Source organism: Pseudomonas sp. AP42 (assembly GCF_001728935.1).
Classification (GTDB): domain Bacteria; phylum Pseudomonadota; class Gammaproteobacteria; order Pseudomonadales; family Pseudomonadaceae; genus Aquipseudomonas; species Aquipseudomonas lactis.
Genome location: NZ_LYSO01000047.1, coordinates 1 through 43,618 on the forward strand (window position 1 = coordinate 1; position 43,618 = coordinate 43,618).

A 43,618-nucleotide genomic window follows, 5' to 3' on the forward strand; every position below is an offset into this window, starting at 1 on the left:
AGATCAAGAGCGGCTCGCTTCGCATCGTGGTTAGCGTTGAATTAGTTCTGCGCGATGGGGAGTTCGATGCAGAATCTCGCGCCGGCCTCGCCGTTGGTAACGCTCAGGCGTCCGCCCATGTTTTCCACAATCCCATAGCTCACCGAGAGGCCCAGCCCGGTCCCCACGCCTATCGGTTTGGTGGTAAAGAACGGCTCGAAAATCCGCTCCAGCAGGCGCGGGTCTATCCCGCCGGCGTTGTCTTCGACCCAGATGCGTACATGGCGGCTGTCGTGCTCGCTGTGCAGGGCAATCCAGGGGCGCAGGGCAGGGTCTTTTTCTCGCTGGCTGAGCAGGGCGTCGCGGGCGTTGACCATCAGGTTGATCAGTACTTGTTCCAGTTGGTCGACATAGCCTTTGACCTGTACCGAGAAGTCGGTAGGGCTGATGCGCACGTCTACACCTTTGCCGCGCAGGCCTTCGCTGAGCAGGGAGAGGGTGCCCTCCAGTGCCTGCGCCGGGTCGAAGGGTTGCTGCTCGATTTCCGAGCGGCGGCCGAAGACGCGCATGTGGTCGACCACTCGTGCGGCGCGTTGTACCTGGGCGTCGATGCGTTGCAGTTTTTCCGTGAGGTAGTCGATTTGCGCGTCGCCATTGCCCAGGCGTTTGAGCACATTGGCGATGGCCATGCGCATCACGTTCAGCGGCTGGTTGATTTCATGGGCCAGGCCGGTGGCCATTTCGCCGAGGGTGGCCATTTTTGCGCTTTGGGTCAGTTGTTGCTGGGAGCGACGCACTTCGGTGTTGTCGCGGCCCACGGCTTGCACTTCGATCAGGGCGCCTTGTTCATCGAAGACGCCGCGGTCCGACCACACCCACCAGGCATGTTCGCGCCCCGGCAGTTGCAGGCTGATTTCCGCGGTGCTCACCGGGAATTCCGGGGTCAGTTGCTGGATGCGCTGCACAAAGGCGGCGCGTTGTTCATCCGACAGCCACTGGCCCAGGTTGATGCCTGGCAATTGCTCGGGTCGGCATTCCAGGTAATTGGCCAGCGGCGTGTTGCCGAAGGTGAGGATCAGGTCGGGGCGGTAGCGGCAGATCATCGCGGGCGAGTCTTCCACCAGGATGCGGTAGCGCTCCTCGCTCTGGCGCACCTGCTCGGCGGCCAGGGTCGCCTCGGTGACGTCCAGCCACAGGCCTACGGCTTCCACCGGCAGGCCGAGGTCGTCGCGCAACAGCTTGGCTTCATCGAGCAGCCAATGGTAGTTGCCTTGTATGTCGCGCAGGCGGTAGCGGCTGCGCACGTTGCCTTCGCGCAGCAGTTGGCGGGTGCGTTCGAAGTAGTGTTCACGGTCGTCGGGGTGGATCAGCGCTGCCAGGGTGTCCTGGTTGCAATCGGCCAAGGTCCAGCCCAGCAACGGCAACAGGCTGGCGCTGAAAAACGCCGGGTGCAGCGCGCCGTTGGCGTAGCGCTGCACGTAAATAACGGCCGGTGAGCTGGCGATCAGGTTGTCCAGGCGCGCATGGGCGGCGGCGGCTTGCAGTTGTTGGTTCTGGATGTCGCTGATGTCGAGCATGAAGCCGATCCAGCGTCGTTCATTGCCGGCGCCCAGCACTTGGCCCTGTATGCGGTACCACAGGGGCGACTGTTCCGCGTCGGTGCGTTGCAAGCGCACGCTGGTCAGCAGTGGCTTGCCCAGGGCTTGCAGGTCTTGCAGGCGGCTGTTGAGGGCCTGGCGGTCGGCGGGGTGGATGAGTTCGAGCCAGGTGCCGAGGGGTTGGCGGGTGGGGCCGTCGTCCAGGCTCAGGTTGCGCAGCAATTGTGGCGCCAGTTGGATTTCCTGGGTGACGGGCAACAGTTCCCACCAGCCAGTGCCGAGCAGGCCTTGCAGGGCTTCCACGCGTTCCAGTTGCTGGTGGTGACGCTGTTCGCGCAGGCGGCCCAGCAGCGGCGCGGCGAGTGCTGCGCACAGGTTCAGCCAGTCACGCTCGCCGGTGTGGTGTGCCTGGCCGTTGTAGAAACCACACAGCAGCCACGCGGCGGCACCATGGCTGTCGCGGTACGGCACCAGGAAACCGTCGGCATTGCCAAACACACTGCGCAGGCGCGGGTTGTCGCTGCGGCCCTGGGCAATGTCCAGGCTCAGTGGCGTGTTGCCGTTGATGCTGTCCAGGCTGGTGCCCAGATGCTGCCCGGTTTGCCACAAGGCTGGGGCGTCGTGGGCAGCGTATTGGCTGTAGATGCGCCAGCCCTGGTCATCTTCATCGAGCAGTGCGATGGCGACGCAGGGGATGCTCCAGCGCTGGGCCACGCTGCGCAGGTGTTCGCTGAACACGTGATGCAGGCGGCTGAAACTGCAAACGCGCAGCTGTTCGCTCATCAGGGCGGCGAGTTGGTGGTTCTGTTCGCGTTGCTGCACCCGTGCCCGGTCGGCAAGCAGGTCTGTGATGTCCAGCAGGTGCAGGGCCCAGGCGTCGCCCTCTGGCTCGAGCCAGCCGCGGGTATGCAGGACCTGGCCGGCGGCGCCCTGGAAGTCCAGATCCAGGCCGTGTCGTTGCCACTCCTGCGGCGTGCCCTCGACACTCAGCGCGCTGTCGGCACACAGCAAGGTCTGCAAGGGTGGGTTGGGCGCATTGGCAAGATGCTGGGCAAGCAAAGGCCTCAAGGCGCCCGTGATGCTCAGCACCCTGCCCAGGTTGTCCAGTTGCACTTGCAGGCCCGGCGCGGGCGTCGTTGGCGCGTCCAGAGCCAGGGCGCTGGTAAGCCCGCGCAGGCGTGCGAACAATTTATCCCCTGTCGTCAAAACTGAAGGCTCGAGGTGGCGGTGAGGTTGGTGGGCAGGTTGGGTACGGTACCCACCCCAGGCAACACCAGGGCCGGCAAGACCGCTTTGATATTGGCCGAGGGGTAGGTGATCTTCACCGTCAGCAAATTATTGGTGTAGGTGGCGGTGATATAGCCGGGCAAGAACTTCAATGAGCCGGGGATCCAGTTCAACTGGGCCTGGGCTGCATCCTTGGCGCGTTGCACAACCAGGGCCGAATAGCCGGCGGTGCTGGGGTCCAGGGACACACTGCGGCGTACCCCTTCGGCCGCGGCTTGATGAAATGACTGCATCAACAGCAGCGGCAAGCTGTAGCTGAGCATGCCGTAGAACACCGCAAAGAAAATCACGAAGACCAAGGCAAACTCGATCGCCGCAGCACCTTTTTGCTTTCTCGGGAGGCTCGATTTCATGACTGCGTCTACCCTGAGGCGAGTACTTGATATCAGCATAGAATCATTCAGCCAAAAGGGATGTTTTTTACGTGATCCAGACGCTAGTGATTGTGCTGTGGTTGGGCGTATGTGCCGTGCAGGATATTCGCCAGCGCCAGATTGCCAATACGTTGACCCTGGGCGTCGGGCTGCTGGCGTTGATTTACCTGCTGTGGGCGGGGTCGACGTGGCTGGGCGCGCCCCCCAGCGAGGGCGGCCTGGCCCTGGCTTTGGCGCTGGTGCTGACCTTGCCGGGCTATGCGTTGGGCCGCTTTGGCGCAGGGGATGTGAAGTTGCTCGCCGCCCTGGCGCTGGCCTCCAATATCGAGTACCTGCTCGGGGCGCTGATCGGTGCGGGCATCGCCATGGTGGCCTGGACACTTATGCATCAAGGGCTTAGCTCAAACCGCGTTGAACGGGCAGGGCCAGCGTCAACAAAACAGCCTTTTGCACCCTTCGTTTTGACAGGTTTTGCCGGCAGCTGGTTTTGGATCCATCAGTCGCACGAGTTGATTAATGCTATGTACATAGTCGGAAAGTACGTCTACGTTTAATGAGTAGCGGTGTAGGACTTTTCGTCAGAAAGGATAGGTCATCATTTGGCTTGCCAGGCATGGAGTAGCGCGTGAACAAGCTTACGTCTGCAGTAAAAGTGCTCGTTGTCGACGATCAACCCTTAATCGTGGAGGAGCTCTGTGAATTTCTTGAAAGCAGCGGGTACCGTTGTGTCCCGTGCGAGTCCAGTGAGCAAGCTGTCCAGCGTTTCAAGGAAGACCTTCAGATCGGTTTAGTGCTGTGTGACCTGCATATGCCGGACATGGACGGCATCGAGCTGGTGCAGGCGCTGCAACGGATCGCCGGTAAACATCGTGCGTTCGAAGCGATCATGCTCACCGGGCGCGCCGACAAGCAGGATGTGATCAAGGCCCTGCGTGCGGGTATCGCCGATTACTACCAGAAGCCGATCAACCTCGATGAATTGCTCGAAGGCCTCAAGCGCCAGGAAGCGGCCTTGGAGGAACGACAAAAAGACCTGCAACTGGGCACGCTCAACCAGAAGTTGCAGTACCTGTCCGAATCCATCAACGACTTGTATATGGACTTGGACAAGGTGCGCCGCAACCCGACGCCCCAGGACCATGACGGGGACTCATCGGCCGATGACGCCGGGCCGGTGGAGATCCCGGCGATCTTCAATCAACTGTCACCGCGCCAGTTGGACGTGGCACGCCTGGTGGGCAAGGGCCAGACCAACTACCAGATTGCCTGTGAGCTGGGGATTACCGAGAACACGGTCAAGCTGTATGTGTCCCAGGTATTGCGCCTGACCCATATGCATAACCGCACGCAGTTGGCGCTGGCGTTGTCACCGAACAACTCGGCGATGGGCCAGCGGGTCACGGCGCACTAGTACCGCCCTACTGTAGGAGCGAGCTTGCTCGCGAAAAACACCTAGACAACGCGGTTACCCAGGATGCACGCGTTATCGTTGACGTTTTTCGCGAGCAAGCTCGCTCCTACAGTGGTTATTTGCTGCCCTGCGCAGTGCCGCCTACTTTCTGATCAAAGAACTCCGGGATCGGGTGCTTGTTGCTGTCCAGCCAACGCTTGAGCGCCTGCTCGCGTTCTGCCGGCGTGGTTTTTTGCGGGTTGGCCGAGGCTGCGCGACCGCTCAGTTGCAGCGCCATCCAGTTTTCCGTTTCTGCCTGCCGGGGTGAAGACGGCCCCGCTTCGATGGCCGAAGCGAGAAGGGGCAGGGCCAGGCAGGCAAGGCCGGCGAGGTAATGGAATTTCATCATCGACTCCTTATTTCACAGAGGCCGGCAGCGTGTCGCTGACCACCGCTACCTGATCTTTGACTGGACGCTGCGGTGCCGTGCCAGCCTCCTTGAGGTGTTGCGCCCGCGCCTGGGCCCGGGTCACCTGCTCGGGGCTCAAGCCGAGTTGGCCGACCACTTTCGCGGCTTGCTCCCAGTTGTCTTGGTAGATCAGTAACGTCACCAGGTTGACCGCCGCCAGTTGATCGCTCTGCTTGAGCTCGATGGCGGTCATGAATTCAAAGCGTGCGTCTTCCAGGCGCCGTTGGTCGAGGTAGACCACGCCCAGGTCATTGCGGATTTTTTCGTCGGTGGGCGCCAGCCTTGCCGCGCGTTGCAGGTGGGCCATGGCCTGGCCGTTGTCGCCCTTGGCCGATGCCAGTTGCCCCAGGCCGTGCTCACCGTCGGCGGCCAGGCAAGTGCCCAGCAGGCTGCGGTACAACGGCTCGGCGTCAGGGCGGCCCAGCAAGCGATAGGCACGGGCCTGGCGTTGACGAACCTGGGGCAGGGCGCTGGGCAGGTTTTGCAGGTTGGCGAGGCTGGCGTGCAGTTTGCCTTCGTTGGCCATGTCATCGGCCAGGTTCAGCGACAGCTCCTGGTCGGAGCTGGGCTTGGGGCAACTGCCCGGTGCCAGCAACCCGGCCCACGGAACCTGGCCATTGCTGGCACAGCCGCCCAGCATCAGCAGGCTCAAGGCGACGATCAGTGGTTTCATGGCAGGCTCCTCAAAAGTTATTCAAGGCTCGGGAAATGGCGATCATCGCCGGCCCCCCAAGCACGATCAGCAAGGCGGGAAACAGGAACACCATCATCACCACGGACATCTTCGCGGACATCTTCGAGATGTATTCCTGCAGACGGGTCAGGCGGCGGTCGTCGAGCAACTGCTTGAGGGCCAGCAAGGATTTCATCGCGCCGCCGCCCTGGTGGATCAACTGCTGAAGAATGATGCAGGTGTCGGTGAACTCATCCACGGCCAGCAGGCGTGCGGTCTTGCCCAACTCTTCGGACAGCTCCAGGCCAGAGTCGACCCTTACCAGGATCAGGCGCAGTTCATGGGTCAGGTCTGGCAGCAAGCGCTGGGCTTCGGTGCTCAACACCCGCAGCGATTGCTCAACCGCCATGCCGGATTCGAACAGGATGCGCAGCAACGGAATGAAGGTGGAAATTTCCCGCGCGATGCGCTCCTGGCGGTATTTCGCGCTGAGGGCCAGGATGCGCTTGGGCAGCAGGTAACCGATGCCCAGGGCAATCGCCGGGGCAATCCAGGGCGAGCCAGCATGGGGAAACAGCAGTTGCTGGCCGAGCAGGGTCGAGCCCAGCAGCACGACGGGCACGCCGATCTGGAAAGCGGCAAACATGGAGCGCTGGTTGGCTTTGCGCCAGCCGACGCGGTTGAGCAGGATCTGGGTTTCGTTGTCCAGGCTGACCGAGCGCTGGGCCACGGCGCTGGCGCCCAGTTGGCGCATCAGGCTGCCGAGTTTGTCCTCGCGGGTCAGTTGGCCTTGCAGGCGTTGGCTGACCAGGCGTTGACGGCGCCGTTGCTCCAGCAGGTTGCCGACGATCAAGGCGACGGCGGCGAGCGACAACAGGATGCAGATCAGGATGGCCATCTCAGATACTCCGCAACATGCGCCACATGACGAAGGTGCCCGTGATGTCGAGCGCCGCCGCGGCCAGCAGCAGGTAGCGCCCGGTACCGTCGTTCCACATGCTCATCAGGTAGCCCGGGTTGACCATCAAAAAGTAGCCGACCATGGCGATGGGCAAGCCCGCCAGCACATACGCGGTCATGCGCGTTTCGCCGGTCATGGCCTTGAGTTGGCGGGCGCCCTGTTCACGCTCGCGAATCATCTTGATCAGGTTTTCCAGCAGCTCGCTGGCGTTGCCGCCGTAGCGGTGGTTGACCTTCAAACCCAGGGCAAACAGGCGGAACTCATCGCGTTCATAGAACTCGGCAAAGTCACTGACGGATTCGGGCAGGCTTACGCCCATCTGCACGTTACGCTGGATGCGGCTCATGGCCTGTTTGAGCGGCGCTTCGGTGCTGTCGATCGCGCCCAGCACGGCGTCCGCCAGGGTGCGCCCGGACTTGAGGCTGCGCACGCTGTGGTCCAGCAGTTGCGGTAATTGTTCGATCATGCGCTGCACCCGCCGTTGGTAGCGCCAGGCGATATACACCCGCAGCAGCAACGGCGGCATGGTCAGCATCACCAACAGGCCCAGCCCGCCGGCCAGCAGGTAACCCAGCAACATGCCCACCGCCCAGCCACTCAACCACAACCCCAGGCGGTCGGTGGGCTTGCCCAGGCCGGCGCGCTGGAACATGCGCTCCAGCGCGACCCAGCTGCCGTTCGGCTCCTGGGGCACCGGCTGGCCATCGGAGAGCCGCTCCAGCACCCGGTCGGTGCCGGCCTGGCGCAGCCCGCGCTGGAACAGCCAGACGGACAGGCTGATCAGCAGGACGCAAATGAGCAGCAAGACAAGTCCGGTCATGAGGCCTCTCTACAACGGCAATGCCGATTCGCGCCGCAGCTTGTCGCCGGCCGGGTTGAGCGCTTCGCGCAGGAAGCCGAAACCGGTACGGCGGTCGAGGCGGAACAGGGTGTTGGTGACATACACGTCGTCGCGCACGCCCACCACTTCCACCACCTCGCTGACGCAACGGCGCCCATCGGGCAGGCGCGTCAGTTGAACCACCACATCCAGTGCGGCGCAGATCATCTGCCGCAGGGTTTTCTCCGCTACCACACGGCCGGTCAGGCCTACCAGGGTTTCCAGGCGCAACAGCGCGTCCTGGGCATTGTTGGCGTGCACGGTGCTCATGGATCCGTCATGGCCGGTGTTCATGGCCGTCATCACGTCGAGCACTTCGACGCCACGGATCTCGCCAAGGATGATGCGGTCCGGGCGCATCCGCAGGGCGTTGCGGATCAGGTCGCTGGCCTTGACCTCGCCATGCCCTTCGGCATTGGGCGGGCGGGTTTCCAGGCGCACCACATGGGGGTGGCCCAGTTGCAGCTCGGCCACGTCTTCGATGGTGACCAGGCGTTCGTGGGGGTTGATCAATTGGCTGAGGATATTGAGCAGCGTGGTCTTGCCGGTGCCGGTGCCGCCACTGATGAGGATATTGCAGCGCTTGCCCACCGCCTCCTGGAAGAACTCGAAGATGTTGTGGTCGATGGTTTGCATCGCCACCAGGTCGCTGCTCTTGAGCATGTCCTTGCGAAACTTACGGATCGACAGGCACGGGCCGTCCAGGGCAATCGGCGGGATGATCGCATTGACCCGGCTGCCATCGGGCAAGCGCGCATCGACCATCGGCGACGACTCATCCAGGCGCCTTCCGAGGGGCGCGAGAATGCGCTGCATCACGCGTTCTACATGGTGCGCATCGATAAAACGCAGGTCGCTCTGGTGGAGCACCCCGTCACGCTCGATAAACACCCGGTGCGGGCCGTTGACCAGAATCTCGGTGATCGACACATCGCGCAGCAGCACTTCCAGCGGGCCGAAGCCGGTCAGCTCATCGACGATTTCCTCAGCCAGGCGCTCCATCTCATAACGCGAGATCGCCAGGTGCATGCGCGTGATGTATTCGGCCACTTTGTCGATGACAAATTGCGCCAGGGATTGGCGCGAGCCTTCCAGCAGGTTCTGGCCCGACTCTTCGATGGCATCGATGATGTAGCGATGCAGCACCAGTTTCAGGCCGTCGTGGTCGTTGTGCGCGGCTGCCCCACGGGCCGGGGCGCCGAAGAGTTTTTCGCTGTTCATCGACTCGTCCCCAGCAGGCGTTCGAACCAGCGTGTCGAAGGTTTATCCAAGCCTTCGGTGCGTTTGGCCAGGCGCTCGCCCAGGTGGCGCAGGGCTTGGGTCAAGGCTTCGCGTGGGGCCAGGGTGAACAGGCTTTGCCCCTGGTTCTTGGCGTTCAGGCGCACTTCTGGGCTCAGGGGCAGCACGGCGATGCACTCCAGGCCGAAGCTTTTTTCCAGGGCTTCGGTGTCGGGGGCACAGCCTTTGATGTAGCGATCGACGAGCAGCTTGGCATGGTCGAGCTTCATGCCTTTTTCGCGCCACAGGTTCAGCACCGCCAGGTTACGCCGACAGTCGAGCACGCCCTGGTCGGTGCACCACAGCAACTTGTCGCAGTGGCTGACAAAGGTGCGCAGGGCTTCGCTGTCGGCTTGCCCGGTGAGGTTGACCACGATGTGCTGGAAGTGCTGGCGCAAGGCGCTGAGCAACATGTACAGCTCGGCGGCGCTGGTCATTTCCAGGGGCTCATCGCTGGCGGCGTAGGCGAGGATGCGCAGGCCATCGTCGGTGCTGGTGAACGCGCTGTTGATCAGGGTGGCGTCCAGGCGGCGCAGGTGGCGCAAGGCGTCGCCGAAATTGAAGGTGCTGTCCAGGCCCAGCAGCGCCAGGCTGTCACCCTTGGGCAGGCCGAGGTCGAGCATCAGCGTCTGCTGGCCACTCTTTTGCACCACCATTGCCAGGTGGCTCGCCAGCAGGGCGCCATCGGTATTGCCCTGGGCACCGTAGAGCACGGTGAGGCCGCCGAGATGAGCGTTTGGTGCGGTGGGTGGCAAGCGCTTGCTCAAGCGCCGTACCAGCCCGGCCACTTCGCTGGAGCGCGAGCCATAGGCGACAAAATCCCGGGCGCCGGCACGCATGGCGTTGAGTACCAACTGGTTATCCATGCCGTCGCCCAAGGCCACCACCGCCAACATCGGCTTGGCTTCCAGGGCGCCTTCGATCAAGGCGCTCTGGGCCACCAGGTGTTCACGGTCCAGACCCACGAACACCAAGTTGGCGAAGGTCACGTCCACCAGTGCCAGCAATTCATCCAGGCTGCCGCCGCCCACGCTGATCACTTGGCCAAGGGGCGCCAGCGCGCCCTGGAGCCATTCCAGGTCGGTGCTGTTGCGGGTGATTGCCAGGAAGGTCTGGCTCAGGCTATCGCTCATTGGGAAAGTCCACTGCGACGGTCGAAGTTGCCGTTTTCCAGGAAGAACAGGCGGAACCAATTCGGGTCGTAGGTGCGCAGTTTTTCGCCGGGCAGCGACGGCAACTGCGCATTGGCGGCCAGTGGCTGCACCAGATGCGGCGTGACAATCATCAGCAGTTCTTTTTCTTCACTGTTGATATTGGAGTCGCGGAAGAAAGCACCAATGATCGGGATGTCGCCCAGGCCCGGCAGCTTGGCGATGGTGGAGCGGTTGGTGCTGCTGATCAGGCCGCTGATCACGAAGCTTTCGCCGTCGGCTAACGACACGCTGGTGTCGGTGCGCCGGACGGTGAGGGCGGGTACCTGGATGCCCTGGATCCGGATCGCGTTGTTGTAATCGAGCTCGCTGACTTCCGGGGCGACTTTCAAGGCGATGCGGTTGTGGTCGATGACCGTGGGCGTGAGGGTCAGGCGAATGCCGAATTCCTTGTACTCGATGGTGATGGTATCGCTGCCGGCACTGGGCACCGGAATCGGCACTTCGCCGCCGGCCAGGAAGGTCGCGCTCTGGCCGCTCATGGCCACCAGGCTCGGGCGTGCCAGGGTGTAGGCAAAGCCGCTGCTTTCCAGGGCGTTGATCAGTGCCTTGACTCGGCCACCGCCAAACCCGATGTTGAAGTTTTCGGCGCTCACCGGCAATTTGAAGATGCCCTCTGAAGGGGACAGCAAGCTCGGGCTGCCGAGGAAAAAGTTGTTGCCCATGCCGAGGATCTTGGTGCTGGCCTCCTTGAGCTTGGTGCGGCTGACTTCGACGAAGCGGATATCGGTCTGCACCTGGCTGGGCAGCGTCGGGTCTTCGGAGGGCGACAGCGATTGGCTGGTCAGCGCCGAGGTGGCCTTGCCCTTGACGAACACCATGCTCTGGCGCGGCGTGGTCGAGCAGCCGGTCCACACCATCAGGCTGGTGGCCCCGCTGCCGACGCCGGTGAGCAGGAAGTGGCGGTCGCCGTTGACCCGCACGTCGGCGATTTTCGGGTCGCCGATGGCCAGGCGCGTAATCGCTACCGGCGATTGCAGCTCGGTTTGCAAGCCTTCGCCCACCTCGATCACGGCGGGCAACTGGCCCAGGGCGTTGCAGCTGCCCGATGCGCCCATCGCCATGCCCAGGGGCAGGCACGGCAGCATCAAGGCCAAGGCCAATTGAGCGTAGCGTTGGCTCATTCAAGGCATCCTTGTTCAATCAGGGGGTAGGTTGTGCTGCCGCTGCGCCGCGAATCACTTCGACGCCCCGACGTTGGCCGGTGTCGGCCACCGCGGGGGTGATTTTTTTCGGCGGGCCGCTGAGGGCCAATTGGGTGAATTGGTAGAGATCGCGGTTGGCGCTTTGCACCTTGTCTGGCGTGTCGCTTTCGCCGGCCCAGTAGCGGCTGAGCAGTTGTTCGTCGGCACTGCGCACGGCCAGGCGCAGCGTGCCGGCTTGGGAGGCGAGCATCAGCCGGCTCAGCAAGGGTTCGGGCACCGCCAGCACCACACTGCGCGCGGCGGTGCGGCGTTGGGCGGCCTGGGCGCGTTCTTCGGCGGTGGCGGGTGGCGGCACCGCCGGGGTGCCGTCGTTGGCCAAGCCCAACTGATCACCGACGCTGAGCAGGCGAATCGCCGGGATGACCACCTGCGCCGACTGCTCGGCATTGGCATTGTCCTGGCGCAAGAACAGCAAGACATCCACGTAATCGCCGGGGCTCAACTGGCCACCGGCACCGATGACCTCATCGACGGCGACGGCCAGCGCTCGTTCGTTTGTACGAATCATGCGGGCCAGGGGGCCGCCGGCGGTGAAGCTCTCATCATTGAGCCAGGTGCCGGCACCCAGGGCCCGCAAGGGCGTGCGGCCGATGGCCTGGTCAACGCTGGTCAGGCTGCCAGCCGGCACGGTGCGCAGTTTTTCCACGGCGACATCGGCAGCCGTGAGGGGTACAAAAGGCGCAACCGCATGCACCAGCACCACGACCGGCTGGCGGGTTTGGTCTTCCACGACGGCAACGGTTTTTTCAACGGAAATGACAGGTGCTGGCGAGGGCGCTACGGAGGGTGCCGGTGGACGACTCAGCACCAGGCCCCAATACCCTGCAACCAGGGCTCCGATAAGCAGCAAGCCAGCCAGGACCATGCTGATACGACTGTTCATGACGGCGCTCCCTATCCTGTTGCACTGCTTTTATTCCCGTTAATCCAAACGAGTTAAATTCGCAACTGGGCTGTGATGAACAACTAACGATTTGGCTATTTGAAGGTAGCCCAGCTAGGACAAATTGCCATTACTGAATGAAAAATTTATCTGCGCGGTTAAAGCGGGGGCTGTAAATAACGGATTTGTGGGGCTGGCGCGGCGACTAATACTTTGTGATTAATTCGTTCTTACAGTTGTGAGTGTTAAATTTGTTGACAATGCTCTAGTGGCACACGGCAATCATTGTGCGGGCCAGCTGTATCGGCGCTTTGTGGCGCATGAAGGAGATCTCCTATGATCCTTGACCTGTTCTTGAAATTTTACATTCACGCTCAGTTATTCCTGCGCCGTAGAGACGGGGCGTCGGCCATTGAATATGTGATTATTGTGGCGATAGTTGCGTTGGTAATAGTGGGTGTTGGCACTGGGCTTGGCGAAAAAATCAAGGGCGTTTTAGATAAGGTAGTCGTTGCATTAACGCCAGCGGCCTAACCGTCGATGCTTTCGGTTGTTATCTTGGTGGTCTTATTTATCAGGTACTGCCCATGAGCACCCTTTCGTCATCCCGCCAAAAAATCCTATTGGTGGATGACGAGGAGGATGCGCTGGTCGAGTTGGCCGAATCCCTCGAAAACGAGGGGTTCGTCTGTTTCACCGCGAACTCCGTCACCTTCGCCCTGCAAGAATTGACACTTCACCCTGATATCGCCCTGGTCATCACCGATCTGCGCATGCCTGAGGAAAGTGGTATCTCCTTGATCAAGCGTCTGCGCGAACACACCTCACGTTCGCAGTTGCCTGTGATCGTGATGTCGGGTCATGCAGAAATGGATGATGTCAGCGATATGCTGCGCTTGCAGGTGCTGGATCTGTTTCGCAAACCTATCTACCTGGTGCGCTTGCTCGATACCCTCAACAACCTGTTTCCCCTCTCTACACCTGGTCGGTAACGGACCGGCACCGCTTATTAAATGTGGGAGCTGGCTTGCCTGCGATAGCGGTGGTTCAGTTAAAGATTCATTGACTGATACACCGCCTTCGCGAGCAAGCCCGCTCCCACATAAGCTCCCTCGCCACAGCTTCACAGTTGATAACTGAAACTCAGCGTATACCGCGGCCTGCGGTTGAAGCTGTCCAGGGCGATATCCGACATTGGTTTGGCCGCCTCCAGCGCGATGTTGTAGTACTTCTTGTCGCCAAAGCGTAGACCCACCGCCGCCGAGGACATGTCGTTGGCCTTGACTGGCAGGTCGTTGAACCAGGATTTGGCGCGGTCGACTACTACGTAGGGTTGCAGAATCTTCACCCAGTTGCCGGTGCGGTTGAAGCTGTAGTTGACCTCGTACGCCACCCCCCAGCCCTTGTCGCCCGAGCCTTGGTCGTCAGGGTAGCCACGGCCGAAATTCTGCCCGCCGAAGGTCACGCGTTCGCTGTCGGGCAGGGTGTTGTCGCTCCAGTACAGCGCACCGGAGAGCACGCCTTGCCAGTTGTCGAAGAACTTGTCGCTTTGCACGCCGGAAAGGCGCAGGCGGAAGAAGTCGAGGTCGGGCTTGGCCACGCCCAGGTCACTGCGAGCCTTGGCGCCCAGACCGTCAATGCCCTGGTACAGGCCAGCACTGATGATGCGCAGGCGTTGCGCGTCGGCCTTGCGCCAATCGCCTTCGAAGGCCAGGGCACGCAGGTTGGATTCGATGTCGAAGCTCAGCGGGAAACCCACCAGTTTGTAGCGCGTGGTCTGGTCGACCGCGTACAGGCGCGTGCCCAGGGTAAGTGACTCGGTAGGGGAGGCAATGAACGGATGGCTCAGGCCAATGGAGTAGCGGTCGATGGACTGGTGCGGCTTGAGTTCAAAGCCGCCGTCCAGTTGCACGCTGCTGTTGGGGTCGGCGCGATAGCGTTCGGCGGCGAGCGCCAGTTGGGTGCCCTCGGCGTTGATGAACTGGTTGTAGTCCACGCGGTAGTAATGCTCTTTGTCCTCGCCGGGTGGGAACAGGCCGCTCACGCTGAGCTGCTCGCCCATGGCCGTCTGGGAATTGCTGGTGGCGCTCAGCAGCGCTTGCGTGCCGCCACGGCTTTTCTGCACCAGGCTCATGCTGGTGGTGAAAGGTTTGCGGCTGGCCTGGATCTGCATATGCGTGGCGCCATCGGTGGTGCCCGGTGGTGGTACTTGCGCCTGTACGCTGAGGCCGGGGATGCGGCTCATCAGCGTGGTGTAGCGCTCGAACGTCTTGCGGGTCAGCGGGCGCTCAGCCAGGAGCTTTTGCGCGAGCTTATCGACATAGGCCGACACCGAACCGATGTCGCCGGTTTGTTGATAGTCCTTGATATAGCCCTCCACCAATACCACGCGAACCAGGCCGTTTTCGAAGTTCTGTTGCGGCAGGAACGCGTAGGACAGCAGGTAGCCATCCTCCTGATAGCGGCGGGTGATGCCACGGGTCGCTTCGATCAGTTGCGCAAGGTTGGTTTCCCGTCCAATCAACGGCGCATATACCTGTGCCGTCTCGGCGAGCGGGTAGACCGTTCCGCCTTCGATCTGCAACTTGCGAATGGTGACCTTGGTGTCCATCAACAGCGGTTGGCCGGCAGTCGGCGGCGCCTCGGGTACCTGGGTTTTCGACGTGGGCGGTCGATAGGCGTCGGCGGGCAGGTTGGGCACCGGCAGGGTGCGGACAGTGTCGTTGCTGTTAAGAAAGCTGGGAAGGGTCTCGGCCTGGGCGTAGGCACTGAGGGTGAGCAATAACAACGGCGTCAACACGCGCATAGGACACTCCATGGTCAACTGCAGCAGCGCTTCGGGCCCGCCGAGTTCTGGGACTCGGTTCGGGAGGGTGGCGAGTGATAAAGCGTGTCGCCGCCCATAAAAAAGACGAGAGACTTATTAAAGGTCTCTCGTCTCAACCAAGCGTAGGCGCTGTAGGGGAGGCCGTCTAATCGGCCAGGTGCATTTCTATTTGCCGGTCAGGCCGTTCAACAAACCGCCCAGACCGCCTGTGGCTGTAGTGCCGCCTGTGGTTGTGGCCGTGCCTGTGGTGGTAGTGGTGGCGCCGATGTTCAGGCCGCCGAGCAGGCCACCGCTGGTGCCAGTGGTGCCGCCGGTTACCAGGCCTCCCACCGAGGCTACCGTACCGCCTACCGCTGTGACGGTGGTGCCTACCGCGTTGGTGATCGGGCTGGCATTGGCTGCCGTCAGGTTGGTACCCAAGCTGCTGACTGCGCCGCCGACTTGAGTCACCAAACCGTCCACCGGAGTACCGATACCGGTGGTGGTACCTACGTTTTGCGTCAGTGTGGTGACGCCGGAGGTCACGGGGTTCAAGGCGGCGCCGACAGTGGTGGATACGGTGGCGAGTGGTGCGGTGGCGCCAGTGTTGGCGACACCCGTGCCGCCGAGGACGGTGCCCACCGAGGCAATGGTACCGCCCAATGCGCCGCCGGTTACACCGGCTGCACTGACCGTGCCGTTGGTGTTGCCCGCATTCAGGCCGGTGCCTACGTTGGCTACCACGCCGCCGATCAACTCGGGTAGACCGGCAGCTGCGGTGCCGCCGGTTGGCGCGACATACCCGCCGGATGTATCGAGTGCACCACCGACGCCAGTCAGCACGCCGCCGACGACATTGGTCACAGGGTTGCTTGCACCACCCGCGGTAGTGACTTGAGTGCCCAGGCTCGCTACGGTGGTGCCAACTTTATCCAGCACACCACTGACTGGCGTGCCCAGGCCGGTTGCCGTGCCGAGGTTGCCGGTGGTGTTTTCCACCAACGACACTACAGGCACCAACACTTGGCCGCCCAGGGTGTTGGTCAACGAACCCAGCGGGCCGGTGGTGCTGGCTGTGCTGAGGGTGTCGCCGAGCATGGTCACGGCGGTACCGACTTTATCCACGACGCCACCTACTGCAGTGCCTACACCACCTGTGAGGCCGCCAACGACGGGGACGCCCCCAAGGGTTGTCGACAACGATTGGCCGGTAGTCGACAGGCCGCCGCCCAAGTCAGCGACGCCGCCGCCGACACCTGCAACCGTAATGCCCAGCGAGTTGGTATTGGTCCCCAGGGAACCCAGACCTGTTGTAACTCCTGTACCGATGGTGGTGACCGCAGTGCCGACCGAGGTGACCAGGCCGCCTGCTGTAGTGCCGACGATTGGAACAGGGGTCAAGGCGCCTCCGAGATCACCCACTGCTGCGCCTACATTGCCTACGGTGGTGCCGAGGGTGCCGGCGATCTGGCCGGTGATCAGTGGGGTAGTGGTCGAACCTGTTCCGCCGCCAGTCCCGCCAGTCCCGCCGGTGCCACCACCAGTCCCGCCGGTACCGCCGCCAGTCCCGCCGGTGCCGCCGCCAGTCCCGCCGGTGCCACCGCCAGTGCCGCCAGTGCCACCACCAGTTCCACCCGTGCCGCCGTCAGTGCCGCCGGTGCCACCACCAGTTCCACCCGTGCCGCCGTCAGTGCCGCCGGTGCCACCACCAGTCCCACCGGTACCGCCGTCAGTGCCGCCAGTGCCACCGCCAGTCCCACCGGTACCGCCGTCAGTGCCGCCAGTGCCACCGCCAGTCCCGCCCGTGCCGCCGCCCGTGCCGCCATCACCGCTCCCGGCACCTGCACCCGCATCCGGCGAGGACGCCGCCACGCTGGATTTATGCCCGCCACCACCGCTGCTGCAGCCGCCCAGGCTCATTGCCAGAACGAGGGCCAGCGCGGTACTTGCTTTCCAAAACACGACTTGAGTTTTCATGATTGAGTTCCTTGCACCTGGTACAACCTTGGTTGTTTCAAACCCTCGTTATTTCTTTGGATAACGATAGGTTTGTCCGTGTGGCTATCTCAGGCCAGGGCACTCTTTCACGCAATGCTCAACTTGGTATTAACGATTTATATACATCCGGCCATCGTCGGCTTAATGACTAATACCAAAGGTGTAATGGAGGGATGTTTCAGGATTTTTATATGAGCAAAATCAAAGCGTTGTAAATAAAGGCGGACCTCGTAAGGTCCGCTATAACTTAGGGTGTATATATACAATTAATCAGGGGTTTTCAGGCAATCGGCTGCCACTTCCCAAGCATATGTTGAATATCCCCAGCGCCTTTGAGTTCCAACCCACCGCTGGAACCGGCCGCGCTGCTCATCAATATCACTTCGCTGGGCAGGCGCACCGGCTTCATGAACTCGACGTCGATTTCAATATTGGCGGCCGGCAAGTGTTCTGCCAGCACCGCGAGGGTGCGCGCCTTGTTCCACAACCCGTGGGCGATGGCCTGGGGAAAACCGAACAGCTTGGCGGTAGGCGCACTAAGGTGGATGGGGTTGTAGTCGCCGGACACGCGGGCGTAGCGGCGGCCTATGTCAGTGGGCGCTTTCCAGCGCGTCAGTTCGGTGAGCGTGCCCTGAGTCTGCAATCCGCTGTCCGCAGCTTCGCCTTCAAGCTTCACGCCCCGACATAACATTTGGCTTTCGGCTTCCCACAAGAGCCCGAGGGCATCCTCCACGACCGTCACGATGTCAAAGGTGGCCCCCTTGGGATGGGGGCTGAGATTGCGTGCGTAAACGCCGACACTCACGTCACCCACTCCACCTAGAGGCCGATGAATACGGATGCGATTGCGCAGGTGGATCAACCCCAGCAGCGGAAATGGAAACGTCTTGTCCGTCAGCAATTGCAGTTGCAGGCCGAACGCGAGGATATGCGGATAAGTCGCCGGCAGCATCGGGCTGTCAGCAAAGCCGCACACCTTGCGGTACGCCGCAACGGCGCTGGGGTTGACACTCATCCGGCAGCGCAACCCACGTTCGGGCAATGTGCTGCCGGTGATCTTGCGCTTGAGCGCCGCACGCCAGTACAGCGGCAGTAGAGACGGGGTGCTGTCCAACGTTTGCCATTGCATGCTCACGCTCCCAGAAGACTTTGCCCACACACCCGCAGCGCCTGGCCGCTGACCGCACCGGAACCCGGCTGGCTCAGCCAGGCGACGGCTTCGGCCACATCCTGAGGCAAGCCACCTTGGCCCAGGGAGCTCATGCGGCGCCCGGCCTCGCGAAGGGCGAAGGGAATATGCGCGGTCATCTGGGTTTCGATAAACCCGGGCGCGACGGCGTTGATGCTGATCCCACGCTCCTTCAACAGCGGCGCCCAGGCTTGAGCCAGGCCGATCAATCCGGCCTTGCTCGCGGCATAGTTGGTTTGCCCACGGTTGCCGGCAATGCCACTGATGGAGGCCAGCAATATCACCCGTGCGTTGTCTTGCAGGGTACCGCTGTCGAGCAGGGCCTTGGTCAGCACTTGCGGCGCGTTGAGGTTGACCGCCAGCACCGCGTCCCAGTATTCCGGGGTCATGTTGGCCAGGGTTTTGTCGCGGGTGATGCCGGCGTTGTGCACCAGGATGTCGAGCCCGTCTGGCAGGTGTTCAGCCAGTTGGCGGGCGGCATCTTCAGCGCAGATATCCAGCACCACCGTGCGCGCATTCAGACGCGCGGCCAGGGCTTCGAGGTCGGCCTTGGCCTGGGGCACATCGAGCACAATGACCTCGGCGCCGTCGCGGGCCAGGGTTTCGGCGATGGAGGCACCGATGCCTCGGGCGGCGCCGGTCACCAACGCCTTGCGCCCGGCCAGCGGGCGCGTCCAGTCTTGCACCGGGGTATCGCAGGCCGCCAGGCGAATCACCTGGCCGGAGATGTACGCGCTTTTGGGCGAGAGGAAAAACCGCAACGCGCCTTCCAACTGGTCTTCGGCACCTTCGCCCACGTACAGCAACTGCAGCACGCCACCGCTGCGCAACTCTTTGGCTAGGGAGCGGCTGAAGCCTTCCAGGGCGCGCTGGGCGCTGGCGGCGAACGGATCGCTGAGGCTTTCCGGCGCCCGGCCAAGGATCACCAGGTGGGCACTGTGGTCGAGGTTTTTCAGCAGCGGCTGGAAGAATTCACGCAGTTGCTTGAGCTGGTCGGTGTGCTGCAAACCGCTGGCGTCAAACACCACCGCCTTGAGCTTGGGGCCGTGCCCGGGAATCCACGCGGGCGCTGTCGAGGCTTCGGCGCCGTAGCGGTAGACGGCGTCGGTGAGTCGGTTGGCAAACGCCAGCACCTGGGTTGCCAATGCGCCACCGCCCAGCAGCAGTGCGCCTTCGACCGGGCGCAGGCGTCCGGCTTGCCAGCGTTCCAGGCGTACCGGTGACGGCAGGCCAATGGCGGCGACCAGGCGATGGCCGAGGCTTGAGTTGGCGAAGTCGATATAACGGTCAGACATGGAACGCTCTCCGAAGGCTGGGGTTCAAAGGTTGACCACCCTGGGGTGGCAGTCGTTCGATTGAGCCTAGGCTAGGCTTGATGATTCCACCCACCACCACAAGGGAGCTTTCCATGACTCAATTGCGCCGTGTAGCGATCATTGGCGGTAACCGCATTCCTTTCGCCCGTTCCAATGGCCCCTACGCCACGGCGAGTAACCAGGCGATGCTGACCGCCGCATTGGAAGGCCTGATCGAGCGCTACAACCTGCACGGCCTGCGCATGGGCGAGGTGGCCGCCGGCGCGGTGCTCAAGCATTCCCGTGATTTCAACCTGACGCGTGAATGCGTGCTCGGCTCGCGCCTGTCACCGCAAACCCCTGCGTATGACATCCAGCAAGCCTGCGGCACGGGGCTGGAGGCGGCGCTGCTGGTGGCCAATAAAATTGCCCTGGGCCAGATCGAATGCGGCATTGCCGGCGGGGTGGACACCACCTCGGATGCGCCGATTGGTGTGAATGAAGGGCTGCGCAAGTTGCTGCTCAAAGCCAACCGCAGTAAATCCATGGCGGACAAATTAAAAGTTCTGTTACAACTTCGTCCCCAGCACCTCAAGCCGGAACTGCCGCGCAACGGCGAACCGCGCACCGGTTTGTCCATGGGTCAGCACTGCGAGCTGATGGCCCAGACCTGGCAGATCCCCCGCGCCGAGCAGGACCAGCTGGCGTTGGAGAGCCATCAGAAGATGGCGGCGGCCTACGCCGAAGGCTGGCACAACGATTTGCTTACGCCCTTTCTCGGCCTCACCCGCGACAACAACCTGCGCCCCGACCTGACCCTGGAAAAACTCGCCAGCCTCAAGCCGGCCTTCGAGCGCAGCGAAAAGGGCACGCTCACCGCGGGAAACTCCACACCGCTGACCGATGGTGCCTCTCTGGTGCTGCTGGGCAGCGAGGCGTGGGCCAAGGAGCGTGGGCTACCAATCCTGGCTTACCTGCGTGATGGCGAAGCAGCGGCGGTGGATTTTGTCCACGGCGCCGAGGGCCTGTTGATGGCGCCGGTGTATGCGGTGCCACGCTTGCTGGCGCGCAACGGCCTCACCTTGCAAGACTTTGATTACTACGAAATCCACGAAGCCTTCGCCGCCCAAGTGCTGTGCACGCTCAAGGCCTGGGAAGACGCCGACTATTGCAAGACCCGCCTGGGCCTGGACGCACCGCTGGGGTCGATCGACCGCAGCCGGCTCAACGTCAAGGGCAGTTCCCTGGCGGCGGGCCATCCGTTTGCCGCCACCGGTGGGCGGATCGTCGCCAACTTGGCTAAATTGTTGGATACGGCGGGCAAGGGCCGTGGGCTGATTTCCATTTGTGCCGCCGGTGGTCAAGGCGTGACGGCGATAATCGAACGCTGATTGCCGATAAAATTGGCCCATTGAATGCATTCTGAAGGGGTCAGAGGTCAGTAGCCTCTCCCCCCGGCGAGCCGATTGCCGTATAACGAGTGCCACACGCGTGTTTGGTAATACAGGACCCACAATAAAAGCTGATGAAGACTCCTAAACGCATTGAACCCCTGATCGAAGACGGTCTGGTCGACGAAGTGCTGCGCCCTCTGATGAGTGGTAAAGAAGCAGCTGTTTATGTGGTGCGCTGCGGCAATGAATTGCGTTGCGCCAAGGTTTACAAGGAGGCGAATAAACGAAGTTTTCGTCAGGCGTCCGAATACCAGGAAGGCCGTAAGGTCCGTAACAGCCGCCAGGCGCGAGCCATGGCCAAGGGCTCCAAGTTCGGCAAGAAAGAAACCGAAGATGCCTGGCAGAACGCTGAAGTGGCGGCACTGTTCCGCCTGGCCGGTGCGGGCGTTCGCGTGCCCAAGCCGTACGACTTTCTTGAAGGCGTGCTGTTGATGGAACTGGTGGCCGACGAATACGGCGATGCGGCGCCGCGTCTGAATGACGTCGTGCTGGACCCGGACCAGGCGCGCGAATACCACGCCTTCCTGATCTCCCAGATCGTGCTGATGCTGTGCACCGGCCTGGTGCACGGTGACCTGTCCGAGTTCAACGTACTGCTCACGCCTACGGGCCCGGTGATCATCGACCTGCCCCAGGCGGTGGATGCGGCGGGCAACAACCACGCCTTCAACATGCTGGAGCGTGACGTCGGCAACATGGCTTCCTACTTCGGGCGTTTTGCCCCGGAGTTGAAGAAGACCAAGTACGCCAAGGAAATGTGGGCGCTGTATGAAGCCGGCACCCTGCACCCGGCCAGTGTGTTGACCGGTGAGTTCGACGAGCCGGAAGAACTGGCGGATGTGGGCGGTGTGATCCGCGAAATCGAAGCGGCGCGGCTGGATGAAGAGCGTCGCCAGGCGATTCGCGCAGCGGATGATGCGCCACCGAGCAAAGTACCGGACGAGCCACCGCCGCCGCCTTGGATGCAGTAACTCACAACGGCGCGTTCCAATGTGGGAGCTGGCTTGCCTGCGATGCAGACACCTTGGTGTATCAGTGACACCGGGGTGATGCTATCGCAGGCAAGCCAGCTCCCACATTTGGTTTTGTGTTTGTCCAATCAGGCGCAGCAGTTACCTGCCGCCAACTCCTTGAGTATCGGGCAATCGGGCCGATGATCGCCCTGGCAGTGTTCCATCAGATCCTGCAAGGTATCGCGCAGTTGCCCCAACTCGCGAATCTTGTGATTGAGCTCGTCGATGTGCTGACGCGCCAAGGCTTTTACGTCGGCGCTGGCTCGCTGGCGGTCCTCCCATAGGGTCAGCAACTTGCCGACCTCTTCCAGTGAAAACCCCAGGTCCCGCGAGCGCTTGATGAACGTCAGAGTGTGCAGGTCATCGTGGCCGTACACCCGGTAGCCGCTGTCGGTGCGGTGGGCGGTTTTCAGCAGGCCAATGGATTCGTAGTAGCGAATCATCTTCGCGCTTAGCCCGCTGGTGCGGGCGGCTTGGCCGATGTTCATGGGCGTTGATCCTCCAAGTCCTTGGGTTTCCAGGTTTTCAACAACAACGCATTACTCACCACGCTGACACTGGACAAGGCCATGGCGGCGCCAGCCAGTACCGGGTTGAGCAGGCCGAAGGCGGCCAGGGGAATGCCGATCAAGTTATACACAAAGGCCCAGAACAGATTCTGTCGAATTTTCGCGTAGGTCTTGCGGCTGATCTCCAGGGCGGCCGGCACCAGGCGCGGGTCGCCACGCATCAAGGTGATACCGGCGGCATGCATGGCCACGTCGGTGCCGCCGCCCATGGCGATGCCGATATCGGCAGCGGCCAGGGCGGGCGCATCGTTGATGCCGTCACCGACCATGGCCACCACGCCGGTTTTTTTCAGCTCGGCCACGGCAGCGGCTTTGTAGGCGGGCAGTACCTCGGCATGCACATCGTCGATGCCCAAGGCCTCGGCCACCACCCGCGCACTGCCGTGGTTATCGCCAGTGATCAGGTGGCTGCTGATGTGCTGCGCCTTGAGTTGTTGCACGGCCTGCAACGCGCCGGGCTTGAGCGTGTCGCCAAAGGCAAACAGCCCCAGCACGCGGGGCTGCGCGCCTTGCTCGATCAGCCAGGACAAGGTGCGGCCTTCGGCCTCCCATTCCTTGGCACGCGGGCCTAAATCGCCTGCGTTCAGGCCGGTTTCTTCCAGCAAGCGGCGATTGCCCAGGGCTAGTGGCCGACCGTCGAGCGTACCGGCAATGCCGCGCCCGGTGAGGGATTGGCTGGCGCTCACATCGGCCACGTCCAAACCTCTTTCGCGGCAAGCATCCAGCACGGCCTTGGCCAGTGGGTGCTCACTGCCGCGTTGCAAGGCGCCGGCCTGTTGCAACAACAGGGCTTCGTTGCCATCCACGGCCGCCAAATGCGCGATGTTGGGTGCGCCGGAGGTGAGGGTGCCGGTCTTGTCGAACACCACGGCGCTCACGGCATGGGCGCGCTCCAAGGCTTCGGCGTCCTTGATCAGAATGCCGTGGCGTGCGGCGACGCCGGTGCCGGCCATGATCGCGGTCGGCGTGGCCAGGCCCAAGGCACAAGGGCAGGCGATCACCAATACGGCGACCGCATTGATGATGGCAGTTTCCAGGGAGGCACCGTACAGCCACCAGCCCACCACGGTGATCAGCGCCAATACCAGCACGGCCGGCACGAACACCTGGCTGACTTTATCCACCAGTTTCTGAATCGGCGCCTTGGCGGCCTGGGCGTCTTCGACCAGGCGGATGATGCGCGCCAGCACGCTTTCCGCGCCCAGGGCCAGGGTGCGCACCAGCAAACGGCCTTCACCGTTGATGGCGCCACCGGTGACCGCGTCGCCGGGTTGTTTGGGCACCGGCAGGCTTTCGCCGCTGATCAGCGCTTCATCGGCATGGCTCTGGCCTTCCACCACCTCACCGTCCACCGGGAAGCGTTCGCCGGGTTTGACCAGCACCAGGTCGCCGTGCTTCAACGCACTGATGGCGACGTCTTCTTCGCGGCCGTCCTGCACGCGAATCGCCCGTTCCGGGCGCAAGGCTTCAAGGGCGCGAATGGCACTGGCGGTCTGGCGCTTGGCGCGGCTTTCCAGGTATTTGCCCAGCAGCACCAGGGCGATCACCACCGCCGAGGCTTCGAAGTACAGGTGCGGCGTCACGCCTGGGGCGGCGGTGAGCCATTCATAGATACTCAGGCCGTAGCTGGCACTGGTGCCGATCGCCACCAGCAGGTCCATATTGCCAGCGCCGGCACGCACGGCTTTCCACGCGGCGACGTAAAAGCGCGCGCCCAGGATGAATTGCACGGGGGTGGCGAGGGCAAACTGTATCCAGGCGGGGAGCATCCAGTGCGGGCCGAAAGGTTCTACCAGCATTGGCAGCACCAAAGGCAACGCCAGCAGAATGCCCGCCACCAGCGACCAGCGCTCGCGGCGCAGGCGTCGGGCTTGATCGGCGTCGGTGGCGGTTTCGCTTTGGGGCAGGGTGGCGGTGTAGCCGGCCTTGTCGACGGCGGCGATCAGCACGCTGGGGTCCATCTGGCCCTGTACTTCGATGTGCGCGCGTTCATTGGCCAGGTTGACGCTGACACGTTGCACGCCCGGCACCTTGCCCAGGGCGCGTTCGACCCGCCCGGCACAGCTGGCACAGGTCATGCCGCCGATGGGCAGGTCAAAGGTGGTGGATCCATTCATGGGGCAGTCCTCCAAGAGAAGTTGCCACTAGGATCAACCTTAACCTGTGGGGAAGGTCAAGCCCCTTCAGTATTCCAATGCGGCGGCTTTGAGGTACATGCCGTCCGGGCCCTGGGCAATGCGTAATTTGCGTACGTCACCGGCTTTCAAGGTGATGTTCTGCGCACGTGGCGCGAGTAGGCCCGGCAGACAGCCTGCAGCTTGGCCCGGCAAAAGCTTCAGGCGCAGCGACGTATCGCCGGGGGGAAGATTGAATGAAGTGGCCTGTTCCTGGAACAGACGCCCGGCGAGTTGGTCCTGGATATACAGGCCGATCTCGCAGTAGGTCGGCACTTCCAGGCGTTCGCGGGAAATAATCAGCACCGCATAATCTTCAGCTGCCAGGGCCTGGGGGGCAGCGGCAGGCAAGCTTATCAGGCCGGCAAGGGCAAAAAACAACCAGCGCATGGCGAATGCTCCGTGGTTCACAGCAAGGAAGGTTGAAGCTTGGCCGACGTCGCCGCCGAATACCAGCCCGGCAGAAATACTGAGAACTTGACCTTGCCATCATGGCAAGCTCGACACTGGGCCCAACCTCATCAAAGGAGTCATGTCATGCAAATATTCAGCGTTGAAGGAATGACCTGCGGCCATTGCGTTAAAGCGGTGACCCAGGCGGTACAGAGCCAGGATCCTGCGGCGAGTGTGGAGGTCGATTTGAAGGCCAAAGAAGTGCGGGTGGCAAGCGGTCTGTCCTCGGACCAAGTGATCGGTCTGATCACTGAGGAAGGCTACAGCGCCAAGCTGGCGTGATTTTTCTGATCGTTAGCCACCTAACGTAATGTTCATGGCACCCAAGCGCGGCTAGACTGTTGAGCTGCCGACTCACTTGGGTGTCTGATGAACCTTCGCATAATCCTGATTCTGGGCGCCTTGAGCGCCTTCGCGCCGTTGGCGATCGATTTTTACCTGCCGGGCTTTCCGGCAATGGCCACGGCCTTCGCCACCGACGAAAAACATATCCAACTGACCCTGGCCGTGTATTTCGCGGGCCTGGCCATTGGTCAATTGATCTACGGGCCGCTGGCCGACCGCTTTGGCCGGCGCGTGCCGCTGCTCAGCGGCGTCACCCTGTTTACCCTCGCGTCTTTCGCTTGTGCGTATGCGCCGTCCCTGGAATGGCTGATTGGTGCACGCTTCGTGCAGGCCCTTGGCGGGTGTGCGGGTATGGTGATTTCCCGGGCGGTGGTCAGCGACAAATGCGATGCCGTGGGCTCGGCCAAGGTGTATTCGCAGCTGATGCTGGTGACCGGCCTGGCCCCGATCCTGGCGCCATTGGCCGGTGGCCTGATGGTCGGCGTGTGGGGCTGGCAGTCGATTTTCCTGGCGTTGTCGTTGTTCAGCGTGATGGCGGCCATCGCCGTGGCGGTCGGGTTGCCGGAAACCTTCCCGGCCGATCAGCCGCGCCAGCCGTTGTCGGGCTCGTTGCGCCGCTACGGCTCGCTACTGTCAGACCGGGTGTACCTGGGTTATGCCTTGACCGGCGGCATCTCGATTGCCGGGATGTTTGCCTACATCGCCGGTTCCCCCTTCGTATTTATCAAGCTCTATGGCGTGCCGGCCGAGCATTACGGCTGGTTGTTCGGCTCCAACGCCGCGGGCTTTATCCTGGTGGCGCAACTGAACGCAAGATTGCTCGCCAAGCGCGGCCCGGCGTTTTTGCTGTCGCGCACCGTGTGGGTGTACGTGGCGGCGGCGTTGACGCTGTTGGGAATTGCCGCGTTGCGCACCGAGGCGCTATGGCCGTTGCTGGTGCCGCTGTTTATCTGCATCGCCAGCCTGGGCTGTATTTTGCCGAATACCTCGGCCTGTGCCATGAGCGGGCAGGGCGCGCGGGCCGGCAGCGCGTCGGCGTTGCTCGGTTGCATTCAGTTCGGTGTGGCGGCAGGCGCGGCGTCGTTGGTCGGCGTGTTGCACGACGGCACGGCGATGCCGATGGCCATGGTCATCAGCCTCTGCGGTGTGCTGGCGGTGACCATTGCCATGGCGACCCAGCGCCTGCAACGGGCAAGGGCCGTACAAGCGCAGGTCTGAAGTTCGGCTCAGCCAGCGGAACGTTGCTGGTTGAGAGGGAAGCGATGGGGCGCCTGGATCCGGGCTTGTAGCGTGTCGGCAAAGGCGCGGGCCTCGGCCTCACTGCGGAAGTTGATGGCCTCGCCGTCGAGACGAACTTGCCATTGGCTGCCGGGAGATTTTGCTAACGCTTTTATCAGGATTTTCATTGCTGACTTCCTCACGTAAAAGAATCGTGGCAAAGGCGGCCAATATAAACCTGAACGGGCGCGTAAATATGACAAGGATCAACTCTCGGACTAATGGTGTCGTCCATTACCTACGTGAGTAACGGACGACACTGACAGCCGTTTTTTCAGAACCCTTCCAGCACGATCTTGCCCTTGGCCTTGCCGCTTTCCAGCAGGGCGTGGGCGCGGCGCAGGTTCGCCGCATTGATCACACCGAAGTGCTCGCCTACCGTGGTTTTCAGGGTGCCGGCGTCGATCAGCTCGGCCACGCGGTTGAGCAGGTTGTGCTGCTCGATCATGTCTGGGGTCTCAAACATCGAACGGGTGTACATGAACTCCCAGTGCAGCGACAGGCTCTTGCGCTTGAGCTTGCTCACATCCAAGGCCTTGGGGTCGTCGATCAACGCCAGCTTGCCTTGGGGTTGCAGCGCTTCGACCAGTTGGTCCAGGTGATGCTCGGTCTGGGTCAGGCTGGCAACGTGGGTGACTTGCCCGTGACCGGCCTGTTTCAACGCTTCGCTCAGCGGTTGGCTGTGATCGATCACCAGGTGTGCGCCCAGGGCCTTGGCCCATGCCTGGGTCTCGGGGCGTGAGGCGGTGCCGATGACCTTCAGCGCCGTGAGCTGGTTAGCCAGTTGAGTCAGTATCGACCCCACGCCACCGGCAGCGCCGACGATCAGCAGGCTCTGGCCTTGATCGTCTTTGCCTTCAACCACCTGCAAACGTTCGAACAATAGCTCCCACGCGGTGATGGCGGTCAGCGGCAATGCGGCCGCTTCAGCAAACCCCAGGCTCTTGGGCATATGGCCGACGATGCGTTCATCCACGGTGTGCAGTTCGCTGTTACCGCCTGGGCGTACCAGAGAGCCGGCGTAGTACACCTTGTCGCCGGCCTTGAACAACGTCACGTCACTGCCGACCGCCTTGACCACCCCGGCCACGTCCCAACCCAGCACCTTGGCGGCGCCATTTTCCGGGGCAACGTTGTGGCGCACCTTGGTATCCACCGGGTTGACCGAGATGGCTTTGACTTCCACCAACAGGTCACGGGGGCCGGCCACGGGGGCGGGCAGTTCGATGTCTTGCAGGGATTTGGGATCGTTGATCGGCAGTGAGGTGTAGTAGGCGATGGCTTTCATGATGGCTCCAAGTAAATACGGTCAAGGTAGGAGCGAGCTTACTCGCGAAAAGCGTTAACAATGACGCGGTGTTTCTGGTTTAACGCGTCGGTCTTTAGGTTTTCGCGAGCAAGCTCGCTCCTACAGAAAAAAGGCGGGATCAGGCGAGAAATTTCAGACGCTTGAGTTCGAAGTGTTCGATCACATCGGCGGCCTGGGCGCGAAAGCTCTGGATATGCGCGCTCTGGTCGTGGTCGGCCAGCGCCGCGTCATCGCTCCAGCGCTCGAGCATGTAGAAGGTCTCGGGGTGTTGCAGGTCCTGGTGCAGGTCGTACTGCTCGCAACCGGCTTCCAGGCGGGTCGGTTCCAGCAGGCCGCGCAGCAGGGTTTCCAGGGTGGCGTGCTGGCCGGGTTTGGCGATCAGCGTGGCGATGACATTAAAAGCGGTGGACATAGTCGACTCCTGGCACGGGCTAACGGGATGGGCAGATGATTGGCTATTTCCCACGCCGATAAAAGCGGCTAAAACAGCAGGCTGTTTCAACCAAATATTGATAATGAGCGGGAATGCATGCTGCGTTTTGATGATTTGCAGTTGTTTGTGCGGGCCGCAGACTTGGGTAGCTTGTCGGCCGCGGCGCGGGTCATGGACTTGTCGCCGGCGGTGGCCAGCGCCGCGCTCAAGCGTATCGAACAGCAACTGGGCACGCGCTTGCTGGCGCGCTCAACCCGCAGCCTGCGTCTGACGGCCGAAGGCGAGGGCTTCCTGGAGTACGCGCGGGCGTCACTGAGCGCGCTGGATGAAGGGCGGCGCCTATTGGCCAGTGGCCAGGATCACGTCAGTGGTGTGTTGCAATTGTCGGCACCTTCGGATTTCGGCCGCAACCAGCTGCTGCCGTGGCTGGACGCCTTCCAGCAGGAGCACCCGCAACTGAACGTGCGCCTGTTGCTCGGTGATCGCATCGCCGACCTGTTCCGCCAGCCCGTGGACATTGCCCTGCGCTACGGCGAGCCCGAAGACTCCAGCCTGATTGCGCTGCCCATCGCCCCGGACAATATTCGCGTACTCTGCGCCGCGCCCAGTTACCTCGCCCGGCATGGCGAGCCGCGCCATCTGGAGCAACTGGCCCAGCACAATTGCCTGCTGTACATGCTTGGCAGCCGCGTCCACGACCATTGGGGTTTTTACGATGGCAAGCGTCATGTGAGCCTGACGGTCAGCGGCGATCGCTTCAGCGATGACGCCGATGTGGTGCGCCGCTGGGCGGTAGCGGGCATGGGCATTGCCTACAAGTCGTGGCTGGATGTGAGCACTGATGTGCTGGCCGGGCGCTTGCGTTTGATCCTGCCGGAACTGCAGGGCGAGCGCACACCGCTCAACTTGCTGTGCGCCCACCGTGCGCAATTGAGTAAACCCATCAACCTGCTGCGGGACATGCTCGTGTCCCGTTGTGCGACATTGACCGCGCAGCGACCGGGGTGAATGGGTTCTCGGCAATAGCCTGCGCCACGCTCGGAAGTTTCACTCATATCCTGTCCTGATCTGCACTGTCAGACGCCGCGGAACCTATTGCCTGCGCACCTATACTTGGGCGTCAACCGCAGCAGAAAAAATGGTTTAACAGGGAGTGAATACATGGGAGCAGCACCTTGCATCAGTCAGATCGCCAGCTTGCTCGCCGAGCCTAAACGCACGGCCATGCTCTGGGCCTTGATGGACGGTTCGGCGAAGTCTTCAGAAGAACTGGCGGCTCTGGCCGAGTTGTCGCCAGCGTCAGCCAATGCTCATTTGGCGCGGCTGACCGGCAGCGGCCTGTTGCGGATCGAAGCGCGGCGGGGCCAGCGCCTGTTTCGGGTAGCAGCCGCCGATGTCAGTGCCGCCATCGATGCGTTGGCCAGCACCACCATGGCCAGCGCGGCCCGCAGCACCCCGGATGTGTTGCCGCCGGCGCTGCGGGCACCGCCGTTGCTGCGCCGCGCCCGCTGGTGCCACGGCCACCTCGGCGGCGAGCTGGCGGCGCAGCTGTATCAACGGATGCTGGAGGCCGGATGGATCGAGCGCCATGAACCGCGTACCGAAGTGACGCCCAAGGGTGTGCAGGCGTTGGCGGAACTGGGCATTTTCACCCAGGCACTGGCTTCGCCGCTGGCCTGCGACTGCTTCGACTGGAGCCAGCAACAACCCCACCTGGGCGGTGCGTTGGGGGCGGGCTTGATGCAGCTGTTTCTGCAGGCGAACTGGATCAGCGTGATCAACGAATCTCGGGCTTTGTCTGTTACTGATGTGGGGCTTGAGCACATAGCCCGCATCGCCAAACTGTAGGAGCGAGCTTGCTCGCGAAAAACGTGAGTGCGCCGCGTTTTATCCAGAGGCTAGGCGTTAACGTTTACGATCTTCGCGAGCGAGCTCGCTCCTACAGGCGTTGGCGTCGTTCTCAGGTGTTGTCAGGTCGCATCCAGCAATAGCCGGCGCAAACGATGCCGCACACTCGCCAAGGGGATTTTTCATACGAGGGGTGCGGCATGGGTAGGCAGGGTTATAGCGCGGCGGAACGCCTGGAACGGTTGCCCATCAGCGGTTACCACCGAATCATTTTCATCATCATCGCCCTGGCGTTTTTTTTCGACTCCATGGACCTGGCGATGATGACCTTCCTGTTGGGCTCGATCAAAACCGAGTTTGGCCTGAGCACGGCCCAGGCCGGGTTGCTGGCCAGTTCGAGTTTTTTCGGCATGGTGGTGGGCGCTTCGCTGTCCGGGATGCTTGCTGATCGCTTCGGGCGCAAGCCGGTGTTCCAGTGGAGCATCGTACTCTGGGGCCTGGCGAGCTACCTGTGTTCCACGGCGCAGACGGTGGAGACGCTGACGTTGTTCCGGATCTTGCTGGGCATTGGCATGGGCATGGAGTTTCCCATTGCCCAGTCGATGCTGTCGGAGCTGATTCCGGCCAAGCGACGCGGGCGTTACATCGCCTTGATGGATGGCTTCTGGCCGTTGGGTTTTGTGGCCGCGGGCGTGTTGTCTTACTTCTTGTTGCCGGTAATTGGCTGGCGCGACATCTTCCTGGTGCTGGCGATACCGGCGGTGTTTGTGTTGGCTATCCGTTTCTTTATCCCGGAGTCGCCGCGTTGGCTGGAACAGGCTGGGCGCCATGAGGCGGCGGACAAGGTTTTGCTGGGCATCGAGCAGAAGGTGCGCGATTCCCTGGGCCGCGCCGACTTGCCGGAGCCGATCGCCTTGCCACGCATCGAGAGTGCGCCGGGGACGTTTTTCTCCGCGTTCCAGCAACTATGGTCGGCGCAATACCGCCAACGCACGATGATGATCTGGAGTGTGTGGTTCTTCGCCCTGCTCGGGTTCTACGGGCTGACGTCGTGGTTGAGTGCGTTGTTGCAGCAATCGGGTTTCGCCGTGACCCAGTCGGTGTATTACACGGTGATCATTTCCCTGGGCGGGATCCCAGGCTTTTTGATGGCCGCGTGGTTGGTCGAGCGCTGGGGGCGCAAGCCCGTGTGCGTGGTGACCTTATTGGGCGGCGGGGTGATGGCGTTTCTGTATGGGCAGAGCGCAGTGTTTGGCGGCAACGTGGGCCTGCTGATCACCTCGGGGTTGTTGATGCAGTTCTTCCTGTTTGGCATGTGGGCGGTGCTGTACACCTACACGCCGGAGTTGTATCCCACCTCGGCACGTGCGACCGGCTCGGGGTTTGCGTCGGCGATTGGGCGGGTTGGCTCGTTGCTCGGGCCGTTGGTGACCGGGCTGGTGTTCCCGATAACCGGGCAGGGCGGGGTATTTGCCTTGGGCGCGCTGTGCTTTGCGGTGGCGGCACTGGTGGTGTGGGTGTTTGGGATGGAGACCAAGGGCAAGACCCTGGAAGAACTCACCCAGGCTTGAAGCTGATGGGCTCCATGTGGGAGCCGGGCTTGCCCGCGATAGCGGTAGGTCTGGCAGTAAGAGGCTGGCTGATGCACCGCTATCGCAGGCAAGCCAGCTCCCACAGGTTGAGTCCAGGTCTATTCAGTTACGGCTTCACGAGCCGCGCATCCAGGCTGTTCTGCGCCAGGCGTTTGGCCTGGTCCTGGGTCATGCCCAGGCTGGTGTACAGCGCATGGAAGTTCTCGGTGACATAGCCGCCGAAGTACGCCGGGTCATCCGAGTTCACGGTGACCTTCACGCCACGTTCGAGCATGTCGAGGATGTTGTGCTGGGCCATGTCGTCGAACACGCAGAGCTTGGTGTTGGACAGCGGGCACACGGTCAACGGAATCTGCTCGTCGATGATGCGCTGCATCAAGCGCTCGTCTTCGATGGCGCGCACGCCATGGTCGATGCGCTGGATTTTCAGCAGGTCGATGGCTTCCCAGATGTACTCGGGCGGGCCTTCCTCACCGGCGTGGGCCACGGTCAAAAAGCCTTCGTGACGGGCACGGTCGAACACGCGCTGGAACTTGCTCGGTGGGTGGCCCATTTCCGAACTGTCCAGGCCTACGGCCACGAACGCGTCACGGAACGGCAGCGCTTGGTCGAGGGTTTTCTGCGCTTCGTCTTCGCTCAGGTGGCGCAGGAAGCTGAGGATCAAACCGCTGGTGATGCCCAGTTGCTGCTCGCCGTCTTTGAGTGCAGCGGCGATGCCGTTGAGCACCACTTCGAACGGCACGCCACGGTCGGTGTGGGTTTGCGGATCGAAGAAGGGTTCGGTGTGGATCACGTTCTGGGCTTTGCAGCGCAGCAGGTAGGCCCAGGTCAGGTCGTAGAAGTCCTGGGACGTGCGCAGCACATCGGCGCCCTTGTAATACAGGTCGAGAAACTCTTGCAGGTTGTTGAAGGCGTAGGCCTTGCGCAGGGTTTCGACGTCGTTCCACGGCAGCGCAATCTTGTTGCGCTCGGCCAGGGCGAACAGCAGCTCAGGCTCCAGCGAGCCTTCCAGGTGCAGGTGCAATTCAGCCTTGGGCAGGGCGTTGAGCCAATCGTACATTTTTAAAATCTCATCAGGTGCAATGGCGCCATTCTACAGGCCATGGCTGAAATAATCGGCAAAACCTGACCAGCAGGAGAGTATTTCTGTCACTCATGCAAGGGTGACCTGAACTAAGGTGTAACGAAACGTTAGCGGCTCGGCGCAGTCTGTACCCCATCAATGACTGATTCGCTGTACGAAAAGGCCCGGAATGCTCACATCCCTCAAGCAAGAAAAATTCATGCTGCTGGCGCTGATTGCCGCCATCGCCGCCTACCCGCTGGAACACTGGATGCTCCACAGCGGCCAACTGGTCGCGCTGCTGGCCGGCTTCGCGCTGATCGCGTTTATCGTGATGGCATCGATGCGCGTGGCTCATCACGCCGAGCAGTTGGCGGAAAAAGTCGGCGACCCCTACGGCACCATGATCCTGACCCTCGCCGCTGTATTGGTGGAAGTGGTGATCCTGGCGATCATGATGAGCAACGAGCCATCACCGACCCTGGTGCGCGACACCATTTACTCGGCGGTGATGCTCGATATCAACGGCATCCTCGGCCTGGCTGCGCTGATGGGCGGCATCAAGCATGGCGAACAGTCCTACAACGATGACTCGGCGCGCACCTACAGCGTGATGATTCTTACCGCCATGGGTGTGTCGATGGTGGTGCCGGAATTTATCCCCGAAGCCGACTGGAAAATTTACTCGGCCTTCACCATTGGCGCGATGGTGGTGCTTTACACCTTGTTCCTGCGCATGCAGGTGGGGCCGCACAGTTATTTCTTCAGCTACAGCTACCCGGAAAAACGCCGCAAGAAACAGCCGGAAGACGAGCACGCGCCGTCTGTCAGCCTGACGTTTTCCATTGCGACCCTGGTGTTTGGGGTGATCGTGATTGGCGCGTTGGCCGAGGTGATGTCCAAGACCCTCGACCTGGGCCTGGAAGGCACAGGCGCACCACCGGTGATTACCGCGATTGTGGTGGCGGCTATTTCGGCCGCGCCGGAAATCCTCACGGCACTGCGCGCCGCGTTGGCCAACCGCATGCAGTCGGTGGTCAACATCGCGCTGGGGGCTTCGTTGTCTACGGTGATTCTGACGGTGCCGGTGATGGAAGCCATGGCGCTCTATACCGGGCAGCCGTTCCAGATGGCGATGACGCCGGTGCAAACGGTGATGGTGTTTATCACGCTGATCGTCAGCGCGATCAACCTCAACGATGGTGAAACCAATGCGATTGAAGGGATGACGCATTTTGTGTTGTTTGCGACCTTTATCATGCTGTCGCTGTTGGGGCTGTAACCCGATTTGAAAGGCGCCGCAGACCCAATGTGGGAGCGGCACCGCCGCTCCCACATTTTGATGGGTGCCTGGCTTAGGTGCCGGCGATCAACTGGCGCGCTGCCTGGCTGTGATCGGCGATCAAGCCCTTGAGGTCAAGGCCTTCGACTTGTCCATCGATCACCCGCCATTGACCCGCAATCATCACCCGGTCTGCCCGGTCCGCGCCGCACAGCAGCAGTGCGGAAATGGGGTCATGGCTGCCGGAGAAGCGCAGTTCATCGAGCTTGAACAGTGCCAGGTCGGCCTGCTTGCCGACGGCCAACTCGCCAATGTCTGTGCGCCCCAGCAACTGCGCCGAGCCCTTGGTGGCCCAGCCCAATACGCCTTCGGGGGTGATCTTTTCCGCGCCATAACGCAGGCGCTGGATGTACAGGGCCTGGCGCGCTTCAAGGATCATGTTCGAGGCGTCGTTGGAGGCCGAGCCGTCCACACCCAAGCCGATGGGGGCGCCGGCGGCAAGCAGGTCCAGGGTAGGGCAGATGCCGGAGGCCAGGCGCATATTCGAGCTTGGGCAATGGCAGATGCCGGTGCCGGCGGCGCCCAGGCGCTCGATTTCGTCCGGGTTGAAGTGAATGCCATGGGCCAGCCAGGTGCGTGGGCCGAGCCAGCCGACGCTGTCGAGGTAATCCACGGTACGCAGCCCGAAGCGTTGCAGGCAGAAATCTTCCTCATCGAGGGTTTCCGCCAAGTGGGTGTGCAGGCGCACGTCCAACTGGTTGGCCAGCTCGGCACTGGCTTGCATGATTTCGGGGGTGACGGAAAACGGCGAGCACGGCGCCAGGGCGATCTGGATCTGCGCGCCGTCACCGCGCTGGTGATATTCGCGGATCAGGCGCTGGCTGTCGTCGAGGATCACCTGGCCTTGCTGCACGGTTTGCTGCGGCGGCAGGCCGCCATCGGCTTCGCCCAGGCTCATGGAGCCGCGGGTGAGCATGGCGCGCATGCCCAGTTCGCGCACGGTCTCGACCTGCACATCAATGGCGTTTTCCAAGCCATCGGGGAACAGGTAATGGTGATCGGCCGCCGTGGTGCAGCCCGAGAGCAGCAACTCGGCCAGGGCGACTTTGCTGGCCAGCGCGAGTTTTTCCGGGGTGAGCCGCGCCCATACCGGGTACAGGGTTTTCAGCCAGGGAAACAGCGGTTGGTTGACCACCGGGCCCCAGGCGCGGGTGAGGGTTTGATAGAAGTGGTGGTGGGTGTTGATCAGCCCAGGCAGCACTACGTGCTCGCGGGCATCGAACACCTGGGCGCAGGGTTGTGCAGGCGCTTGCCCTTGGGCCAGCACTTCGGTGATGACACCGTCTTGCAGCACCAGGCCGCCACGGGCATCGAGGCCATTGGCAGTGAAAATCGCGAGGGGGTTTTTTAACCAGATACGGGTCGCAGGCATTGGCCGGCTCCTCTGAATGATGGGTTCAGGTTTGCCAGCTCAGTGTTGCCCTGTCTGCTGATCCAGGGTCGCCGGGGAGGGCGAGGTGGGCAGTCTACCTCTGTGGGAGCGAGCTTGCTCGCGAAAAATCGTCAGGGATGACGCGGGCAGTCTGGTTTGACGCGGTGCCTGGGCATTTTTCGCGAGCAAGCTCGCTCCTACAGTTTGGGGGTTACCAGGCGATGGTGTCGCCTTTGTAGTCGACGAAGTGATGGCCGCCTTTGCCGGTGTAGGCATTTACCTGGTCCACCAGGCCGCGCACGCTGGTCTCGACGTCGATGTGGGCGTTTTCGCCGCCCATGTCGGTCTTCACCCAACCGGGATGCAGCGATAGCACCGTCGGTTTGGGCTCGCCCAGTTGTGTGATAAAGCTGTTGGTCATCGAGTTGAGGGCGGCCTTGCTGGCCTTGTACAGCGCCAGGTCCGAGCCGTCGGGAATGGTCACGCTGCCCAGTACCGAACTCATGAAGGCCAGCACGCCGGTGTCTTTGCGGATCTGCCCGACAAAACGCTGGGCCAGGTTGATCGGCGCCACGGCGTTGGTGAAGAACAACTGGCCGACTTCCGCCAGGGTCGCGTGGCCGGGCTCCTGGTTGGCCGGGCCCTTGACGCCGGCGTTGACGAACAGCAGGTCGAAGGTGCGATCTTTCAGGCGTTGGGCCAGGGCGATCACGGCTTGCTGATCGTCCATATCCAACTTCTCGATCTGCACCGGCCCCACGGCTTTCAGGGCATCGGCCTTGTTCGGATCGCGCACGGTGGCGGTCACGTCCCAGCCGTCCTGGAGCAGTTGCTTGACCAGGCCAAGGCCCAGCCCGCGCGAGGCGCCGATGATCAGTGCGGTTTTTGGCGTAGACATGAAAGGCTTCCTTTGAAATCGCGGTTCAGGGAGTTCAGCGCATAACAGTAGCAGTTTCAGCGTTCGAGCAGGATGCGCCCACGGCTCAGGTCGGCGAGCTGGGTTTGCAGGGTGTCGATGTGTGCCTCCCCCAGGGCGAGCTGCAGCTCCACGCCGTTGGCGGTGAAGGTTTCTTCCACCACAAGCCCGCCGAGCTCAGCGACACGCAGCTTCACCAGGTTCAGTTCGGAGAAGCCACAGGCGCAGCTCAGGGGGACGCGGCTGATCAGCTCGATGCGTTCGGCATTCTGCAGGCATTTATTGGCCCCGCCGCCATAGGCGCGGGCCAACCCACCCGTGCCCAGTTGAATGCCGCCGTACCAGCGGATTACCAAGACGGCCACCTGATCAAAGCCCTGGGCCTCGATGGCTGCAAGAATCGGGCGCCCGGCGGTACCACCGGGTTCGCCGTCATCGCTGCTGCGGTATTGATCGCCCAGCTTCCAGGCCCAGCAGTTGTGCGTGGCGTTGAGGTCGCTGTGCTGCTCGAAAAACGCCTGGGCGTCCTGCGGGCTGGTAATCGGCGCCGCCAAGGTGATAAAGCGGCTCTTGCGTATTTCTTCACGAAACTCGCAAAAGCCGGTGAGCGTGAAAGACATAGATCGCTTCGTTTATAGGGCTGGCTTGATGCCGCAGCCTTTGAGAATGATATGGATCAGGTTGGTGCCAGCATCTTCCATGTCCTGCTTGGTCAGCTTGGTGCGCCCGGTAACACGGCAGATCTGGGTGGCGAAGTCAGCGTAGTGCTGGGTGCTGCCCCACAGCAGGAAAATCAGGTGCACGGGGTCGACGGGGTCCATTTTGCCGGCGTCGATCCAAGCCTGGAACACCGCGGCACGGCCACTGAACCAGGCCCGATAGTCCTGGCCGAAATATTCAGTGAGGCATTGGCCGCCGCTGATGATCTCCATGGCGAAGATCCGCGAGGCTTGGGGTTGGCGGCGCGAGAACTCCATCTTGGTGCGGATGTAACGAGCGAGCGCCACGGCCGGGTCATCTTCGGCGGTCAGCGCGTTGAAGGTGCTGTCCCACAGTTCGAGGATATTGCTCAGCACCGCGACGTACAGGCCCAGCTTGTTGGTGAAGTAGTAGTGCAAGTTGGCCTTGGGCAGCCCGGCACTGGCAGCGATGGTGTTCATGCTGGTGCCTTTGTAGCCATGACGCGCGAATTCATCTTCAGCAGCCTGGAGAATCGCTTGTTCGTTCTTTTGCCGAATGCGGCTGGCGGGTTTACCGGCGTGGTTGCTGTGGGCAGGAACTTCGAGGCTCATGGAGGTTTCCGTGCTGATCGAGAGAGACGACGTGTGCACAGATAACCCACCCTCAAGCCTCAGACAAGTCCTGATGCAATAAAACCGTCAAAGCGGTTCCAGGCTGTCGCGTTCCGGGCTGTGGTTTGCGGCGGCGGTACTTGCCTTGGCCTCCGGCAGTAACAGGCACAACACAATGGCGGTGATGCCGCCGCTGGTGATGGCGGAGTCGAACAGGTTCTGCACCAGAGTCGGCATCAGGTGCAGCAGGTTGGGTTGCGCGGCGATACCCAGGCCAACGCCGAACGAGGTGGCGATGATCAGCATGCTGCGTCGGTCCAGCGGCGCCTGGGCGAGGATGCGCACGCCAGCCGCGGCCACGCTGCCGAACATCACCAGGGTGGCACCGCCCAATACCGGCTTGGGGATTTGCTGCAGCACAGCGCCGATCAGCGGAAACAGGCCCAGACAGAACAGCAACACGCCGATGTATAAACCGACGTAACGGCTGGCCACGCCGGTGAGTTGGATCACGCCATTGTTCTGGGCAAACGTGGTGTTGGGGAAGGCGCTGAAGGTGGCGGCGATCATGCAGCTCACCCCATCGCCGAGGACACCGCCCTTGAGCCGGCTTATATAAGAAGGGCCGCTGATGGGCTGGCGGGCAATCATGCAATTGGCGGTGAGGTCGCCGACAGTTTCGATGCTGCTGATCAGATAAATCAGCGCAATCGGCAGGAAGGCGCTCCAGTCGAAGTTGAAACCAAAGCGGAATGGCGTAGGCAGGCTGACCAGTGGCAGGTCAGGCAAAGCCTGGGGAACAAGTTTGCCGCTGAACCACGCCGCCAGGCTGCCCAGGGCCAGGCCGATGATGATGGCCGACAAACGTACCCAGGGCGTATTCGAGCGGTTGAGCAGGATGATCGTCAAAACCACGAACAGGCCCAGCGCCAGGTTGGCGGGGGCGCCGAAGTCCGGTGCATTGAAGCCGCCGCCCAGGTCGGTGATGCCCACTTTGATCAGGCTGATGCCGATCAGCGTAATCACAATGCCGGTCACCAGTGGTGTGATCACGCGGCGCAGTTGGCCGATAAAGCGGCTCAATACAATCTGCACCGCCGCACCGAAGAAGCACACGCCGAAAATCATCGCCAGAATGTCTTCCGGGCTGCCACCGCGTTGCTTCACCAGAAAGCCTGCTGACAACACCGCGCCGAGAAACGCAAAGCTGGTGCCTTGCAGGCAGATCATGCCGGCACCGATGCCAAACGGCCTGCGTGCCTGGATGAAGGTGCCTACGCCGGAAACCATCAACGCCATGCTGATCAGGTAGGGCAAGTGAGCGGTGAGGCCGAGGGTGGAGCCAATGATCAGCGGCGGCGTGATGATGCCGACGAATGCCGCCAGTACATGTTGCAAGGCCGCGAGTAGAGCAGGCAGTGGTTTCGGGCGGTCATTGAGGCCGTAGATCAGGTCGCTGGGGCTGGAGGATTCTGGAGGCATGGCGGGTTAACTCAAGGCGGACGGTTCAAGGTCCTTGAGCCCTTGCAAAAAGCTGTCCAGGTGCTCAGCTTTTTGTGTGGCGCCCGATTTAGCGGGTGGCGGCCAGGCTTTCGAGGAAACTTTCCAGCACCAAATGAGGGCGACGGCCCTTGCGCGTGACCGATGCCAGGCTCAAATCGTAAAAACGTGTAGCCGGTTTCAGCGCACGCAGTCGGCCTTGTTGTACCCACAGGCTGGCGTAATGATCGGGCAAGTAGCCGATATAGCGCCCGGTGAGAATCAGGAACGCCATGCCTTCACGGTCTGAGGCGCTGGCGGTGCAGTTGAGCGCCTGGTAATGGGCCTGGATCTCCGCGGGCAAGCGGAAGGTGGGGGCGATGGCGTCCTGGCTGTCGATGCGTTCGTCGTCAAGTTGCTTGTTATCGGCGTAAAACAGCGGGTGGCCGACCGCGCAATAGAGCAAGGAGCGTTCGCTGTACAGCGGCTGATATTCCAGGCCCGACAATGCGCTGGCCTGGGGCACCACACCGACGTGCAGGCGACCGTCGAGTACGCCTTGCTCCACTTCATTGGGGGCGATCATGCGGATCTGGATCTGCACGTCCGGGCCGCGTTCCTTCAACTGCGCCAGTGCGTGAGTGATGCGCATATGGGGCAGGGTCACGAGGTTGTCGGTGAGGCCAATGATCAACTCGCCGCGCAAATGTTGGTGCAGGCCGTTGACCTCGGTACGAAAACTTTCCAGGGCACTCAGCAGTTGCAGGGCAGACTGATAGACCTCGCGGCCTTCTTCTGTCAGAGAGAACCCGGCGCGGCCGCGTTGGCACAGCCTTAGCCCGAGCCGTTGCTCAAGGTCGCTCATCTGCTGGCTGATGGCCGAGCGCCCGATGCCAAGGACAGCTTCCGCTGCCGAGAAGCCGCCGCACTCCACCACGCTGCGAAAGATGCGCAGCAGGCGAATATCGAAGTCACTGACTTGCGCCAAAGGGTCGGGACGACGGCTGCTCATAGTTTAGTGAAGTCCTGACTGAAGGTTAGAAGAGTTGGATTTCACCGACTTTATCCCCGTGGCAATTTAGCTGCAACAACGCTTTTTCAATCCCGACGCTGCCTTTTGCCCTGCGAGGTTTTGCTGATGAACATGCCCGAAAACGCCCCATCGTCCCTGGCCAGCCAATTGAAGCTGGATGCGCACTGGATGCCTTACACCGCCAACCGCAACTTCCAGCGTGATCCTCGCCTGATCGTGGCCGCTGAAGGTAGCTGGTTGACCGATGACAAGGGGCGCAAGGTCTATGATTCGTTGTCGGGCCTGTGGACCTGTGGCGCCGGGCATACGCGCAAGGAAATCCAGGAAGCAGTCGCCAAGCAATTGGGCACCTTGGACTACTCTCCAGGCTTTCAGTACGGTCATCCGTTGTCCTTCCAGTTGGCGGAAAAGATCACCGACCTGACCCCAGGCAACCTCAATCATGTGTTCTTTACCGACTCGGGCTCTGAATGCGCCGATACAGCGGTGAAGATGGTGCGGGCCTACTGGCGCCTGAAAGGCCAGGCCACCAAGACCAAGATGATTGGTCGCGCCCGGGGTTACCACGGCGTGAACATCGCCGGTACCAGCCTGGGCGGTGTGAACGGTAACCGTAAGCTGTTTGGCCAGGCGATGATGGATGTTGACCACCTGCCTCACACCTTGCTGGCCAGCAATGCTTTCTCTCGGGGCATGCCGGAGCAGGGCGGTATTGCCTTGGCCGATGAGTTGCTCAAGCTGATCGAGCTGCATGACGCGTCGAACATTGCCGCCGTGTTTGTCGAGCCGATGGCCGGTTCCGCTGGCGTATTGGTGCCACCGCAGGGTTATCTCAAGCGTCTGCGCGAAATTTGCGACCAGCACAATATCCTGTTGGTGTTCGACGAAGTGATCACAGGCTTTGGCCGCACCGGCTCGATGTTCGGTGCTGACAGCTTCGGCGTGACCCCGGACCTGATGTGCATCGCCAAGCAAGTCACCAACGGCGCTATCCCGATGGGCGCGGTGATTGCCAGCAGCGAGATCTACCAGACCTTCATGAACCAGGCGACGCCGGAATACGCCGTGGAATTCCCCCACGGCTACACCTACTCGGCGCACCCGGTGGCTTGCGCGGCGGGCCTGGCGGCATTGGACCTGTTGCAGAAAGAAAACCTGGTGCAGAGCGTAGCCGAAGTCGCGCCGCATTTTGAGAATGCGCTGCACGGTTTGAAAGGCAGCAAGAATGTGATCGACATTCGCAACTACGGCCTGGCCGGTGCGATCCAGATTGCCCCGCGTGATGGGGATGCCATCGTGCGCCCATTCGAGGCCGGCATGGCGTTGTGGAAAGCCGGTTTCTATGTGCGTTTTGGCGGCGATACCCTGCAGTTCGGGCCAACCTTCAACAGCAAGCCGCAGGACCTGGACCGTCTGTTTGACGCGGTCGGCGAAGTGCTGAACAAGATCGACTGATTTCTCCTTCTATATAGAACAATTTTTCAGGAGCCCTGCATGAGCCTTATCCAGCATTTGATCAACGGTGAACTGGTCAACGACAGCGGTCGTAGTGCCGACGTCTATAACCCGTCTACCGGCCAGGTGATTCACCAGGTGCCGTTGGCCAGTCGTGAAACCATTCAACAGGCGATTGATTCGGCCAAGGCTGCGTTTCCGGCCTGGCGCAATACGCCGCCAGCCAAGCGTGCCCAGGTGATGTTCCGTTTCAAGCAACTGCTGGAGCAGAACGAAGCACGCATCTCGCAGTTGATCAGCGAAGAACATGGCAAGACCCTGGAAGACGCAGCGGGTGAGCTCAAGCGTGGAATCGAGAACGTGGAATACGCGTGCTCGGCGCCGGAGATTCTCAAGGGTGAATACAGCCGCAACGTAGGGCCGAACATTGACGCATGGTCGGACTTCCAGCCGTTGGGCGTGGTGGCGGGTATCACCCCGTTCAACTTCCCGGCGATGGTGCCGTTGTGGATGTACCCGCTGGCGATTGTCTGCGGTAACTGTTTCATCCTTAAACCTTCAGAGCGCGACCCGAGTTCGACGCTGTTGATCGCGCAGCTGTTGCAGGAAGCCGGGCTGCCTAAAGGCGTGCTCAGTGTGGTGCATGGCGACAAGGGCGCGGTGGATGCACTGATCGAAGCGCCGGAAGTCAAAGCCTTGAGCTTTGTAGGCTCGACGCCGATTGCCGAGTACATCTATTCCGAAGCGACCAAACGTGGCAAGCGTGTGCAGGCGCTGGGTGGGGCGAAGAACCACGCGGTGCTGATGCCGGATGCCGACCTGGATAACGCGGTAAGTGCCCTGATGGGCGCGGCTTATGGTTCTTGCGGTGAGCGTTGCATGGCGATCTCGGTGGCTGTGTGCGTGGGCGATCAGGTGGCGGATGCGTTGATCGCCAAGCTGGTGCCGCAGGTCAAGGCGTTGAAGATTGGTGCGGGCACGTCTTGCGGCCTGGATATGGGCCCGTTGGTGACGGGGCAGGCGCGGGATAAAGTCAGTGGCTATATAGAAGACGGTGTGTCAGCGGGTGCAGAGCTGGTTGTTGATGGCCGTGGCTTGAGTGTTGCCGGGCATGAGCAAGGATTCTTCCTCGGTGGCAGCCTGTTCGACCGCGTCACGCCTGAGATGCGTATCTATAAAGAAGAGATCTTTGGGCCGGTACTGTGCGTAGTACGGGTGGACAGCCTGGAGGCGGCGATGCAGTTGATCAACGATCATGAATACGGCAACGGTACTTGCATCTTCACCCGTGACGGTGAAGCGGCGCGCCTGTTCTGTGATGAGATTGAAGTCGGCATGGTGGGCGTTAACGTGCCGCTGCCAGTGCCGGTTGCGTATCACAGTTTTGGCGGCTGGAAACGTTCGCTGTTTGGCGACTTGCATGCCTATGGGCCGGACGGGGTGCGTTTCTATACCCGTCGCAAGGCAATCACCCAGCGTTGGCCGCAACGGGCCAGCCATGAAGCGTCGCAATTCGCCTTCCCTAGCCTGTAAGGCTCGGTAGGTAGAAGGCCGGCCCCTTGGGGCCGGCCTTTGCGTTATTGGGGCATTTTTGACTTATATGACAGAAATGTGAAAAAGAAGGTTGACGGCAGATTCTGGAAGCCTATAATTCGCCCCACTTCCGGCGCAGTCGAAACGGAAAACTCCTTGGTAAACAATGGGTTACGCGGTTCTCGACAG

General features: G+C 61.8%; 41 protein-coding genes. 14 read left to right on the forward strand and 27 right to left on the reverse strand.

What is annotated here, in order from left to right; all coding sequences use genetic code 11:
- Positions 1-41: 41 nt before the first annotated feature.
- Positions 42-2,783 carry a PAS domain-containing sensor histidine kinase gene (locus tag A7K61_RS17450; RefSeq protein WP_069558023.1) on the reverse strand — a complete coding sequence of 914 codons (2,742 nt, stop codon included), beginning with the start codon at positions 2,781-2,783 and terminating at the stop codon, positions 42-44.
- The gene (locus A7K61_RS17455; RefSeq protein WP_003188217.1) at positions 2,780-3,217 is read right to left on the reverse strand and encodes a TadE/TadG family type IV pilus assembly protein; all 438 of its coding nucleotides are present in this window, start codon (positions 3,215-3,217) and stop codon (positions 2,780-2,782) included. Before A7K61_RS17455 ends, A7K61_RS17450 begins: the two co-directional genes overlap by 4 nt.
- Positions 3,218-3,288: 71 nt before the next feature.
- On the opposite strand from A7K61_RS17455, the gene A7K61_RS17460 reads away from it, so the two are divergent.
- Together A7K61_RS17460 and A7K61_RS17465 are read left to right on the forward strand one after the other, a co-directional pair.
- Complete coding sequence (locus tag A7K61_RS17460; RefSeq protein WP_047712479.1) at positions 3,289-3,792, forward strand: A24 family peptidase; 504 nt, start codon at positions 3,289-3,291, stop codon at positions 3,790-3,792.
- A gap of 71 nt (positions 3,793-3,863) precedes the next feature.
- Positions 3,864-4,649 (forward strand): response regulator transcription factor, encoded by a 786-nt coding sequence (locus tag A7K61_RS17465; protein WP_047712480.1) that lies wholly within the window; start codon positions 3,864-3,866, stop codon positions 4,647-4,649.
- 115 nt (positions 4,650-4,764) lie between these two features.
- Here the strand turns inward: A7K61_RS17465 and A7K61_RS17470 are convergent, their stop codons facing one another.
- Genes A7K61_RS17470 through cpaB form a run of 8 tightly spaced genes read right to left on the reverse strand, consistent with a single transcriptional unit; the run spans position 4,765 to position 12,188 of the window.
- Positions 4,765-5,034: a DUF3613 domain-containing protein gene (locus tag A7K61_RS17470; RefSeq protein WP_047712481.1), complete on the reverse strand. Its 270-nt coding sequence runs from the start codon at positions 5,032-5,034 to the stop codon at positions 4,765-4,767.
- A 10-nt stretch (positions 5,035-5,044) separates the two neighbouring features.
- Positions 5,045-5,770, reverse strand: a complete 726-nt coding sequence (locus tag A7K61_RS17475) for a tetratricopeptide repeat protein (RefSeq protein ID WP_069558024.1) — start codon at positions 5,768-5,770, stop codon at positions 5,045-5,047.
- 10 nt (positions 5,771-5,780) lie between these two features.
- A complete protein-coding gene (locus tag A7K61_RS17480) occupies positions 5,781-6,668 on the reverse strand; it encodes a type II secretion system F family protein (RefSeq protein ID WP_069558025.1) in 888 nt (295 codons plus the stop codon).
- A 1-nt stretch (position 6,669) separates the two neighbouring features.
- Positions 6,670-7,551: a type II secretion system F family protein gene (locus A7K61_RS17485; RefSeq protein WP_044271143.1), complete on the reverse strand. Its 882-nt coding sequence runs from the start codon at positions 7,549-7,551 to the stop codon at positions 6,670-6,672.
- 9 nt (positions 7,552-7,560) lie between these two features.
- On the reverse strand, positions 7,561-8,832 hold the full coding sequence (locus A7K61_RS17490) for a CpaF family protein (RefSeq protein WP_044271145.1): 1,272 nt from the start codon (positions 8,830-8,832) through the stop codon (positions 7,561-7,563).
- A complete protein-coding gene (locus tag A7K61_RS17495; RefSeq protein ID WP_003188228.1) occupies positions 8,829-10,022 on the reverse strand; it encodes a Flp pilus assembly protein TadZ in 1,194 nt (397 codons plus the stop codon). Before A7K61_RS17495 ends, A7K61_RS17490 begins: the two co-directional genes overlap by 4 nt.
- The gene (locus A7K61_RS17500) at positions 10,019-11,224 is read right to left on the reverse strand and encodes a type II and III secretion system protein family protein (protein ID WP_044271148.1); all 1,206 of its coding nucleotides are present in this window, start codon (positions 11,222-11,224) and stop codon (positions 10,019-10,021) included. Before A7K61_RS17500 ends, A7K61_RS17495 begins: the two co-directional genes overlap by 4 nt.
- A gap of 19 nt (positions 11,225-11,243) precedes the next feature.
- Positions 11,244-12,188, reverse strand: a complete 945-nt coding sequence (gene cpaB, locus A7K61_RS17505) for a Flp pilus assembly protein CpaB (RefSeq protein ID WP_044271150.1) — start codon at positions 12,186-12,188, stop codon at positions 11,244-11,246.
- Positions 12,189-12,524: 336 nt separating this feature from the next.
- Between cpaB and A7K61_RS17510 the strand changes: the two genes are divergently transcribed.
- A complete protein-coding gene (locus tag A7K61_RS17510) occupies positions 12,525-12,722 on the forward strand; it encodes a Flp family type IVb pilin (protein ID WP_019818340.1) in 198 nt (65 codons plus the stop codon).
- A gap of 53 nt (positions 12,723-12,775) precedes the next feature.
- Positions 12,776-13,180 carry a response regulator gene (locus A7K61_RS17515; RefSeq protein WP_069558026.1) on the forward strand — a complete coding sequence of 135 codons (405 nt, stop codon included), beginning with the start codon at positions 12,776-12,778 and terminating at the stop codon, positions 13,178-13,180.
- A 131-nt stretch (positions 13,181-13,311) separates the two neighbouring features.
- On the opposite strand, the gene A7K61_RS17520 is transcribed toward A7K61_RS17515, so the two are convergent.
- From A7K61_RS17520 to A7K61_RS17535, 4 genes are all read right to left on the reverse strand, one after another.
- Positions 13,312-14,994 carry a ShlB/FhaC/HecB family hemolysin secretion/activation protein gene (locus A7K61_RS17520; RefSeq protein WP_069558027.1) on the reverse strand — a complete coding sequence of 561 codons (1,683 nt, stop codon included), beginning with the start codon at positions 14,992-14,994 and terminating at the stop codon, positions 13,312-13,314.
- Positions 14,995-15,180: 186 nt separating this feature from the next.
- A complete protein-coding gene (locus A7K61_RS17525; RefSeq protein WP_044271156.1) occupies positions 15,181-16,971 on the reverse strand; it encodes a collagen-like triple helix repeat-containing protein in 1,791 nt (596 codons plus the stop codon).
- Positions 16,972-17,272: 301 nt separating this feature from the next.
- The gene (locus A7K61_RS17530; protein WP_069558028.1) at positions 17,273-18,121 is read right to left on the reverse strand and encodes a MaoC/PaaZ C-terminal domain-containing protein; all 849 of its coding nucleotides are present in this window, start codon (positions 18,119-18,121) and stop codon (positions 17,273-17,275) included.
- Positions 18,122-18,123: 2 nt separating this feature from the next.
- Positions 18,124-19,476 (reverse strand): 3-oxoacyl-ACP reductase, encoded by a 1,353-nt coding sequence (locus A7K61_RS17535; protein ID WP_069558029.1) that lies wholly within the window; start codon positions 19,474-19,476, stop codon positions 18,124-18,126.
- A 113-nt stretch (positions 19,477-19,589) separates the two neighbouring features.
- Between A7K61_RS17535 and A7K61_RS17540 the strand changes: the two genes are divergently transcribed.
- A complete protein-coding gene (locus A7K61_RS17540; RefSeq protein WP_069558030.1) occupies positions 19,590-20,867 on the forward strand; it encodes an acetyl-CoA C-acetyltransferase in 1,278 nt (425 codons plus the stop codon).
- 134 nt (positions 20,868-21,001) lie between these two features.
- Entirely contained in the window at positions 21,002-21,901 is a 900-nt protein-coding gene (locus A7K61_RS17545; protein WP_003188241.1) for a PA4780 family RIO1-like protein kinase, read from the forward strand.
- A gap of 128 nt (positions 21,902-22,029) precedes the next feature.
- Here the strand turns inward: A7K61_RS17545 and cueR are convergent, their stop codons facing one another.
- The 3 genes from cueR to A7K61_RS17560 all read right to left on the reverse strand — a co-directional run bounded on the left by cueR (position 22,030) and on the right by A7K61_RS17560 (position 25,076).
- The gene (cueR, locus tag A7K61_RS17550) at positions 22,030-22,431 is read right to left on the reverse strand and encodes a Cu(I)-responsive transcriptional regulator (RefSeq protein WP_003188242.1); all 402 of its coding nucleotides are present in this window, start codon (positions 22,429-22,431) and stop codon (positions 22,030-22,032) included.
- Entirely contained in the window at positions 22,428-24,629 is a 2,202-nt protein-coding gene (locus A7K61_RS17555; RefSeq protein WP_069558031.1) for a cation-translocating P-type ATPase, read from the reverse strand. The genes cueR and A7K61_RS17555 overlap by 4 nt, the downstream gene beginning before the upstream one ends.
- A 66-nt stretch (positions 24,630-24,695) precedes the next feature.
- Positions 24,696-25,076 carry a hypothetical protein gene (locus A7K61_RS17560; RefSeq protein ID WP_047712491.1) on the reverse strand — a complete coding sequence of 127 codons (381 nt, stop codon included), beginning with the start codon at positions 25,074-25,076 and terminating at the stop codon, positions 24,696-24,698.
- Between the two features lie 147 nt (positions 25,077-25,223).
- Between A7K61_RS17560 and A7K61_RS17565 the strand changes: the two genes are divergently transcribed.
- Together A7K61_RS17565 and A7K61_RS17570 are read left to right on the forward strand one after the other, a co-directional pair.
- Entirely contained in the window at positions 25,224-25,421 is a 198-nt protein-coding gene (locus A7K61_RS17565) for a heavy-metal-associated domain-containing protein (protein WP_032893730.1), read from the forward strand.
- Positions 25,422-25,508: 87 nt separating this feature from the next.
- Positions 25,509-26,702, forward strand: coding sequence for a multidrug effflux MFS transporter (locus A7K61_RS17570; RefSeq protein WP_003188248.1), 1,194 nt, complete (start codon positions 25,509-25,511; stop codon positions 26,700-26,702).
- An 8-nt stretch (positions 26,703-26,710) separates the two neighbouring features.
- On the opposite strand, the gene A7K61_RS17575 is transcribed toward A7K61_RS17570, so the two are convergent.
- From A7K61_RS17575 to A7K61_RS17585, 3 genes are all read right to left on the reverse strand, one after another.
- Positions 26,711-26,890 carry a hypothetical protein gene (locus tag A7K61_RS17575; protein WP_003188250.1) on the reverse strand — a complete coding sequence of 60 codons (180 nt, stop codon included), beginning with the start codon at positions 26,888-26,890 and terminating at the stop codon, positions 26,711-26,713.
- A 146-nt stretch (positions 26,891-27,036) separates the two neighbouring features.
- Positions 27,037-28,050, reverse strand: coding sequence for a zinc-binding alcohol dehydrogenase family protein (locus A7K61_RS17580; protein ID WP_044271171.1), 1,014 nt, complete (start codon positions 28,048-28,050; stop codon positions 27,037-27,039).
- A gap of 139 nt (positions 28,051-28,189) precedes the next feature.
- Complete coding sequence (locus tag A7K61_RS17585) at positions 28,190-28,483, reverse strand: putative quinol monooxygenase (protein ID WP_032893727.1); 294 nt, start codon at positions 28,481-28,483, stop codon at positions 28,190-28,192.
- A 117-nt stretch (positions 28,484-28,600) separates the two neighbouring features.
- On the opposite strand from A7K61_RS17585, the gene A7K61_RS17590 reads away from it, so the two are divergent.
- From A7K61_RS17590 to A7K61_RS17600, 3 genes are all read left to right on the forward strand, one after another.
- Entirely contained in the window at positions 28,601-29,512 is a 912-nt protein-coding gene (locus A7K61_RS17590) for a LysR family transcriptional regulator (RefSeq protein ID WP_003188255.1), read from the forward strand.
- Positions 29,513-29,665: 153 nt separating this feature from the next.
- Positions 29,666-30,352: a helix-turn-helix transcriptional regulator gene (locus tag A7K61_RS17595; RefSeq protein ID WP_044271174.1), complete on the forward strand. Its 687-nt coding sequence runs from the start codon at positions 29,666-29,668 to the stop codon at positions 30,350-30,352.
- Between the two features lie 200 nt (positions 30,353-30,552).
- Positions 30,553-31,923 carry an MFS transporter gene (locus A7K61_RS17600; protein ID WP_069558032.1) on the forward strand — a complete coding sequence of 457 codons (1,371 nt, stop codon included), beginning with the start codon at positions 30,553-30,555 and terminating at the stop codon, positions 31,921-31,923.
- Between the two features lie 127 nt (positions 31,924-32,050).
- On the opposite strand, the gene A7K61_RS17605 is transcribed toward A7K61_RS17600, so the two are convergent.
- Positions 32,051-33,004, reverse strand: a complete 954-nt coding sequence (locus A7K61_RS17605) for an adenosine deaminase (protein WP_003171521.1) — start codon at positions 33,002-33,004, stop codon at positions 32,051-32,053.
- Between the two features lie 193 nt (positions 33,005-33,197).
- Between A7K61_RS17605 and A7K61_RS17610 the strand changes: the two genes are divergently transcribed.
- Positions 33,198-34,289 carry a calcium:proton antiporter gene (locus tag A7K61_RS17610; RefSeq protein ID WP_003188263.1) on the forward strand — a complete coding sequence of 364 codons (1,092 nt, stop codon included), beginning with the start codon at positions 33,198-33,200 and terminating at the stop codon, positions 34,287-34,289.
- 73 nt (positions 34,290-34,362) lie between these two features.
- Here A7K61_RS17610 and A7K61_RS17615 read toward each other — a convergent pair whose 3' ends face one another.
- From A7K61_RS17615 to A7K61_RS17640, 6 genes are all read right to left on the reverse strand, one after another.
- Positions 34,363-35,721, reverse strand: coding sequence for an 8-oxoguanine deaminase (locus A7K61_RS17615; protein WP_032893722.1), 1,359 nt, complete (start codon positions 35,719-35,721; stop codon positions 34,363-34,365).
- A gap of 211 nt (positions 35,722-35,932) precedes the next feature.
- Positions 35,933-36,619 (reverse strand): SDR family oxidoreductase, encoded by a 687-nt coding sequence (locus A7K61_RS17620; RefSeq protein WP_003188266.1) that lies wholly within the window; start codon positions 36,617-36,619, stop codon positions 35,933-35,935.
- Between the two features lie 56 nt (positions 36,620-36,675).
- Positions 36,676-37,257, reverse strand: a complete 582-nt coding sequence (locus A7K61_RS17625) for a YigZ family protein (RefSeq protein ID WP_044275476.1) — start codon at positions 37,255-37,257, stop codon at positions 36,676-36,678.
- 12 nt (positions 37,258-37,269) lie between these two features.
- Positions 37,270-37,929, reverse strand: a complete 660-nt coding sequence (locus tag A7K61_RS17630; protein ID WP_003188268.1) for a TetR/AcrR family transcriptional regulator — start codon at positions 37,927-37,929, stop codon at positions 37,270-37,272.
- A gap of 87 nt (positions 37,930-38,016) precedes the next feature.
- Entirely contained in the window at positions 38,017-39,411 is a 1,395-nt protein-coding gene (locus A7K61_RS17635; protein WP_044275478.1) for a uracil-xanthine permease family protein, read from the reverse strand.
- An 88-nt stretch (positions 39,412-39,499) separates the two neighbouring features.
- A complete protein-coding gene (locus A7K61_RS17640) occupies positions 39,500-40,420 on the reverse strand; it encodes a LysR family transcriptional regulator (protein ID WP_069558033.1) in 921 nt (306 codons plus the stop codon).
- A 126-nt stretch (positions 40,421-40,546) separates the two neighbouring features.
- Between A7K61_RS17640 and A7K61_RS17645 the strand changes: the two genes are divergently transcribed.
- Complete coding sequence (locus A7K61_RS17645) at positions 40,547-41,896, forward strand: aspartate aminotransferase family protein (RefSeq protein WP_003188272.1); 1,350 nt, start codon at positions 40,547-40,549, stop codon at positions 41,894-41,896.
- 39 nt (positions 41,897-41,935) lie between these two features.
- Positions 41,936-43,429, forward strand: coding sequence for a CoA-acylating methylmalonate-semialdehyde dehydrogenase (locus A7K61_RS17650; protein WP_014716778.1), 1,494 nt, complete (start codon positions 41,936-41,938; stop codon positions 43,427-43,429).
- The last annotated feature ends 189 nt before the right edge of the window (positions 43,430-43,618 follow it).

Excerpts from the sequence above, each read along its gene's own strand:
- A7K61_RS17455 (WP_003188217.1), bottom strand. The coding sequence starts at position 3,217 with ATGAAATCGAGCCTCCCGAGAAAGCAAAAAGGTGCTGCGGCGATCGAG.
- A7K61_RS17470 (WP_047712481.1), bottom strand. The coding sequence starts at position 5,034 with ATGAAATTCCATTACCTCGCCGGCCTTGCCTGCCTGGCCCTGCCCCTT.
- A7K61_RS17475 (WP_069558024.1), bottom strand. The coding sequence starts at position 5,770 with ATGAAACCACTGATCGTCGCCTTGAGCCTGCTGATGCTGGGCGGCTGT.
- A7K61_RS17480 (WP_069558025.1), bottom strand. The coding sequence starts at position 6,668 with ATGGCCATCCTGATCTGCATCCTGTTGTCGCTCGCCGCCGTCGCCTTG.
- A7K61_RS17485 (WP_044271143.1), bottom strand. The coding sequence starts at position 7,551 with ATGACCGGACTTGTCTTGCTGCTCATTTGCGTCCTGCTGATCAGCCTG.
- A7K61_RS17490 (WP_044271145.1), bottom strand. The coding sequence starts at position 8,832 with ATGAACAGCGAAAAACTCTTCGGCGCCCCGGCCCGTGGGGCAGCCGCG.
- A7K61_RS17495 (WP_003188228.1), bottom strand. The coding sequence starts at position 10,022 with ATGAGCGATAGCCTGAGCCAGACCTTCCTGGCAATCACCCGCAACAGC.
- A7K61_RS17500 (WP_044271148.1), bottom strand. The coding sequence starts at position 11,224 with ATGAGCCAACGCTACGCTCAATTGGCCTTGGCCTTGATGCTGCCGTGC.
- cpaB (WP_044271150.1), bottom strand. The coding sequence starts at position 12,188 with ATGAACAGTCGTATCAGCATGGTCCTGGCTGGCTTGCTGCTTATCGGA.
- A7K61_RS17510 (WP_019818340.1), top strand. The coding sequence starts at position 12,525 with ATGATCCTTGACCTGTTCTTGAAATTTTACATTCACGCTCAGTTATTC.
- A7K61_RS17515 (WP_069558026.1), top strand. The coding sequence starts at position 12,776 with ATGAGCACCCTTTCGTCATCCCGCCAAAAAATCCTATTGGTGGATGAC.
- A7K61_RS17520 (WP_069558027.1), bottom strand. The coding sequence starts at position 14,994 with ATGCGCGTGTTGACGCCGTTGTTATTGCTCACCCTCAGTGCCTACGCC.
- A7K61_RS17525 (WP_044271156.1), bottom strand. The coding sequence starts at position 16,971 with ATGAAAACTCAAGTCGTGTTTTGGAAAGCAAGTACCGCGCTGGCCCTC.
- A7K61_RS17530 (WP_069558028.1), bottom strand. The coding sequence starts at position 18,121 with ATGCAATGGCAAACGTTGGACAGCACCCCGTCTCTACTGCCGCTGTAC.
- A7K61_RS17535 (WP_069558029.1), bottom strand. The coding sequence starts at position 19,476 with ATGTCTGACCGTTATATCGACTTCGCCAACTCAAGCCTCGGCCATCGC.
- A7K61_RS17540 (WP_069558030.1), top strand. The coding sequence starts at position 19,590 with ATGACTCAATTGCGCCGTGTAGCGATCATTGGCGGTAACCGCATTCCT.
- A7K61_RS17545 (WP_003188241.1), top strand. The coding sequence starts at position 21,002 with ATGAAGACTCCTAAACGCATTGAACCCCTGATCGAAGACGGTCTGGTC.
- cueR (WP_003188242.1), bottom strand. The coding sequence starts at position 22,431 with ATGAACATCGGCCAAGCCGCCCGCACCAGCGGGCTAAGCGCGAAGATG.
- A7K61_RS17555 (WP_069558031.1), bottom strand. The coding sequence starts at position 24,629 with ATGAATGGATCCACCACCTTTGACCTGCCCATCGGCGGCATGACCTGT.
- A7K61_RS17560 (WP_047712491.1), bottom strand. The coding sequence starts at position 25,076 with ATGCGCTGGTTGTTTTTTGCCCTTGCCGGCCTGATAAGCTTGCCTGCC.
- A7K61_RS17565 (WP_032893730.1), top strand. The coding sequence starts at position 25,224 with ATGCAAATATTCAGCGTTGAAGGAATGACCTGCGGCCATTGCGTTAAA.
- A7K61_RS17570 (WP_003188248.1), top strand. The coding sequence starts at position 25,509 with ATGAACCTTCGCATAATCCTGATTCTGGGCGCCTTGAGCGCCTTCGCG.
- A7K61_RS17575 (WP_003188250.1), bottom strand. The coding sequence starts at position 26,890 with ATGAAAATCCTGATAAAAGCGTTAGCAAAATCTCCCGGCAGCCAATGG.
- A7K61_RS17580 (WP_044271171.1), bottom strand. The coding sequence starts at position 28,050 with ATGAAAGCCATCGCCTACTACACCTCACTGCCGATCAACGATCCCAAA.
- A7K61_RS17585 (WP_032893727.1), bottom strand. The coding sequence starts at position 28,483 with ATGTCCACCGCTTTTAATGTCATCGCCACGCTGATCGCCAAACCCGGC.
- A7K61_RS17590 (WP_003188255.1), top strand. The coding sequence starts at position 28,601 with ATGCTGCGTTTTGATGATTTGCAGTTGTTTGTGCGGGCCGCAGACTTG.
- A7K61_RS17595 (WP_044271174.1), top strand. The coding sequence starts at position 29,666 with ATGGGAGCAGCACCTTGCATCAGTCAGATCGCCAGCTTGCTCGCCGAG.
- A7K61_RS17600 (WP_069558032.1), top strand. The coding sequence starts at position 30,553 with ATGGGTAGGCAGGGTTATAGCGCGGCGGAACGCCTGGAACGGTTGCCC.
- A7K61_RS17605 (WP_003171521.1), bottom strand. The coding sequence starts at position 33,004 with ATGTACGATTGGCTCAACGCCCTGCCCAAGGCTGAATTGCACCTGCAC.
- A7K61_RS17610 (WP_003188263.1), top strand. The coding sequence starts at position 33,198 with ATGCTCACATCCCTCAAGCAAGAAAAATTCATGCTGCTGGCGCTGATT.
- A7K61_RS17615 (WP_032893722.1), bottom strand. The coding sequence starts at position 35,721 with ATGCCTGCGACCCGTATCTGGTTAAAAAACCCCCTCGCGATTTTCACT.
- A7K61_RS17620 (WP_003188266.1), bottom strand. The coding sequence starts at position 36,619 with ATGTCTACGCCAAAAACCGCACTGATCATCGGCGCCTCGCGCGGGCTG.
- A7K61_RS17625 (WP_044275476.1), bottom strand. The coding sequence starts at position 37,257 with ATGTCTTTCACGCTCACCGGCTTTTGCGAGTTTCGTGAAGAAATACGC.
- A7K61_RS17630 (WP_003188268.1), bottom strand. The coding sequence starts at position 37,929 with ATGAGCCTCGAAGTTCCTGCCCACAGCAACCACGCCGGTAAACCCGCC.
- A7K61_RS17635 (WP_044275478.1), bottom strand. The coding sequence starts at position 39,411 with ATGCCTCCAGAATCCTCCAGCCCCAGCGACCTGATCTACGGCCTCAAT.
- A7K61_RS17640 (WP_069558033.1), bottom strand. The coding sequence starts at position 40,420 with ATGAGCAGCCGTCGTCCCGACCCTTTGGCGCAAGTCAGTGACTTCGAT.
- A7K61_RS17645 (WP_003188272.1), top strand. The coding sequence starts at position 40,547 with ATGAACATGCCCGAAAACGCCCCATCGTCCCTGGCCAGCCAATTGAAG.
- A7K61_RS17650 (WP_014716778.1), top strand. The coding sequence starts at position 41,936 with ATGAGCCTTATCCAGCATTTGATCAACGGTGAACTGGTCAACGACAGC.